Source organism: Nonomuraea phyllanthi (genome assembly GCF_006334985.2).
GTDB classification, from domain to species: domain Bacteria; phylum Actinomycetota; class Actinomycetes; order Streptosporangiales; family Streptosporangiaceae; genus Nonomuraea; species Nonomuraea phyllanthi.
Genome location: NZ_VDLX02000005.1, coordinates 565145 through 619126 on the forward strand (window position 1 = coordinate 565145; position 53982 = coordinate 619126).

The 53982-nt window shown below is 69.7% G+C and carries 60 protein-coding genes and 3 pseudogenes (2 of these 63 only partly in view); 37 read left to right on the forward strand and 26 right to left on the reverse strand.

The genetic code is table 11. From position 1 onward, the window contains the following. From FH608_RS16900 to FH608_RS16920, 5 genes are all read right to left on the reverse strand, one after another. On the reverse strand, window positions 1-48 hold the 5' end (the start) of the coding sequence (locus FH608_RS16900) for an urease accessory protein UreF (protein ID WP_226899604.1). The gene continues 639 nt to the left of window position 1, outside the view; the window shows 48 of its 687 coding nt (coding positions 1-48); its start codon is at window positions 46-48; the stop codon falls past the left edge of the window. A 51-nt stretch (window positions 49-99) separates the two neighbouring features. Next, window positions 100-2016, reverse strand: a complete 1917-nt coding sequence (locus FH608_RS16905) for an urease subunit alpha (protein ID WP_139631429.1) — start codon at window positions 2014-2016, stop codon at window positions 100-102. Then, entirely contained in the window at window positions 2009-2671 is a 663-nt protein-coding gene (locus FH608_RS16910) for an urease subunit gamma (RefSeq protein WP_139631430.1), read from the reverse strand. Before FH608_RS16910 ends, FH608_RS16905 begins: the two co-directional genes overlap by 8 nt. 51 nt (window positions 2672-2722) lie before the next feature. Next, entirely contained in the window at window positions 2723-3043 is a 321-nt protein-coding gene (locus FH608_RS16915; protein WP_139631431.1) for an MFS transporter, read from the reverse strand. A gap of 83 nt (window positions 3044-3126) precedes the next feature. Continuing rightward, the gene (locus FH608_RS16920; protein ID WP_226899605.1) at window positions 3127-3936 is read right to left on the reverse strand and encodes an IclR family transcriptional regulator; all 810 of its coding nucleotides are present in this window, start codon (window positions 3934-3936) and stop codon (window positions 3127-3129) included. Window positions 3937-4057: 121 nt separating this feature from the next. Between FH608_RS16920 and FH608_RS16925 the strand changes: the two genes are divergently transcribed. The 8 genes and pseudogenes from FH608_RS16925 to FH608_RS16955 all read left to right on the forward strand — a co-directional run bounded on the left by FH608_RS16925 (window position 4058) and on the right by FH608_RS16955 (window position 10480). Next, complete coding sequence (locus FH608_RS16925; RefSeq protein WP_139631432.1) at window positions 4058-5020, forward strand: amidohydrolase family protein; 963 nt, start codon at window positions 4058-4060, stop codon at window positions 5018-5020. 199 nt (window positions 5021-5219) lie between these two features. Further along, window positions 5220-5353: pseudogene (locus tag FH608_RS54730) on the forward strand (IS5/IS1182 family transposase); the annotation flags it as partial. Between the two features lie 201 nt (window positions 5354-5554). Beyond that, window positions 5555-6499 (forward strand): NAD-dependent epimerase/dehydratase family protein, encoded by a 945-nt coding sequence (locus FH608_RS16930; protein WP_139631433.1) that lies wholly within the window; start codon window positions 5555-5557, stop codon window positions 6497-6499. A 6-nt stretch (window positions 6500-6505) separates the two neighbouring features. Beyond that, window positions 6506-7429 (forward strand): RNA polymerase sigma-70 factor, encoded by a 924-nt coding sequence (locus tag FH608_RS16935; protein WP_139631434.1) that lies wholly within the window; start codon window positions 6506-6508, stop codon window positions 7427-7429. A 168-nt stretch (window positions 7430-7597) separates the two neighbouring features. Further along, on the forward strand, window positions 7598-7981 hold the full coding sequence (locus FH608_RS16940) for a DoxX family protein (RefSeq protein WP_139631435.1): 384 nt from the start codon (window positions 7598-7600) through the stop codon (window positions 7979-7981). 418 nt (window positions 7982-8399) lie between these two features. After that, window positions 8400-8930: a PadR family transcriptional regulator gene (locus FH608_RS16945; protein ID WP_139631436.1), complete on the forward strand. Its 531-nt coding sequence runs from the start codon at window positions 8400-8402 to the stop codon at window positions 8928-8930. A gap of 93 nt (window positions 8931-9023) precedes the next feature. Next, window positions 9024-10037, forward strand: a complete 1014-nt coding sequence (locus FH608_RS16950; protein ID WP_226899606.1) for an alpha/beta hydrolase — start codon at window positions 9024-9026, stop codon at window positions 10035-10037. After that, on the forward strand, window positions 10034-10480 hold the full coding sequence (locus FH608_RS16955) for a nitroreductase family deazaflavin-dependent oxidoreductase (RefSeq protein WP_139631437.1): 447 nt from the start codon (window positions 10034-10036) through the stop codon (window positions 10478-10480). Before FH608_RS16950 ends, FH608_RS16955 begins: the two co-directional genes overlap by 4 nt. Before the next feature lie 277 nt (window positions 10481-10757). Here FH608_RS16955 and FH608_RS16960 read toward each other — a convergent pair whose 3' ends face one another. Further along, the gene (locus tag FH608_RS16960) at window positions 10758-11753 is read right to left on the reverse strand and encodes an alcohol dehydrogenase catalytic domain-containing protein (protein WP_139631438.1); all 996 of its coding nucleotides are present in this window, start codon (window positions 11751-11753) and stop codon (window positions 10758-10760) included. 142 nt (window positions 11754-11895) lie between these two features. Between FH608_RS16960 and FH608_RS16965 the strand changes: the two genes are divergently transcribed. From FH608_RS16965 to FH608_RS16990, 6 genes are all read left to right on the forward strand, one after another. Then, window positions 11896-12783 (forward strand): LysR family transcriptional regulator, encoded by an 888-nt coding sequence (locus tag FH608_RS16965; protein WP_139631439.1) that lies wholly within the window; start codon window positions 11896-11898, stop codon window positions 12781-12783. A gap of 55 nt (window positions 12784-12838) precedes the next feature. Further along, a complete protein-coding gene (locus tag FH608_RS16970) occupies window positions 12839-13036 on the forward strand; it encodes a hypothetical protein (protein ID WP_139631440.1) in 198 nt (65 codons plus the stop codon). 146 nt (window positions 13037-13182) lie between these two features. After that, window positions 13183-14493: an MFS transporter gene (locus tag FH608_RS16975; RefSeq protein WP_226899607.1), complete on the forward strand. Its 1311-nt coding sequence runs from the start codon at window positions 13183-13185 to the stop codon at window positions 14491-14493. Window positions 14494-14522: 29 nt separating this feature from the next. After that, complete coding sequence (locus FH608_RS16980) at window positions 14523-15620, forward strand: flavin monoamine oxidase family protein (RefSeq protein ID WP_139631441.1); 1098 nt, start codon at window positions 14523-14525, stop codon at window positions 15618-15620. Window positions 15621-15725: 105 nt separating this feature from the next. Next, a complete protein-coding gene (locus FH608_RS16985; RefSeq protein ID WP_139631552.1) occupies window positions 15726-16262 on the forward strand; it encodes a DinB family protein in 537 nt (178 codons plus the stop codon). A gap of 62 nt (window positions 16263-16324) precedes the next feature. Continuing rightward, on the forward strand, window positions 16325-16690 hold the full coding sequence (locus FH608_RS16990; RefSeq protein ID WP_226899608.1) for a sigma-70 family RNA polymerase sigma factor family protein: 366 nt from the start codon (window positions 16325-16327) through the stop codon (window positions 16688-16690). On the opposite strand, the gene FH608_RS16995 is transcribed toward FH608_RS16990, so the two are convergent. After that, window positions 16645-17067 carry a Dabb family protein gene (locus FH608_RS16995; protein WP_139631442.1) on the reverse strand — a complete coding sequence of 141 codons (423 nt, stop codon included), beginning with the start codon at window positions 17065-17067 and terminating at the stop codon, window positions 16645-16647. The genes FH608_RS16990 and FH608_RS16995 overlap by 46 nt on opposite strands. Window positions 17068-17223: 156 nt before the next feature. Between FH608_RS16995 and FH608_RS17000 the strand changes: the two genes are divergently transcribed. After that, window positions 17224-17862, forward strand: a complete 639-nt coding sequence (locus FH608_RS17000; RefSeq protein ID WP_139631443.1) for a TetR/AcrR family transcriptional regulator — start codon at window positions 17224-17226, stop codon at window positions 17860-17862. 30 nt (window positions 17863-17892) lie between these two features. Here FH608_RS17000 and FH608_RS17005 read toward each other — a convergent pair whose 3' ends face one another. Beyond that, the gene (locus tag FH608_RS17005; protein WP_139631444.1) at window positions 17893-18150 is read right to left on the reverse strand and encodes an acyltransferase; all 258 of its coding nucleotides are present in this window, start codon (window positions 18148-18150) and stop codon (window positions 17893-17895) included. 253 nt (window positions 18151-18403) lie between these two features. On the opposite strand from FH608_RS17005, the gene FH608_RS17010 reads away from it, so the two are divergent. Beyond that, window positions 18404-18841, forward strand: a complete 438-nt coding sequence (locus tag FH608_RS17010; protein ID WP_139631445.1) for a glutaredoxin domain-containing protein — start codon at window positions 18404-18406, stop codon at window positions 18839-18841. Between the two features lie 70 nt (window positions 18842-18911). On the opposite strand, the gene FH608_RS17015 is transcribed toward FH608_RS17010, so the two are convergent. After that, entirely contained in the window at window positions 18912-19535 is a 624-nt protein-coding gene (locus FH608_RS17015) for a TetR/AcrR family transcriptional regulator (RefSeq protein ID WP_139631446.1), read from the reverse strand. Then, a complete protein-coding gene (locus tag FH608_RS17020) occupies window positions 19525-20808 on the reverse strand; it encodes a cytochrome P450 (RefSeq protein WP_226899609.1) in 1284 nt (427 codons plus the stop codon). Before FH608_RS17020 ends, FH608_RS17015 begins: the two co-directional genes overlap by 11 nt. Before the next feature lie 531 nt (window positions 20809-21339). On the opposite strand from FH608_RS17020, the gene FH608_RS17025 reads away from it, so the two are divergent. Then, on the forward strand, window positions 21340-21786 hold the full coding sequence (locus FH608_RS17025) for a hypothetical protein (RefSeq protein ID WP_139631447.1): 447 nt from the start codon (window positions 21340-21342) through the stop codon (window positions 21784-21786). Window positions 21787-21870: 84 nt separating this feature from the next. Continuing rightward, window positions 21871-22215 carry a transposase gene (locus FH608_RS17030; RefSeq protein WP_264372902.1) on the forward strand — a complete coding sequence of 115 codons (345 nt, stop codon included), beginning with the start codon at window positions 21871-21873 and terminating at the stop codon, window positions 22213-22215. On the opposite strand, the gene FH608_RS17035 is transcribed toward FH608_RS17030, so the two are convergent. After that, on the reverse strand, window positions 22212-23465 hold the full coding sequence (locus FH608_RS17035) for a Gfo/Idh/MocA family protein (RefSeq protein ID WP_139631448.1): 1254 nt from the start codon (window positions 23463-23465) through the stop codon (window positions 22212-22214). The genes FH608_RS17030 and FH608_RS17035 overlap by 4 nt on opposite strands. Before the next feature lie 72 nt (window positions 23466-23537). Between FH608_RS17035 and FH608_RS17040 the strand changes: the two genes are divergently transcribed. The 7 genes from FH608_RS17040 (at window position 23538) to FH608_RS17070 (ending at window position 33764) form a co-directional block, all read left to right on the forward strand. After that, entirely contained in the window at window positions 23538-24665 is a 1128-nt protein-coding gene (locus tag FH608_RS17040; RefSeq protein WP_139631449.1) for an ROK family transcriptional regulator, read from the forward strand. Between the two features lie 71 nt (window positions 24666-24736). Continuing rightward, a complete protein-coding gene (locus tag FH608_RS17045) occupies window positions 24737-25990 on the forward strand; it encodes an ABC transporter substrate-binding protein (RefSeq protein WP_139631450.1) in 1254 nt (417 codons plus the stop codon). Window position 25991: 1 nt separating this feature from the next. Continuing rightward, on the forward strand, window positions 25992-26939 hold the full coding sequence (locus FH608_RS17050) for a carbohydrate ABC transporter permease (protein ID WP_226899610.1): 948 nt from the start codon (window positions 25992-25994) through the stop codon (window positions 26937-26939). Continuing rightward, window positions 26932-27747: a carbohydrate ABC transporter permease gene (locus FH608_RS17055; RefSeq protein ID WP_139631451.1), complete on the forward strand. Its 816-nt coding sequence runs from the start codon at window positions 26932-26934 to the stop codon at window positions 27745-27747. Before FH608_RS17050 ends, FH608_RS17055 begins: the two co-directional genes overlap by 8 nt. A gap of 3 nt (window positions 27748-27750) precedes the next feature. Further along, on the forward strand, window positions 27751-29475 hold the full coding sequence (locus FH608_RS17060; protein WP_139631452.1) for a spherulation-specific family 4 protein: 1725 nt from the start codon (window positions 27751-27753) through the stop codon (window positions 29473-29475). A gap of 13 nt (window positions 29476-29488) precedes the next feature. Next, the gene (locus tag FH608_RS17065) at window positions 29489-32020 is read left to right on the forward strand and encodes a hypothetical protein (RefSeq protein WP_139631453.1); all 2532 of its coding nucleotides are present in this window, start codon (window positions 29489-29491) and stop codon (window positions 32018-32020) included. 10 nt (window positions 32021-32030) lie between these two features. Further along, window positions 32031-33764, forward strand: a complete 1734-nt coding sequence (locus FH608_RS17070; protein ID WP_139631454.1) for a DUF4832 domain-containing protein — start codon at window positions 32031-32033, stop codon at window positions 33762-33764. Window positions 33765-33990: 226 nt separating this feature from the next. Here FH608_RS17070 and FH608_RS17075 read toward each other — a convergent pair whose 3' ends face one another. Together FH608_RS17075 and FH608_RS17080 are read right to left on the reverse strand one after the other, a co-directional pair. Beyond that, a complete protein-coding gene (locus FH608_RS17075) occupies window positions 33991-34275 on the reverse strand; it encodes an MGMT family protein (protein ID WP_139631455.1) in 285 nt (94 codons plus the stop codon). Between the two features lie 58 nt (window positions 34276-34333). After that, window positions 34334-34543 carry a hypervirulence associated TUDOR domain-containing protein gene (locus FH608_RS17080; protein ID WP_139631456.1) on the reverse strand — a complete coding sequence of 70 codons (210 nt, stop codon included), beginning with the start codon at window positions 34541-34543 and terminating at the stop codon, window positions 34334-34336. A 775-nt stretch (window positions 34544-35318) separates the two neighbouring features. Between FH608_RS17080 and FH608_RS17085 the strand changes: the two genes are divergently transcribed. Further along, the gene (locus tag FH608_RS17085) at window positions 35319-36944 is read left to right on the forward strand and encodes an ABC-F family ATP-binding cassette domain-containing protein (protein ID WP_139631457.1); all 1626 of its coding nucleotides are present in this window, start codon (window positions 35319-35321) and stop codon (window positions 36942-36944) included. A 521-nt stretch (window positions 36945-37465) separates the two neighbouring features. Here the strand turns inward: FH608_RS17085 and FH608_RS17090 are convergent. Next, on the reverse strand, window positions 37466-37720 hold the full coding sequence (locus FH608_RS17090; protein WP_139631458.1) for an SDR family NAD(P)-dependent oxidoreductase: 255 nt from the start codon (window positions 37718-37720) through the stop codon (window positions 37466-37468). Then, window positions 37717-37842: a hypothetical protein gene (locus FH608_RS53830; RefSeq protein WP_264372904.1), complete on the reverse strand. Its 126-nt coding sequence runs from the start codon at window positions 37840-37842 to the stop codon at window positions 37717-37719. The genes FH608_RS17090 and FH608_RS53830 overlap by 4 nt, the downstream gene beginning before the upstream one ends. A 100-nt stretch (window positions 37843-37942) precedes the next feature. Between FH608_RS53830 and FH608_RS17095 the strand changes: the two genes are divergently transcribed. The 4 genes from FH608_RS17095 (at window position 37943) to FH608_RS17110 (ending at window position 40850) form a co-directional block, all read left to right on the forward strand. Beyond that, entirely contained in the window at window positions 37943-38794 is an 852-nt protein-coding gene (locus FH608_RS17095) for a helix-turn-helix domain-containing protein (protein ID WP_139631459.1), read from the forward strand. Between the two features lie 290 nt (window positions 38795-39084). Next, window positions 39085-39921, forward strand: a complete 837-nt coding sequence (locus FH608_RS17100; RefSeq protein ID WP_139631460.1) for an aldo/keto reductase — start codon at window positions 39085-39087, stop codon at window positions 39919-39921. A gap of 132 nt (window positions 39922-40053) precedes the next feature. Then, window positions 40054-40542, forward strand: a complete 489-nt coding sequence (locus FH608_RS17105; protein WP_139631461.1) for a site-specific integrase — start codon at window positions 40054-40056, stop codon at window positions 40540-40542. Further along, window positions 40539-40850, forward strand: coding sequence for a tyrosine-type recombinase/integrase (locus FH608_RS17110; protein WP_139631462.1), 312 nt, complete (start codon window positions 40539-40541; stop codon window positions 40848-40850). Before FH608_RS17105 ends, FH608_RS17110 begins: the two co-directional genes overlap by 4 nt. 112 nt (window positions 40851-40962) lie before the next feature. Here the strand turns inward: FH608_RS17110 and FH608_RS17115 are convergent, their stop codons facing one another. From FH608_RS17115 to FH608_RS17135, 5 genes and pseudogenes are all read right to left on the reverse strand, one after another. Beyond that, window positions 40963-41934 (reverse strand): NAD(P)-dependent alcohol dehydrogenase, encoded by a 972-nt coding sequence (locus tag FH608_RS17115; RefSeq protein ID WP_139631463.1) that lies wholly within the window; start codon window positions 41932-41934, stop codon window positions 40963-40965. 5 nt (window positions 41935-41939) lie between these two features. After that, window positions 41940-42158 (reverse strand): helix-turn-helix transcriptional regulator, encoded by a 219-nt coding sequence (locus tag FH608_RS17120; RefSeq protein WP_139631464.1) that lies wholly within the window; start codon window positions 42156-42158, stop codon window positions 41940-41942. Between the two features lie 2 nt (window positions 42159-42160). Then, on the reverse strand, window positions 42161-42580 hold the full coding sequence (locus FH608_RS17125) for a hypothetical protein (protein WP_153262872.1): 420 nt from the start codon (window positions 42578-42580) through the stop codon (window positions 42161-42163). A gap of 413 nt (window positions 42581-42993) precedes the next feature. Beyond that, window positions 42994-43656: pseudogene (locus FH608_RS17130) on the reverse strand (ISL3 family transposase); the annotation flags it as partial. A gap of 236 nt (window positions 43657-43892) precedes the next feature. Further along, window positions 43893-44261: a VOC family protein gene (locus tag FH608_RS17135; RefSeq protein WP_030510433.1), complete on the reverse strand. Its 369-nt coding sequence runs from the start codon at window positions 44259-44261 to the stop codon at window positions 43893-43895. Window positions 44262-44324: 63 nt separating this feature from the next. On the opposite strand from FH608_RS17135, the gene FH608_RS17140 reads away from it, so the two are divergent. Continuing rightward, window positions 44325-44783 carry a MarR family winged helix-turn-helix transcriptional regulator gene (locus tag FH608_RS17140; RefSeq protein WP_139631466.1) on the forward strand — a complete coding sequence of 153 codons (459 nt, stop codon included), beginning with the start codon at window positions 44325-44327 and terminating at the stop codon, window positions 44781-44783. A 473-nt stretch (window positions 44784-45256) separates the two neighbouring features. Here FH608_RS17140 and FH608_RS52760 read toward each other — a convergent pair whose 3' ends face one another. The 4 genes and pseudogenes from FH608_RS52760 to FH608_RS17155 all read right to left on the reverse strand — a co-directional run bounded on the left by FH608_RS52760 (window position 45257) and on the right by FH608_RS17155 (window position 47344). Next, window positions 45257-45511, reverse strand: coding sequence for a hypothetical protein (locus tag FH608_RS52760; RefSeq protein WP_226899611.1), 255 nt, complete (start codon window positions 45509-45511; stop codon window positions 45257-45259). 31 nt (window positions 45512-45542) lie between these two features. Beyond that, window positions 45543-45758: pseudogene (locus tag FH608_RS54390) on the reverse strand (recombinase family protein); the annotation flags it as partial. Between the two features lie 154 nt (window positions 45759-45912). Next, window positions 45913-46551 (reverse strand): AAA family ATPase, encoded by a 639-nt coding sequence (locus tag FH608_RS51505; protein WP_317135565.1) that lies wholly within the window; start codon window positions 46549-46551, stop codon window positions 45913-45915. Window positions 46552-46732: 181 nt separating this feature from the next. Further along, window positions 46733-47344 carry a class I SAM-dependent methyltransferase gene (locus tag FH608_RS17155; protein WP_193318459.1) on the reverse strand — a complete coding sequence of 204 codons (612 nt, stop codon included), beginning with the start codon at window positions 47342-47344 and terminating at the stop codon, window positions 46733-46735. A gap of 3 nt (window positions 47345-47347) precedes the next feature. Between FH608_RS17155 and FH608_RS17160 the strand changes: the two genes are divergently transcribed. The 3 genes from FH608_RS17160 to FH608_RS17170 all read left to right on the forward strand — a co-directional run bounded on the left by FH608_RS17160 (window position 47348) and on the right by FH608_RS17170 (window position 50316). Beyond that, the gene (locus tag FH608_RS17160) at window positions 47348-47713 is read left to right on the forward strand and encodes a response regulator transcription factor (RefSeq protein ID WP_139631468.1); all 366 of its coding nucleotides are present in this window, start codon (window positions 47348-47350) and stop codon (window positions 47711-47713) included. A 391-nt stretch (window positions 47714-48104) separates the two neighbouring features. After that, entirely contained in the window at window positions 48105-49352 is a 1248-nt protein-coding gene (locus FH608_RS17165) for an MFS transporter (RefSeq protein ID WP_193318460.1), read from the forward strand. Window positions 49353-49842: 490 nt separating this feature from the next. Continuing rightward, a complete protein-coding gene (locus tag FH608_RS17170; protein ID WP_226899612.1) occupies window positions 49843-50316 on the forward strand; it encodes a group II intron maturase-specific domain-containing protein in 474 nt (157 codons plus the stop codon). Here the strand turns inward: FH608_RS17170 and FH608_RS17175 are convergent. Both FH608_RS17175 and FH608_RS17180 read right to left on the reverse strand, forming a co-directional pair. After that, a complete protein-coding gene (locus FH608_RS17175) occupies window positions 50283-50840 on the reverse strand; it encodes a hypothetical protein (protein WP_139631471.1) in 558 nt (185 codons plus the stop codon). The two genes, FH608_RS17170 and FH608_RS17175, sit on opposite strands and share 34 nt — an antisense overlap. Next, window positions 50837-51430: a TetR/AcrR family transcriptional regulator gene (locus FH608_RS17180; RefSeq protein ID WP_139631472.1), complete on the reverse strand. Its 594-nt coding sequence runs from the start codon at window positions 51428-51430 to the stop codon at window positions 50837-50839. Before FH608_RS17180 ends, FH608_RS17175 begins: the two co-directional genes overlap by 4 nt. Window positions 51431-51708: 278 nt before the next feature. Between FH608_RS17180 and FH608_RS17185 the strand changes: the two genes are divergently transcribed. The 3 genes from FH608_RS17185 to FH608_RS17195 all read left to right on the forward strand — a co-directional run. Continuing rightward, a complete protein-coding gene (locus FH608_RS17185) occupies window positions 51709-52461 on the forward strand; it encodes a MerR family transcriptional regulator (RefSeq protein ID WP_139631473.1) in 753 nt (250 codons plus the stop codon). Further along, the gene (locus FH608_RS17190) at window positions 52461-53342 is read left to right on the forward strand and encodes a hypothetical protein (protein ID WP_139631474.1); all 882 of its coding nucleotides are present in this window, start codon (window positions 52461-52463) and stop codon (window positions 53340-53342) included. The genes FH608_RS17185 and FH608_RS17190 overlap by 1 nt, the downstream gene beginning before the upstream one ends. A 367-nt stretch (window positions 53343-53709) precedes the next feature. Further along, window positions 53710-53982: the beginning of an FAD-binding and (Fe-S)-binding domain-containing protein gene (locus FH608_RS17195; RefSeq protein ID WP_226899613.1), read on the forward strand. Its footprint extends 2754 nt past the window's final position; 273 of the gene's 3027 nt are visible here — the first part of the coding sequence; the start codon lies at window positions 53710-53712; its stop codon lies beyond the right edge, outside the window.

The window sequence follows — 53982 nt, forward strand, 5'->3', positions numbered from 1 at the left end:
GCCGTCGGCCAGGACCAGCAGGGCGGCGCGGTTCATCGTGCGTGGCATGCCTTTCGTTCGCGTGGGTCGTAGGCGGGGTCGATGCGCTGGTCAGAAGAGTCAGAAGAGGAAGTAGCGCTGTGCCATGGGCAGGGTGTCGGCGTACTGGTTGCGGTCGACGAGGTGGTCGTCGATGTCGGTGTTGACGTCCTTGGCCTTCGCGCCGCCGATCTCCACGTCGAAGGTGTTGGGATCGATGCGGATGTCGGGGCAGGCGTTGTTCTCCCGCATGTCGGCTTTGAACACTTTGCGTGTGTCGCGGATGGCCGTGAACCGCTTGCCCGCGTTGACCCGTTCGGTCAGGCCGGCCTGGATGGCGTGCTCGGTGACGAAGTTGACGGCGTTGGCGGCCGGTGCCCGGCCCATGGCTCCCCACATGGGCCGGGGCAGGATCGGCTGCGGGATGGTGATGGAGGCGTTGGCGTCGCCGACCTGCGCGTAGGCGATCTGGCCGCCCTTGATCACGCGGTACGGCTTGACGCCGAAGAATTTCGGCTCCCACAGCACCAGGTCCGCCATCTTGCCCACCTCGACGGAGCCGACCTCGTGGTCGATGCCGTGCGCGATGGCGGGGTTGATGGTGTATTTGGCGACGTAGCGGCGGGCGCGGTGATTGTCGGCTCCGTCCTGGCCCGCCTGGTCGCCTTCCAGCGGGCCGCGCCGGGCCTTGTTCACGTGTGCGGTCTGCCATGTCCGTACGATCATCTCGCCGATGCGGCCCATGGCCTGGGCGTCGGACGACATGATGGAGATGGCGCCGAGGTCGTGCAGGAGGTCTTCGGCGGCCATGGTGGAGGGCCGGATCCGCGACTCGGCGAATCTCAGGTCCTCTTCCACCAGCGGGTTGAGGTGATGGCAGACCATCACCATGTCGATGTGCTCTTTGACCGTGTTGATGGTGAAGGGCCGGGTGGGGTTGGTGGAGGCGGGCAGGACGTTGGGCAGCCCGGCCATGGTGAGCATGTCGGGGGCGTGGCCGCCGCCGGCGCCTTCGACGTGGAAGACGTGGATGGGGTGGTCGCCGATGGCCGCGATGGTGTCGGCGACCGTGCCTGCCTCGTTGAGCGAGTCGGCGTGCAGGGCCAGTTGGACGCCGGTGGCCCGGCACACCTCCAGGCAGCGGCGCAGTACGGCCGGGGTGGCCCCCCAGTCCTCGTGGATCTTGAGGCCGAGGACGCCCGCTTCCACCTGGTTGTACAGCGACTCGGTCGACATGGTGCTGCCCTTGCCGAGCAGGCCGATGTTGACGGGGAAGGTGTCCAGTGCCTCGAACAGCCGGGCGATGTGCCAGGCGCCGGGCGTGACGGTGGTGGCGGTGCTGCCTTCGGCCGGTCCGGTGCCGCCGCCGATCAGGGTGGTGACTCCGGCGGCGAGCGCTTCGTGCACCTGTTCGGGGCAGATGAAGTGTACGTGGGTGTCGATGCCGCCGGCGGTGAGGATCTTTCCGTTGCCTGCGATGATCTCGGTCTCCGGGCCGATCAGGAAGTCCGTGGCGCGCTCGTGTGCGTCGTGGAGCCGGTTCATGGTCTCGTCGTTGTAGGCCTTGCCGAGTGCGATGATCCGGCCGTCGCGCAGGGCCACATCGGCTTTGACCACGCCCCAGTGGTCGAGGATCACCGCGCCGGTGATGACGGTGTCGGGTGGCTGGGGAGCGCCGAACCTCGCGGGATCGCGTGGCGCGCAGGATTGTCCCATCGATTCCCGGATCACTTTGCCGCCGCCGAAGATGGCCTCGTTGCCGCTGCGTCCGGGCCCGCCCGCCCAGTCTTCGGCGACCTCGATGCGCAGGTTGGTGTCGGCGAGCCGGATGCGGTCGCCGGTCGTCGGGCCGTAGCGGTCGGCGTAGGCCACGCGGGTCAGCGGCTCGTCGACCGGCAGGATCTCGGGCTCCGGCGCGCTGTCGTCCGGCGGGGTCGTCGTCTCGGCGGGCGCGTCCGCCGAGGTCTCCGTCGAGGTCTCGTCCAGGGCTTCATCCATCGAGCTGCCCTCCGACCTCGCCGCGCAGGCCGGCGACGACGCGTCTGCCTTCGATCGGCACGAGGGTCACCGTCCGGGGGCAGCGGGGCTCGAAGCGGACGGAGCTGCCGGCGGGGATGTGCAGGCGCTTGCCGTAGGCGGCGGGCCGGTTGAAGTTCAGGCGCGGGTTGGCCTCGTAGAAGTGGTAGTGGGAGCCCACCTGGATGGGGCGGTCGTCCTCGTTGGTGACGGTCACCGTGGTGAGCGTGCGGCCTTCGTTGAAGGCCACCGGCTCGGCGCCGTCGGGGTGGTCGATCTTCCCCGGGTGCAGCGGCGCGTCCGCTCCTTCATCGGGTTCGGGTTCGGGCTCGGCTTCGGCGAAGGGGGCACGGATGGTGACCAGTTTGGTGCCGTCGCGGAACGTCGCCTCGATCTGCAGGTCGGGGATCATCTCGGGGACGCCTTCCATGACGTCGTCGCGGGAGAGGATCTTCTCTTCGGCGGACATGAGTTCATGGACGGACTTGCCGTCCCTGGCCGCCTCCAGTACGTGCGCCGTGATCAGTGCGACCGCTTCGGGATGGTTGAGGAGCACTCCTCGCTCTTTGCGTCTGCGGGCCACGTCCGCGGCCACGTGGATCATCAGGCGTTCCTGTTCATGCGGAGTCAGATGCACCCCGCCACCTCGCTTCTCTGTCCTCCGGGGAGACCTCGTGATCGCCGCCCATTACGTACCGAACGTAATTCTTTGACAACTGAGAGTGATATAGCGGGCCGGCGACGTCTGCGTGACCACCGGGCGGGTGCGGCTGTCCTGTTCGAGCTCCTGATTCAGTGGGTGCGGTCGGCCAGGACGCGGGGCGAGCGCGATCGTGACGACGCCCGCCAGGACGACCGACAGCAGGCCGGCGCGCAGGCTGGTGAGGTCGGCGACGGCTCCGACGAGCAGCGGGGAGAGCGGGAAGCCGCCGCGCAGCAGCCAGCCGCGGACCCTTCGCCGGCAAGCGCGTTCACCGCTCCTCCCGGCCGGTGGGTCAGTGGGCGCCACCGGGCTGTGCGGCTCCGATGGAGGCGCCGGCCCGATTCACGCGTGCACAACCCGGCACAGGTTCGCCAGGGCAGGCCGTGCTGTCAGCCGACCTGGCGGATGTCATTCATCGCGCGCGAGATGGCGCGCGCGGTGGCTCGGACGGCGGGTACGTAGATCGCCGCGTCGAAGTCGGCACTTGGCGCCACCACGGACACGGCGGCGACGACGTCGTCCGCGTCGCGGATCGGCGCCGCCGCTGTGGTGTGCGGCTGGGGCCCGGCCTGGCTTCCGATGGCGTAGCCGCCTCGTCTGACCTCGGCCAGGACGCGGCGCAGATTCTCGGCAGTGCGCACGTCGTCGTAGCTGTGCCCCGGCTCGAAACGCTCGAGGACGTGCTCCTGCACCTCGGCGGGGGCGTGGGCCAGCAGAACCAGGCCGACGCCGGTCCTGGTCAGGGGCATGCGGCCGCCGACCCGGAAGAGCGCGGGGCTGGCGTTGTGCGCGGACAGCCGCTCCACGAGCGTGGCGGCGTCGCCGTCACGTACCGCCAGCACGATGTGCTGGTGGGTGACGTGGAAGAGGTCCTCCAGGTAGGGCATCGCCACGGCCCGCAGCCCGTGCCCGCGTGGGGCGAGCGATGCGATCTCCAGCAGACGCAGGCCGATGACGTAGCGGCCGTCGTCGAGGCGCTCCAGCGCCCCGGTCTCGGTCAGCTTGCGGGCCAGGCGCAGAGCGGTGCTGCGCGGCAGCCCGGTCCGCTGGACGAGACCTGCCAGAGGCAGGGCGCGGTGCTCGGCGTCGAAGGCGCGCAGCACGGCGAAGGCCCGGTCGATCACTGCCTCGCCCGCTTTCGCGGACGGCGCGGGTGCCCCCGACCCGGAGCCCGCCTTCGGCGGATCTGATGCCGGCACCACATCTCCGTTCCACTCAGTGGCATTGATCGTGCCATTGGATGGCTGCAGTTCCTAGTCTAAAGGCGCTGGTCAGCGCCGCGGAATGCGGCCGGAAACCGTCACCTGTGAGGAAGCAGCGATGAGCACACAAGGCCTGGTCGACGTCCACGCCCACTTCACCACGCCGCACTACATCGAGGCCGCCAAGGCGGCCGGTCATGTGCAACCCGACGGCATGCCCGAGGACTACTGGCCGCGATGGAGCGCCGAAGAGCACCTGGCGTTCATGGACGAAGCCGGTATCGCCAAAGCGATGCTGTCCCTGTCCTCGCCGGGGGCCCACTTCGGTGACGACCGGGCCGCTCGTTCACTGTCGCGCGAGATCAACGAGTTCTGCGCCCAGACCGTACGAGAACACCCGGACAGGTTCGGGCAGTTCGCCACCCTGCCGCTGCCCGATGTGGACGGCGCACTGACGGAAATCGCCTACTGCTTCGACGAACTCGATGCCGACGGTGTGGCGCTGATGTCCAACCATGCAGGGATCCGGCTCGCTGACGAACGGCTCGCTCCGGTGCTCAGTGAGCTCGACCGCCGCGCCGCGGTCGTCCTTCTGCACCCGACCACCTGCCCGGGCCACGAGGCGCTGTCGTCAAGCTGGCCACGACCGATGATGGAGTTCCTGTTCGAGACCGCCCGTACGGTCGTCGACTTCGTCCTCAGCGGCGCGGCGACGAGGTTCTCCCGCATCCGCCTGATCGTCCCCCATCTCGGCGGGGTGCTGCCGCTGCTCACCGCGCGCGTCGAGGCGTTCCGTACGATCAGCGGCGAGCCGACCGGCCGGGTCACGGTCACCGAGATTCTCGGCCGCTTCTACTACGACCTCGCCGGCATGCCGTCGAAGCAGCAGATCGCCGCACTCACCAGCATCGCCGGGCCGGACCGGTTGCTCTACGGCAGCGACTACGCCTGGACCCGGCGTGAACTGGCCCTGCACCTGCTGGCCTCACTCGACTCGACGCTGGGCGACGAGCACGAGAACTGGCGCGCCCTCACCACCCGCAACGCCGACCTCGTCCTCGGCCAAGGGCCTGGACGTTGATCGGCCGGCATCGACCGTCCTTGTCCCGTGATGGCCTCGCTTCATCTCCTAAGTCGCAGCCGGCCACCTGCGCGCGTCTGGCCGCGCCTGGGAATCGGCACCGGCACCGCCTGCTGCTACGTCTAAGAGGCGGCCGATCTGCTGATCACGCCTGCCGGCGATGTCCACGCCGCCGTCTTGCGCGCCGGCCGGCATGGGCTCACCGGTGCTGCCCGGTGCCGCCCATGAGCTGACCGCGGCTCGCGCCACCGGCCTGATCGACGCACTGACCACCGCAGGAGTGAACTCTCCGACAAGGGATGCCAGGGCGCGGCCGCCAGCATCCGCACGCCGCATCTCTCTGACCTGCGAGAAGGCGCCAAAGGCCTGAGATGGCCAACGCAGCGGCCACCCGCCGCCGAACGCCGACCTGCATCGATGGTCCGGAGCACGTCAGGTACGTGCGGCAGGCATGGCCTGTGAAGTGGGTCACTACCGGTCATGAGATGAGGGTGCTTCCCGTCTTCATTGGTGAGCGTGATGAACGGAGAGGTCATGAGAATCTTCATCGCCGGGGCGTCCGGCGCGATCGGCGGTCAGCTCGTCACCCGGCTGGTGGCGCGCGGGCACACGGTCATCGGCATGACCCGGTCGGCGGCCAAGGTGAGTGCGCTGCGCGAGTCGGGCGCCGATCCGGTCGTCGTCGACGCCCTCGATCCGGACGCAGTGGCCGACGCGGTCGCCAAGGCGGAGCCCGAGGTGATCGTCCATCAGCTCAGCGCGCTGAGCGGGCCGTCGAGCATGCGGCGCGTCAAGCAGATGGCGGCCGCCACCAACCGGTTGCGTACCGAGGGCACCGATCACCTGCTGGCCGCCGCGCGGGCGATCGGCGTCCACGCGTTCGTGGCGCAGAGCAACGCGTTGTGGATGGAACGCACCGGCGGGCCGGTCGCCGACGAGAGCGGCCGGATCGAGCCGCATCCGCCCGCCGACGCCGAGGCGGCGGTGGCCGCGCTGCGCCACGTGGAGGACGGGGTGATCGGTATCACCTGGGCCGATGGCATCGTGCTTCGCTACGGTTCGTTCTATGGCCCCGGGACCAGCCTCAGCTCCGCGCCGGACGCGGTCATGACCCGGCAGATCCGCGAGCGGAAGTTCCCGATCGTCGGCGACGGCGGCGGTGTGTGGTCGCTCGTGCACATCGCCGACGCCGCCTCCGCCACGGTCGCGGCCATCGAGCGCGGCAGGCCCGGGATCTACCACGTCGCCGACGACGATCCCGCCCCGGTACGCGTCTGGCTGCCCTATCTCGCCCGGACGCTCGGCGCCAAGCCGCCACGTCGCGTACCGGCGTGGCTCGCCCGCCTTCTGGCCGGCCAGGGGGCGGTGGACATGATGACGCGGGCCCGCGGGATCTCCACCGGCAAGGCCAAACGCGAGCTGGCCTGGACGCCGCGGTACCCGAGCTGGCGCGCCGGCTTCACCCAGGGATTGAGCTGACCCGGCATGTCGATCTCTGACCTGTACGGCGATCTGCGTCCGCGGGCCTTCGCCATCGCCTACCAGATGCTCGGCAGCGTCGGCGAAGCCGAGGACGTGGTGCAGGAGGCGTTCCTGCGGCTGCACCAGATCCAGCAGGGAGGCGAGGTGATCGCCTCACCGCGGGCGTACATCGCCACGTTGGTCACCCGGCTGGCCATCGACCAGTTGCGCTCGGCCCGGATGCGGCGGGAGCGGTACGTCGGCGAGTGGCTACCGGAACCGCTGGCCACCGATCCTTCGCCCGGCGAGCACGCGGAGACCTCCGACTCGCTGTCGCTGGCCGTCCTGGTGCTGCTGGAGAGCCTGTCGCCGCGCCAGCGGGCCGCGTTCCTGCTGCGGGAGGTGTTCCAGTACCCCTACCCGGAGGTCGCCGACATCGTCGGCACGGACGTGGACAGCACGCGGCACCTGGTCGCGCGGGCCCGTAAACACCTCCAGCAGCGCCGCCCGCGCTACCACGCCTCCCGGCAGCAGCGGCAGCAGCTCGCCGGGCGCTTCTTCGCCGCCGTCGAGCACGGCGACCTGCGGGCGCTGGAAGAGCTGCTGGCGCAGGACGTGGCGATGCACGGTGACGGCGGCGGCAAGGTGCCCGCGCTGGGACGGCCGATCAACGGGCGCCGGCGCGTGGCGCGCGTCCTGGCGGCGATGGCGCCCATGCTGGCCCGCGCCGGCGGCGTGCGGTTCCGGCTCACCGAGGTGAACGGCCAGCCGGGCGCTCTGGTGTACGACGTCCGGGACCTGCTCGTCGGCGTGATGGGGCTGGACATCGCCGACGGGGAGATCCAGACGATCCACTCCATCGTCAACCCCGACAAACTGCAGCACTTCGACCGGGTCGGCGACCTCGGCGCTCTCGTACGCGCCAGCCGCCAGCCCGGCAACGGCTGAACCCCACACATCCCCGGCGGCCGGACCGACCGGCAGGCCCACGACCGGTGGCCCTGCCACGCACGCCGGGGACGCCTCCATCCGCATGCCCGGTGCCGGGCGAGTCGGATGACCGGCGATCCTCCACACGTCGGGCCGATCGCGCCCGTGATCAGATAGGAGAACCTCATGAACCTCGCACTGTGGATCGGTGCCGCGCTCCTGGCCGTTGTCGCCCTGGCCGGGGGCGCCATCAAGACCTTCACCCCGCAGGCGAAACTGGCCGCGTCCCCTGGTGGGGCATGGACCGGCGACGTCAGCGCCGCGTTCGTCAAGGCCCTCGGCGTCCTGGAGATCCTGGCCGCAGTGGGCTTGATCGTTCCTGCCGTGGTCGGTGTCGCACCCGTCCTGGTGCCGGTGACCGCCCTGTGCTGGGTCCTGCTGATGATCGGCGCGATGGTCACTCACGGCCGCCGCGGCGAGCTCCGGTTCGCGATACTGAACCTGATCTATCTCGCGCTCGCGGCGTTCATCGCGTGGGGCCGCTTCGGCCCCTGGCCCTTCACCGGCTGATCCGCATCGCCGACTCCACGCTGGACATGATCACCGTCCGGTACGCCCAGGCGCTCCCGCACACCAGGTTCAACCTGATCACCCCCGTGGAGAGGGCATCTCGACCAGTTCGGCGACGAGCGGAAGAGCCCACTCGACCAGATCAACCATATGGAGTCTTTTTCATGGGCAAGGAGGAGGTGGCGTAGGCGGTGATCGTCGGGGGTGGCCTGCGCCGGGCGCTGTCCACCCCCTGGTACGTACGGCCTGTTCTGGGTGAGCGCGACGATGACTTGCAGTATGCCGTAGGCGGCCGTCACGGTCGCGGCGTCGAAGGCGACGCTGCCTCGCCCGTCGCCTTCTCGCCTCCACGGGCACGACGGATAGCCTGTTCGGCAGGGCTTTGGCGGGTGCCGGACCCCGGTGAGTGAGGGAGACGATGTCGGCGACGCGACTGCTGGTCCTTGGCGTGGTGCGGCTGCACGGTCAGGCACACGGCTATCTGGTGGGCTCTGAACTGGAGTCGTGGGAGGCCGGGCAATGGGCAGGGCTCAGGTCGGGCTCGATCTACCACGCGCTGCGTCAGCTGGCCAAGGAAGGTCTTCTGGACACCAGCGAGGTGCACGAATGGCCGGGCCGGGTCGATTACGCCATCAATGACAAGGGCGAGGCGGAGTTCCTCGGGCTGCTCAGAAGCGCCCTCAGGGTTCCCGATCGGCGTCCGGAGCTGCTCAACGCGGCCCTTGTGCTGCTACCCGCGCTGCCCGAGGAGGAGGTGATCGCACTGCTCAAGGAGCGGGTGCGCGTTCTGGAGGATGAGCGGGCGCAGATCATGGTCACGGCCCAGGAGGGAAGGCGCCCAAGGAACGTGACAGAGTTGTTCGCCCTGCGCGCGGCGCAGGCGGCGGGCGAAGCGGCGTGGATCCGTGACTTGATCGGGCGGCTGGAACGCGGCGAGGAGCCGGCCTGATCGGCCGGAGACCGGTTTGACGGTACGAGCGTGGATGGGCCATAGTTCGATACCCAAATTTGGTTAACCAAATTTGGGTATCGAAGGAGTCTCATGCGCATCAAGACAGCGGTACTTCTGGCGCTCGTCTCGAGCCCCGCAATCTCGATCCCGGCAGCGGCGAACGCCGCCCCCGCCTGCCGGACAGTCAGCGCCAAGGTGGCGATGACCTCAAGCGGCCCCGCCGACCAGCGCGTCGCCGGCACCCTGTGCCTGCCGCGCGGCCATGCCACCACCGTTCAGCTGCTCATCCCCGGCGGCTTCTACGGCCAGGCCTACTGGCGGATGCGCGGCGACCGGCAGCACCCCTCCTACATGGAGACGATGACGGCCGCCGGGTACGCCACGCTGGCCATTGACCGTCTTGGTACCGGGGCGAGCTCCTACCCACCGAGCGCCCGCTTCGGGCAGGACACCCACCAGATCGTCATCAGCCAGCTCATCCGGCAGTTGCGCGAGGGCCGTCTAGACGGGGGCCGCTTCGCCAAAATCGTTCTCGTCGGCCACTCGCTGGGCTCGACCCTCGCCCGCACCGTGGCCGCCGCACATCCAGCGGAGGTGGACGGCGTCATCCTGACCGGCGAGTCGAGCGTCCCGAACGAGGCCGCCTTTGAGCAGATGGGCACGGGAATCTACCGCGCCGCCGACGACCCCCGCTTCGCCGGACGCGGCCTCGACGACGGCTACCTCACCACCCGGCCCGGCCTGCGCGCCACCTGGTTCTACCACCAGCCCAACGCCGACCCCAAGGTCATCGCCGCCGACGAGGCCACCAAGACGACGGACGTCTTCCCTCCCGGCGACTCCTACACCCCGCCCGCGATCAACAAGCACATCCAGGCCCCCGTGCTGATCGTCAACGGTGAGCACGACAAACTGCTGGCCGGAGCCCGCTCCTCGGCCGCGCTGCGCGCCCAGGAGGCCCCCTTCTACGGTCCACGTGCCAAGCTGGAGACCGTCGTGGTCCCCGGCACCGGGCATGTGCTCAACGGCCACCGCACCGCACCCCACTGGTTCGCCCAGGCACGCAAGTGGGCCGACCGCCGCGTGGGCGGGGCGGCGCGATGAGCCACGAGCCAATCGACAGTCCGACCGGGTGGGTGGCCAGGCACGTCAAGAGCTACGCCGAGTCCGGCGGCACGCGCGGTCACCTCTTCCACGGCGCCCCCAGGCTGCTGATCACGACGATCGGCCGCCGCTCAGGACTACCCCGGCGTACCGCCCTCATCTACGGCCGCGACGGCGACCGCTACCTCGTGGTCGCCTCCAACGGCGGCGCCGCCGACCATCCGCTCTGGTTCCACAATCTGCTCGCTCGACCGCAGGTCAAGGTGCAGGTCGGGGCCGAGGTGTTCGACGCGGTGGCCCACCTGGCGGCCGAGGACGAGCGGCTCCGCCTGTGGGAGACGATGACCGGAATATGGCCGCGCTACACCGGCTACCAGCGAGAGACGTCAAGACAGATCCCGATCGTGATCATCGAGCGGGCGGGGATGCCGGACCTCGGCTGACGATGATCTGCAGCCACGCTCCATGCACATCTCGTTGACCGCACGCACGACGTTGAGCGTGACCTTGGCCAGTCTTGAGATCGCTTTCTACGTCTCGAACCCCAACTTTCACGATCATCACCATGTGAGATTGAGCTTATGCGTGCTGGACCCCACCCGCTGTTTCATAGGCGCTCACCCGTGAAACAGCTTGGCCGGCTCCCAGCATCCCGTCGGCAAGCTGGCTCGCGTCCGGGCACGTTCCGCCGTACGTCATCCGGTGACGCGTCGAGCAAGGTCAAGGCTCCAGTAGCACCCGGTACCGGACTTGCCCTTCCCGCAACCGACGCACCGCCAGGTCGGCTTGTTCGAGCGGCAGGCGCTCCAGGCGAGGCCGGACGTCGTGGGCGACAGCGAAGCGCATGGTGTCCTCGATGTCGGCGGGGCTGCCGGTCAGGTGGCCGGTGACGACCTGCGCGTTCATCACCAGCCGCGCCACCGGTACCTGAATGGCTCCGCCGTCGACGCCGATCAGGGTGAGCCGTCCGCGCAGGCGCAGACCGTCGAGCAGGGCGCTGATCGGCTCGGAGGTAGGAACCGTGCACAGGATGAGGTCAGCGCCGCCGAGTTCGGCCAGCCTCTGGCCTGCGTCCTGGGCGGTGGCGTCGATGTAGTGGCGGGCGCCGAAGGCCGCAGCGTCCTGCTCGCGGTCGGTCCCGCGGGCGATCACGACGACCTCGTGTCCGATGCGGGCCGCGAACTGCACGGCGAGATGGCCCAGGCCGCCGAGGCCGTACACGGCGACCCGCGAGCCGGGTGGCAGGCCGGCCTCGCGGATCGCGGTGAAGGTGGTCACGCCGGCACATCCCATCGGCGCCGCATCCGCCTCGCTCAATTCGTCGGGGATGTGGGCGAGCGCCTCGACGGGAACGGTCACCGTCTCGGCCCAGCCTCCCGGGTAGGACAGGCCCGGGATCCGCCGTTGCCGGCAGTGCACCTGGTCGCCGGTACGGCACGGGCGGCAGTGGCCGCAACTGCCGCCGGACCAGCCGACCGCGACCCGGTCACCCAATTCCCAGCCGGCGGCGCGAGCGCCGGTCGCGTCGATCACGCCCGCGATCTCATGCCCCGGGGTGATCGGAAAACCGCCGGCGGGCTCGGAGGCGCTCACGGTGCCGAGATCTGCTCCGCACACCCCGCTGGCGGTCACCCGTACGCGGACCCAGCCGGCATCCGGATGGGTGACCGCTACCTCGACGGGGCGCAGGGCGCCGCCGGGTTCGGTGACCGCCATCCGGCGGAACATGGTCGGCAACGCTGCGTTCCCTTCTTCCGTCGGAGCGCATGCAGCCGAGCTCCTGACAATCACGAACGATATGGCGGACCTGGCCGGCGCCGGTAGGTGGGCAACGTGAATCGGGTGATAACCTCCGGCTATGAGTGAGCGGTTGAACCTGGAGGCGCTGCGGTATGCGCGCTCGGTGGCGCACGCCCGCTCGTTCTCGGCGGCCGCGCGCGCTCACGGGATCACCCAGCCGGCGTTGTCGAACGCGGTCGCCCGGCTCGAGGAGCGCCTCGGGGTGCAGTTGTTCGAGCGGTCCACCCGAGGCGTGACCCTGACCGCCGAGGCGGTACGGCTGATTCCTCTGGTCGACACCGCTCTGTCGGCGCTGGACGCGATCACCGCCGAGGCACGGCGAATGGCCTCTCCGGAGGCCCCTCGCATTCGCCTGGGCGTCTCTCCGCTGATCAGCCCCGATCTGGTCGCCCAGGCGTTCAGCGCTGTCCGCCGCCTGCCGGTTCCCGGGGATCTGGTACTGCGGGAGGCGAACATGGCCGACCTGCACGACGCGCTCGTCGAGGGCGAGCTCGACATCATCTTGATCCCTTCGGTGAACCCCCTGCCTCGCTTCGAGCACCGCGTCATCCACTCCGAGCCGGTCGTCGTGATCGACGCTCACGCGCCGGCGTCGTCGGCGGTGGAACTGAGTGATGCCGCCGACGCGCAGTTCATCCTGGTGCCCGACGCGTGTGGCCTGACCAGGTTCACTACGCAACTGTTCCAGGAGCACGACCTGCCGCTGCGCGCCTATCCCGGTGAGGCCGGCGGCTACCAGGTGCTGGAGCAGTGGGTCGGTCTCGGCCTGGGCACAGCGATCCTGCCCGAGTCCAAACTGACCGACGCCGGTCTCACCGCCCGCCCACTCATCGACGACGGCCGGCCCGTGGAGTTGTTCTACGAGGCGGTGTGGGACCCCACCTCCCGCTACGCGGCCGACCTGAGTCGGCTCGTCGCCTCACTTAGCGATAACCGCCGCCTATAGCCGTATTCACGCAGCCGGTCTACCGGCCGGGATAAATCGGACATAGCTTCAGCGCATGGCCAAGCCGTGGCCGGCCCTCGAAGCGAAACGAGAAACCCATGGTCTATCTGACGTACAGGTGCTGCACGGCTTCGCCACCGTCGAGGACGCGCAGGCGTATCTGTCCAGCGAGATGTTCATCCAGCACGTCGTCACCGCCCTGCAGCCTTACCTCAACACGGCTCCGGACGTGCGCATCTACAAGGCCGCCTGACGCAGCCGCCTGACGCAGTCGACGGTACCGGCGCGTAGTCACCGGCAGCCCTGCCGTCCACGCCCCGCCGTCCAGGCTCCCTCCATCCGCACTCACCATGCGCCGCTCGGTCACAGCCGCCGCACGTCGCGCAGACAAGGACCTCCGTGCCTGAGCCCGAACACCTTGCCGGCACCCATGCCGGCACCCATGCCGGCACCGGCCCCCAACCGTCCACCGCGGCCAGGCCGGCTGTCGATGCCGTCCAGCGGCGCACGATGACCGTGCTGGTCCTCACGCAGATCATCGGCACCGTGGGGGTGGGCGTCGCACCCTCGATCGGGATCCTGCTGGCCGGAGCGGTCACCGACAACGAAGCCTGGGCGGGCGTGGCCAGGACCGCGAGCACACTCGGCGCAGCCCTGCTCGGCCTGCCACTGGGCACGCTGGCAGCACGCCGCGGACGCCGCGTTGCTCTCGCGGGCGGCTGGTGGACGGCCGCGGTCGGCGCCGCGGTTCTGGTCGCCGCAGCGCAGTGGAGCCTGATCGTCCCGCTCTTCGGCGGCCTGCTGCTGATCGGCGCAGGGTTGGCGGTGAGCCTGCAGTCGCGGTTCGCCGCCACCGACCTCGCCCAGCCGCACCACAAGGCCCGCTCGCTGGCCCTGATCGTCTGGGTCGGCACACTCGGCTCCGTGCTCGGCCCGAACCTCGGCGTGCCCGGCGAGATCATCGGCGCCGCCACCGGCCTCACGGTGTACGCGTCGGCCTTCCTCATCGCCGCGCTCTGCTTGGCCGTTGCCGGTCTGGTCGTGTGGCTGTGGCTGCGTCCCGACCCGCTGCTGTTCCTCGAGCGGGAAGCGCCCGCGGGTCTTGGCGGCAGGCAGCCGGGCCGTATCCGCCAGGTGCTCGCCGAGCTGCGCGTCAACCGGCGCGCCCGGGTGGCGGTGATCGCGATTCTCACCGCCCAGATCGTCATGGTCGGGATCATGACGATGACGCCCGTCCACCTCACCCACCACGGCGGCTCGATCACCCTCGTCGGCATCACGATCAGCATGCACATCGTCGGCATGTACGCCCCGGCCCCGCTCGTAGGCCTGATCGCCGACCGCTACGGCCACCGACCGGCGATCACCGCCGGGCTCGGCGTCCTGGCCGCCTCGCTCCTGATCGGCGCCATGAAACCCGACGACACTGGATGGACCATCACCTCGCTGATCCTGCTGGGCATCGGCTGGTCCTTCGTCAACGTCGCCGCTTCCGCGCTGTTCAACGCCGCCGTCTCCACCGAGACCCGGGCCTCCTCCCAAGGCGGCGTCGACGCGCTGTCGAACCTGTTCGGGGCGACCGCGGCGTTCGCGTCCGGGCCGCTGCTGGCCGTCAGCAGCTTCTCCCTGCTGTCCATCGTGGCCCTCATCGTCCTCATCCCGCTCGGCGTCCTCATGGCCGGCCGTACCTTCACCCGCCAGAACGCGTGACGTTCCGCCCAGACAGAAGGGAGGCGCACATGGCGCCTACCGCCCCTCAGCACGATGTCGTCGTGGTGGGCGCTGGTGCGGCCGGCCTCACGGCGGCGGCGGCCCTGCACGCGGCCGGGCTCGACACGGTGTGCCTGGAGGCGCGTGAACGCACCGGAGGCCGGCTGGTGACCACCGGCGACGGGCTCGACCTGGGCGCCACCTGGTTCTGGGATGGCGAGCCACGGGTCGCCGCGCTCACCGCCCAGCTCGACGTCGCCATCTTCGACCAGCACCTCATGGGTGACGCGCTCGCGCAGTACCCCACCGGTATCCAGCGGGTCACCGGCAACCCGATCGACGCCCCCGCCTACCGGTATCGGCCCGGCGCCGCGGCGCTGACCACCGGTCTGGCGGCCCGGCTCCCCGCCGCCGCGCTGCGGCTGTCGACCCCGGTCACGCACATCCGCTCGAACGGTGACACGGTCGAGGTAGGGACGAGCACTGAACGCTTGAACGCCGGCCAGGTCGTGCTGGCCGTTCCGCCGGCGCTCGCGGTGGCGAGCATCGACTTCCACGGCGCACTCGAGCCAGAGCTGGCGGGACTCGCCGGGACCACTCCGGTCTGGATGGGCGGCGTCATCAAGGTCGTGGCCACCTATCGCAACCCGTTCTGGTGGGCGGGCGACCTGGCAGGAGCGGCGATCAGCTGGACCGGCCCGCTGCGGGAAATCCACGACATGTCCGGGCCGGACGGCACTCCAGCCGCCCTGTTCGGCTTCGCCCCCGCCCCCGCTACTGGTCCCGGCTTCGCAACAGCCGTCACCACCCAGCTCGCGCAACTGTTCGGGCAAGAAGCGGCCCGGCCCGAAGCGCTGCACATACAGGATTGGAGCACCGAGCGGTGGACCACGCCGCCCGGAGCGCAGCACCTGACGAACTACGATCTGTTCGGGCATTCGCTCTACCAGCGGCCCGCGCTGGCAGGCCGGCTGCACTGGGCATCGACCGAAACCGCCACCGACCATGCCGGCCATGTCGAGGGCGCACTCCTGGCCGGTGAGAGATCCGCTCGCGCCGTCCTCACCACCCATCTCGCCCAGCGAGCCGGCTCGGCACCAGCAGCCGAGCTCGGGAAGAGCGGGTGACCCACCGACGCAGACGCCTCCCACCCGCCAGCCGTACGCCATCAGGCAGCGCCCCGAGGCTGGAGCCTGCCATGAGCGCCCCCACCACGACCGGAAGTGACCACCATGCATGAGATCCCGCAACTGCTGGCCGAATACGACCGCGCCCGCGCCTACACCGACGAACTCTGGCGCGACCTGACCGCCGAGGAACTGCACTGGCGGCCCGAGCAGAACTTCAGCCCCATCGGCTGGCACCTCGGCCACCAGGCCCACGTCGCCCACTTCATGATCCGCAACCTCACCGCGGCCGAACCGAGCCCCGCACCCGACCTGGACGACCTCATGGACTCCGCCAACCCGGAGGCCAACCGCCTGCCCCTGCCCGACCCCCGGCGACTGGCCGGCTTCCGCGCCACCGTCGGCGAACGGGTCCACGCCCGCATGAACGCCATCGGAGCCGGAGACGTCGGCGCCCCCGCCCAACTCAAGATCGTCGCACAGACGCTGCTCATGGCGATCATCAACCACGAGTACCAGCACGACCGCTGGATCGGCGAGGTACGCAACCGCGACCTCGGCCACGCCCTGCCCGACGACCCCACCTCTGATCTCATCACCACCGTCGACGGCTACCTGGTCGTGTGCGGCTGGACCCCCTGACCCCATCAGAGCCGCCTAGCCGTGGCCGCCGCCGGCACACCCCTACCGACGCCTGACCATGAATGATCGGAACCGGCGAACTACCGAGCCTGCTCGACATCCTCGCGCCCGACGTCGTCGCCCTGAGCGACGGCGGCGGTGTCAGGCGCGCCCTGCTGCGGCCCGTCGTGGGAGCCGGCAACGTGGCTCGCCTGCTGGCCGTCGGCTGGTGGAAGCGCGACGCGGAAAGGTCGGCCGAGCTGGTGCAGATCAACGGCGGCCCCGGGCTGCTCATCCCGCTCAACGGCGAGATCGACGGCGTGGTGGCGGTGCGCGTGGACAACGGCCCGCTACGGTCCTCTGAACGCCCACGCAGGCCGGGCCGCTGCGGGCTTGGGGTCGCTCAGGCGGGCTTGGAGTCGTCGGTGGGAAGGCCGCTGCCCTCGTAGGAGTCGATGTTCTCGATCAGGCTGAAGATCTCGGGGTGGTCGGCGAACCGGTCGCTGTGCACCTGGGCGATCTTGTCGCCGATGCCGGGGTCGGGGTCGTCGGTGAGGTCCAGCGAGACCATGTTGGCCGCGAGCGGCAGGCCGAGTGCGTCGATCCGGCGGTGCAGCGGGTCGTACATGTACGTGCGGTAGGCGTCGATGTCCTTGACCGCGTACATCGCGCCGTAGTGGAACTCGCCGCCGAAGTCGCGGCCGACCACGAAGAACTCGACGACGTCGAGCTCGTCGCCGAGCGTGCGCAACAGGCCGAGCGCCTCCTGGACCTTGTCGTCGGGAGCGTCGGGCTTCAGGGCGATGCGGATCTGGTGGTAGATCATGGCGGTTCTCCTCCGAACAGACCTTGACGCAACGAGCGGTTGCATTTGAGGACTCTAGGTAAAGCTCGCTCTTAACGCAACCTGTTGTTGGCTTAATCTCTGGCTTAACGCACCCTAAAGTTGCATCTAGGTTTGGCGTCGTCCTAACCTGGCCGCATGGCAGGAGAGCCGCCCCAAGACGTTCAGCATCCGCACGCCGACGCCGCCATGGCCCGGCCGGGCGGCCGGACGGCGCGCGTGCGCGAAGCCGTCATCGACGCCACCATCGCGGAGCTGAGCGAGGTCGGCTACGCCGCACTACGCGTCGACGCGGTGGCCGCGCGCGCGGGTGTCAACAAGACGACGATCTACCGCCGCTGGGGCACCAAGGTCGGCCTGGTGTCCATGGCCCTCATCGAGCGCCGTGGCCGGTTGGTGCCGCCCGCCGACACCGGAACCCTGCGCGGGGATCTCATCGGGCTGCTCAAGGAGATCCGGCTCGGCCTCAAGGTCCCCTGGGTCGCCGCGCTGCAGCGCGAGGCCGGCCCGCGCACAGCCGCGAATGCCGACCTGTACGAACTCCTCGACAGGTTCTGGTCGGCCCGGTTCAAGGTCTCAGGGGTCATCTTCGAGCGCGCCGTCGAGCGCGGCGAACTGCCCGCCGGCACCGACCCCGGCTTCCTGCTGGAGATGATCTCCGGACCGCTCTACTTCCACTGGCTCATGCTCGGACGCCCACTGGACGACGACTTCCTCGAGCGAATGGCCGACTTCACGCTCCATGGCGCCCAGGCCGGTCCGCCGGCGGCGGGATAGCCGGCGTGTGAGGGGGAGGGGCGGCCAGGATCAGGACCGGACGGGCGGCTCGTGGCCGCGGCGGTTCGTGCCCGGCGGTGGTCTGGTCCGGAGGTGGTGCAGTGTCGCCGCGCCGGCGAGGTGGGCGATCAGTGCCCCACCGGCCGCGACCAGCGCCAGGGCCGTGGTCGGGCGGAGCAGCCGGCCGCTCCGGCTGAGCAGCCATCCGGCCACGTCTCCGCCCCGGCGGCGTTCGGAGGCCGGCGACACCGCGTTGGCGTACCCGCTGACCAGGAAGAACACCGGCATTGGGCTGCGCCCAGGGCAGCTCCGGCACCGCCGACCCGCCGGTCAGCTCGCCGTCCCGGTCGTAGCCGACCGCCGTCACCAGCCAGTGCCCGAGGACCACGGCGAGGATGGAGATCGCCCGCCTGATGGTGCCGGGATCCCACACCTCTACCCGCTCGTTCCAGGTACGAAGCTGCTCGACCACAGCCCGTCGATCAGCGCGTCAGCGTTCCGCTGATTCGCCCGATCGATGCCCCCGGTAGCCTGCGTGACCATGATGCGCAGTTGGATGTGGGCGCTGGTGTTCATGGCCGGCGGCGTGGTCATGGCGAGTGCGCTGCTCGTCGGAGGGACCCGCGGCCCGGCCGCGGAGATGCTGCTGGCGTTCGTGCTGCTCGCAGCGCTCCACTCGCCACTGGTGTTCCCCAGGTCGATCACCGCCGCCGAAGCGCGACGCCGCAGCGCGCTGGACGGCCGGCCGATCGTCTACTGGCGGCCGGGCTGCAAGTACTGCCTGCGCCTGCGCTTCCGGCTCGGCCGCAGCGCCCGCCGGCTGCACTGGGTCGACATCTGGCGCGACCCGCACGGCGCGGCCGCCGTACGGGCGGTCAACGACGGCAACGAGACCGTGCCGACCGTGGTGGTGGCGGGCCGGCCACATGTCAACCCCGCCCCCGCCTGGGTACGCGAACAGCTCCCCTCATCCGCGTGACCGGCTGGATGTGCGGACGGCGGCCCTTCGGAAACGAGGAGCCGCGTCCGTACGCCCGCCCCGGCCGAGGTCAGGATCGCTGCCGGTCCAGGCCGGCGGCGAGTTCGGCGATCACCAGGTCGACCTCCCGTCCCAGCAGCGCCGCGGACGGCTCCCGCTCCGGCTCCAGCCACTGGTTCACCACGATGCGCAGCGCCGCCAGCACGGCGGACGCGCACACCGCCGGATACACCGACCCCTCCGCCGCGTCCACCCGCTCACGGATCGCCTCCGCCAGAGCCTTCTCCTGGGCGGCGAGCACGGCCAACTGCTGCGGGACCAGCGACGGTGTCCGGTGGATCAGCCGGACCACCGCCAGGTAGTGCCGGTTCGCGTCGTCGCTCTCGTTCAGGATCACCAGCACCGCCTCGCGAAAGGCTCGCAGGACGGATTCCGTACGAGGCCGCGCCCGGAATTCGGCGATGAGCGCCTCCGCGGCGGACGACACCGTCGCCACCACGGCCTCCTCCTTGCTGGAGAAGTAGTTGAAAAAGGTCCGCAGCGCGATGTCGGCCTCGTCGGCGATCCGCTCGACGGTGAGGTTCTCGACACCGTCCCGGATCGCCAGCCGCAGCGCCGCCTCGCGCAGGGCGGCCCGGGTGGCCTGCTTCTTGCGCTCGCGCCGCCCCATCAGCGGCGCCGCGTCATGGCTCATGCCAGGCCACCGGCAGCGAGTGGACGCCGAAGATCAGCATCTCGTTCCGTAGCGGGACCTTCTCGGCGGGCACGGCCAGCCGCAGCCCCGGCAGCCGGGTGATCAGCTCGCGGAGCCCGATCCGCATCTCGATGCGGGCGAGCTGCTGGCCCAGGCACTGGTGCACGCCGTGTCCGAACGCCAGGTGCGGGGTACGGGGACGGTGCACGTCGAGCCGGTCGGGTTCGGGCCAGTGGCCGGCGTCCCGGTTGACCTCGGGGGTGGCGATCACGACTGTCGCCCCGGCCGGGATGTCGACCCCGCCCAGGACGACGGGCTCGGTTGTGACGCGGTTGACGCCGAGCTGGATGATCGTCAGGTAGCGGAGCAGCTCCTCGACCGCGTTGTCGATCAGGGCGGGGTCGTCACGCAGCGCGGCGAGCTGGTCGGGGTTCTCCAGGAGCGCGAACGTGCTCAGGCTCAGCTGGTTGGCGGTGGTCTCGTGGCCGGCGCCGAGCAGGACGAGCGCGACGTCGACGAGCTGGGCGTCGGTGAGCGGCGGATCGGCGTCGTGGATGAGCCCGGACAGCAGGTCGTCGGCCGGGTCGGCGCGCTTGTGGGCGACCAGGCGCTGCATGAACCCGTACAGCTCGGCCCCGGCCAGCGCCCGCTCGCCGGGGTCGGCGCTGCTGTCCAGGGCGATGGCGGTGCGCTGCTGGAACTCGGCCCGGTCGGCGTAGTCGACGCCGAGCAGCTCGCAGATGACCAGCGATGGCAGCGGCAGCGCGAACGCCGGCACCAGGTCGGCCTCGGCGCCGGCCGCCTTCATCGCCTCGATGTGCTCGACGGCGATCTCGGCGACCCGGGACTCCAGGGCTTTCATCCGCCGCACCGTGAACTGGCCGGTGAGCAGGCGGCGTAGGCGGGTGTGCTCGGGCGGGTCCATGAAGACGAACATCCCGTCCTCGCGGCTCGCCGGCGGCTCGGGCGCCGGGCCGTCCACCTCGTGCGGCTGCAGCGACGTGGCGTTGCGGTGGCGGACCTTGTCGGCGCTGAACCGCGGATCCGACAGCACGGCGCGCGCCTCCTCGAAGCCGGTCACCAGCCAGGCCTGCGCGCCGTTGTGCAGCGGCAGCGGCTGCACGGCGCCCTGGCCGCGGCGGGCCCGCAGGCCGGGTGGGGGATCGAATGGGCACTGGTCGCGCTCCAGCAGGTCCGCGGGGATGATCTGGCGCATCGCCGTGGGGCTGGAGATCCGCGCGTCCTGGGTGTCCTGCGGGGTGCCGTCGCTCATCCGCGTCATCCTGTTCCCGGGCGGGGCCCGTAACGACAGTGAGGGCTTCAAACGTACACGATGTGCATTGATGCGCGTCGTGCAAGTTTGATGCGATCGGGGGTGCCCACCACGGAACGGGCGCCGGAGTGGCGGGCCGCACCGGATCGAGGCTGGCCGGACTCCGAGCTCGCCCGGATCGAACGTCACGGCAATGGTCGATGAGCCAGTCGGCGCAGTCCACGGCCGTGGCGTCGTAGGAGGAGCGGGCGGCTCGCAGGAAGTCCGGCTCGGTCATGGCCGGGGATCGGGACTGGAAGTTGACCGATGGCTGAGCCAACCCGATGTGCTCCCGCTCGATGGACCGTTTGTCGCCGTGATCGGCTTGCTGCCCGCGTTCCCGAACGGTGATGGAGATCGGCCGGAGGGAGTGCCGGTTCTCGCCGCGCCTGAATCGGAGCCAAGCGGATATTACGACGAGCAGAGCTGTCCATTAAGCCATCGGTGATCCGGCCTGAGAACCGACCAACGAACCTGATCATCACACTACGTATGAGGTCATTTCAACGAGCGAGCGCATGGCTTGCCGCGTTCGTCATTGGCCTGCCCACGCTGGGCGTGGTCGCAGTGATCGTCGCGTTGCGGGGGCGGTCGTGGGAGCTGTTCTCGGCGGCGTACCTGGTGCTGTTCGTGCTGGTCTACCTCGCAGGCTTGATCTTGCTGGCTCTGCTGCGCTTTCGGCCGGACTGGCTGCGCGCGCTGGTGGCGGCCGTGGCCGTGTACGCGATCGCGTCGGTCACGCCGTTGACCGACGCGTTGATCAGTTATCCGTACCATGTGGTCAGATGCGGTGGCCTACCCGTCGTCGGCAGCTTCGGCGCGGCCCCGGGCTACGCGGTCCCCGGGGAGGAGGACTACGCGGTGACCCCGCTCGACGGCTCCTTCTTCTGCACAGAGAAGGAGGCCAAGGACCTCGGCTACTACCATGACGACTACTGACCCGGATCCCGGGCTTGAGGAACGGGCGGACAGCCGTTGACGGTGAGAAGGATCTTGATGGTGGTGAGCTGAGGCTCCTCCTGGTTGCGAAGCTCCTTGACTCGTTGTCCGCCCTTCCTCAACTTCGACACCGAGATCCGCCGGATGATCTGCTCGACCAACGCCATCGAATCGGTCAACGCCCGCATCCGGCGGGCGGTCAAGGCCCGCGGCCACTTTCCGAACGAGCAGGCCGCGCTCACGTGCGTCTACATGGCGATCACGAGCCGGGACCCGACCGGCAAGGGCCGCGAACACTGGATCACCCGCTGGAAAGCCGCCCTGAACGCCTTCGCCATCACCTTCGAAGGCCGCCCGACCCCCGACCACCCGATAACCAATCAAGATCCAGATACACCGTTTATCCAGACAGACCTGCTCCTGGACTAGGGGTGGAGCGGGACGACCGAGCCCGTCAGGCGGGCCTGTTCCGCGGCCCACACCACGCGGTGCGTCATCAGGCTCTCGGCCGCGTCGGAGCGCAGCAGGGCCGGATCTCCCGAGGCCACGGCGGCGAGGAAGGCGTCGGTCAGGCCATGGTCGCCGCCCCCGTGCCCGTCGGCCGCCGACGCGCCCGCCACCTCGTCGGCGGCGATCAGCTCCTCCTCGCCGGTGCGGAAGTCCACCACGCGCAGCTCGCGGCCGTCGCCGTCGATGTAGCCGTGGGTGCCGAACAGGCGGGTGCGCCGGTGCTCCATCGGCGTGAACGCGCTCATCGTGAACGAGCACGTCGCCCCGTCGTCGAACTCCATCACCACTTCCTGGTGGTCCACGACGTCGTTGTCGCAGGCGTACACGCAGCGTCCGTACGGGCCGGTGCGAAGGGCGTCGAGGACGTCCTGCTCGGTGCGGCCCGGCGTGACGGCCGACAGGGGCCAGAACTCGCTGCCGGGGTCGCCGAGACAGCCCAGGTACAGGCGCGGCGCCGAGTACGGGCACGATGGCTCGAGCGGGCAGTCGAGGCAACGGTCGGCCGCCTCGGCGGGGCGCTCCTCGGGCCGGAAGTGAGACAGCGAGCCGAACGACGACACCCGGGCGGGCGGGCGCCCGAACAGGTGCACCAGCCAGTCCACATCGTGGCACGCCTTGGCCAGCAGCATCGGCGCTGAGGTGTCCTGCCGCCGCCAGTGCCCCCGGACGAACGAGTGCGCCTGGTGCCACCACCCGACAGGCTCCAGGTGCTGCACGCTGACCAGCCGCCCGATGCGCCCGGCGTCCAGGAGGTCCTTGACCATCCGCGTGTACGGCGTGTAGCGCAGCACGTGGCAGACGGCCAGCATGACGCCGTTGCGGTCGGCCGCGTCCGCGATCAGGGTCGCCTCGCGCTCGTCGGTGGCCATCGGCTTCTCCAGGAGAATGTGATAACCCAGGTCCGCCAGCGTGACAGCGGGACCGGTGTGCAGCTGGTCGTGGGTGGTGATCACCGCGGCGTCCGCCACGCGGCCAGCCGCCGCGAACTCCTCCCAGCCCGCGTACTCCCGCTTCGGCGTGATCCCGAACTCGGCCGCGAATGCAGCGCGCCGCAGCGGATCCGGCTCCGCCACCGCCACCACCCGCCCCGCGCCCGTGGCGTGCGCGCGGCGCGCGTAGATCAGGCCTCGCAGGCCGCCGCCGATGACGGCTAGAGTCACCTCAGTCATGGAACCTTCCCCGATAAATATCATGGAGACCATCATTATTCGGTCCAGGCAAGCTGACGGCAAGGGGGCCCGATGACGGGGGAACCGAGCGGGGGCGACCTGTCGCGGCTGCGGCAGCTCAACGCCGTCGCCGTGATCAAGGCGCTGCAGGGCCAGGGGGCGCTCACACTCACCGACGTCGCCAGGCGCACGGGCCTGTCGCGCGCCTCCGCCGAGGACGTGGTGCGCGAGCTGCTGCACAAGGGCTGGGTCGCCGAGGCGGGCGCCACGGCGGGCGGCGTGGGACGTCCGGCCAGGCGCTACCGCTTCAGGGCCGACGCCGGCCGGGTGCTCGGCGTCGACATCGGCGGCCACAAGATCCTCGCCGTGCTCGCCGACCTCGACGGTGACGTGCAGCACAGCGTCCGCGTCCCCGTCACGCCCGGGATGGGCAGGCTCGAACGTCTGGAGGCGGTCGACCGTGCGGTCGCCGGATGCTTGGAGGCCGCGGGGCTGACCGGCGCCGACGTGTGGGCGTCGGGCGTCGGCACCACCGGCCTGGTGGACGGCGCCGGCCGGGTGATGTTGTCGGAGGCGCTGCCCGAATGGACCGGCGTGGACCTGGCCGCGCACCTGCGCCGCATCGCCCCGGCCCCCGTGCTGGTCGAGAACGACAGCAAGCTCGCCGCCCTGGCCGAGTGCTGGCGCGGCGTGGCCCGTTATGCCAAGGACATGGTGTTCCTGCTGGCCGGGCTGCGTACAGGGGCGGGGCTGGTCATCGACGGGAAGCTGCACCGGGGCTTCGCCAACGCATCCGGCGAGATCGGCGCGCTGCCGGTGCTCGGCTGGATCCGCGCCCAGGAGCATCTGAGCGCGGCGAGCGGCGAGGCGGGCGACGTGTTCGCCGCCGCGCGGGCGGGGGAGCGGGCGGCCGTCACGGCGGTGCGCCGGTACGTCAAGGACCTCGCGCTCGGCGCGTCCGCGCTGGTCCTGGCACTGGACCCGCAGATGGTCGTGGTCGGCGGCGGCTTCTCGCGCTCGGCGGACGTGCTCATCGAGCCGCTCAGGCGGGAGCTCGACCGCTGGTGCATCCGCACTCCCGAGGTGCGTATGTCGGCGCTCGGCGACGAGGCCGTGGTGCTCGGCGCCGTACGGCTGGCGCTCGACGACGTCGAGGAGCGGGTGCTCGACGGCCGCGGGCCGCTCGTGAGCCATCTGTGACACATCGACTCTTGCCAACAATTTCACTGGACTCCATGATTACTCCCACGCTCTAGGAGAGGACATGGGAGATGTGGAAGTCGGTACGGAGCGGTGCGGCCCTCCTCTGCGCGGCACTGCTCGCCTCCGCGTGCGGCGGCGGTGAGCAGGCCGGCACCGGCGCACAGCCGCACGAGAAGGTGAAACTGTCCTACGGCGTCTGGGACGCCACCCAACAGGCCGCCATGCAGGAGCTGGCCGCCGAGTTCACCAAGACGCACCCCGACATCGCGGTCGACGTCCAGCTCACCCCATGGGCCGACTACTGGACCAAGCTCAAGGCCGCCGTCAGCGGCGGCGCCGCCCCCGACGTCTTCTGGATGAACGGCCCCAACTTCCAGCTCTACGCCTCCAACGGCGTCATCAAGCCCATCGAGGAACAGGTCGACACGTCGGTCTACCCCAAGGCCCTGGTCGACCTCTACACCTTCGAGGGCAAGCTGTACGGCCTGCCGAAGGACATGGACACCGTCGGCGTCTGGTACAACAAGACGCTCTTCGACGCCGCCAAGGTCGAGTACCCGGCCGACGACTGGACCTGGACCGACTTCAAGCAGGTCGCCGCCAAGCTCACAGACGCGGAGAAGGGCGTCTACGCCGTCGGCGCCCAGCTCACGAGTTTCCAGGAATACCAGTACAACACCATCTACCAGGCCGGCGGCTACGTGATCTCCCCGGACGGCAAGAAGTCCGGCTACGACGACCCCAGGACGATCGAGGGCCTGAGGTTCTGGACCGACCTCATCGCCGCCAAGCAGTCGCCCGACCTCAAGACCATGACCGACACCGCTCCGATCCAGCTCTTCGAGGCAGGCAAGCTGGCCATGTACTGGGGCGGCTCCTGGGACGTGGCCGAGTTCACCAAGAACGACTACACCAAGGACAAGGTGGACGTCGCCCCGCTGCCCAAGGGCGAGAAGCAGGCCACGATCATCCACGGCGTGGCCAACGTGATGTCGGCCAAGACCGAGCACCCGGCGCAGGCGTGGGAGTTCGTCAAGTTCCTCGGCTCGAAGCAGGCCGCCGACATCCTGGGCAAGAAGGGCCCGATCCCGGCCTACAACGGCGCCCAGAACGACTGGGTGGCCGCCCATCCGGAGCTGAAGCTGCAGACGTTCCTCGACGCCGTCGCCTACGCGGTGCCGTACCCGGTCTCCAAGAACACCGCCGCCTGGCAGGAGGCGGAGCTGACCCACCTGACCAAGGCGTGGACCGGCGAGGTGCCGGTCGACAAGGCCGCCGCCGACCTCGCGGCCGGCATGAACGACCTGCTCGCCGAGGAGTGACGTGACGACCACCGCCGAAACCAGGACCGCCCCCGCGGCCCACGCGGCGAAGCGGCGGCGCCCCCGTACCGAGGCCCTGTGGGGGTACGCGTTCATCGCCCCCACCGGGCTCGGCCTGGCCGTGTTCTACCTGTGGCCCGTCCTGCAGACCGCGTACTTCTCCTTCACCGAGTGGGGCGCGTTCGGCGGGCACACCTGGACCGGGCTGGACAACTACGTCCGGCTGCTCGGCGACCCCGAGGTCGGGCAGGCGGTGCTCAACACGCTGCTGTACACCGTGCTCGGCCTGGCCGGCATCCCGCTCGCGATCGTGTTCGCGGCCCTGCTCAACCGGCCCGGGCTGGGCGGGGTGAGCGTGTACCGCACGGCGTTCTTCCTGCCCGTGGTCACCATGCCGGTCGCGGTCGCGATGCTCTGGCGCTGGCTCTACAACGGTGACTACGGCCTGGTCAACCAGGTGCTCGCGGTCGTCGGCATCGACGGCCCCAACTGGATCGCCGACCCGGCCACCGCCATGTACGCGCTGGTCGTCGTGGGCGTGTGGAGCAGCGTCGGCTACAACCTGATCATCTTCCTGGCCGGCATGCAGGCCATCCCCAGGGAGCTGTACGAGGCGGCGGCCATCGACGGCGCGGGCCGCGTCCGGCAGTTCTTCCGCATCACGCTGCCGATGTTGTCGCCGACCGCGTTCTTCATCTCGATCGTCTCGGTGATCGGCTCGCTGCAGCTGTTCGACCTGGTCTTCGTCATGACCGGGTCGGGGCAGTCGGCGCGGGCGAATCCGGCGTACTCGCGACTGCAGACCGTCGTGCAGCTCTTCTACGAGCGGGCCTTCGTCACCAACGACCGCGGCTACGCCGCCGCCATCGTGATCGCGCTGCTCGTCCTCATCGCGGCGCTGACGATCGCGCAGTTCAGGCTCCAGCGGAAGTGGGTGCACTATGTCTGAACGCCGCCCGATCGGCGTGCACGCTGTGCTCATCGCCTCCTCGCTGGCGATGGTCGCGCCGTTCGTCTGGCAGGTCATCACCTCGCTCAAGACGCTCAGCAGCGCGACCGCGGTGCCACCCTCGCTCCTGCCCGAAGGGCGCTGGGACAACTACGCCAAGGTGTTCGAGCTGCTGCCGTTCGGCGACCAGTTCCTCAACACCGTGCTCATGGCCGCCGGGCGGGTGGCCGGGCAGGTGCTGTTCTGCTCGATGGCCGCCTACGCCTTCGCCCGGCTGCGCTTCCCCGGCAAGAACGTGCTGTTCGTCGTGTTCCTGTCGGTGCTCATGGTGCCGCCGCAGCTCTTCGTGATCCCGCAGTACCAGATCATGTCCTCGCTCGGCTGGCTCAACAGCCTGCAGGCGATCATCGTGCCGGGGCTGTTCAGCGCGTTCGGGGTGTTCCTGCTGCGGCAGTTCTTCCTCGGGCTGCCGCGCGAGATCGAGGAGGCCGCCCGGCTCGACGGCGCGGGGCCGGTGCGCATCTACTGGTCGATCATGCTGCCGCTGGCCCGGCCGGGGCTGGTGGCGCTGTCCGTCCTCGTCCTGCTGTGGGCGTGGAACGACCTGTTCTGGCCGCTCGTCGTCAACACCGACCCGGACAAGATGACGCTGTCGGCGGGACTCGCCGCGCTCCAGGGCCAGTACCAGACCGACTACCCGGTCCTGATGGCCGGATCGCTCATCGCCTCGCTCCCCGTGATCGCCGTGTTCGTGTTCCTGCAACGACAGTTCATCCAGGGCGTCGCCCACACCGGCAGCAAAGGCTGACCCATGTTCTTGTGCAGAGCCGCCGCCGTCGCGGTGCTCCTCCTGACCTCCCTCGTCGGCACCGCCCACGCCTCGGCCGACGGACCCGGCGTGTCCCTGGCCGTGCCCGCCTACTTCAACCCGGGCGAGCTGTGGGGCCGGCTCGCCGACCCTGGCGTGGGGATCGTCGTGGCCAACCCGTTCTCCGGGCCCGGCAAGGACGTCGACCCCACCTACGCCAAGGCCATCGCCGACGCGCACGCCGCCGGGATCACGGTGCTCGGCTACGTGGCGACCGGTTACCTCGGCAGCACCGGCCGCGCCACCAGGCTCGGCGAGACCACCCCGCTCGCCTGGCTCGCGCAGGCCCAGCAGGAGACGGCCCGCTGGTACGACCTGTACGGCTCCTACGGCCTCGGCGGCGTCTTCCTGGACGAGGTCCAGAACGTCTGCGGCCCCGCGAACGCCTGGTCCGACACCTACCGCGCACTCGACGAGTCGATCAAGAGCCTGCACCGGGGCGCGTTCACGGTCATCAACCCCGGCATCGGCACCGAGGAGTGCTACGCCGACATCGCCGACGTGAGCCTGACGTTCGAGGGCACGTACGAGACCTACCGGACCTGGCAGCCACCCGCCTGGCAGCGCGGCAGGGACCCGCGCCGGTTCTGGCACCTCGTGCACGCCACCGCCACCCGCGAGCAGATGGCCGAGGCGCTGAGCCTGGGCCGGCAGCGCGGCGCGGGCTACATGTACATCACCTCGGACGTGCTGGCCAACCCGTGGGACACGCTCCCGGACTACTGGCAGGACGAGCTGGACGCGGCCAGGCCGCAGGACACCACCCCGCCCGCCCGACCCGGCCCCGCCGTCGCCGTCAGGCGCGGCCCGACGACGCTCACCCTCGTCTGGCGGCCCTCACCCGGCGCGACCGGCTACGACGTGCACGTGAACGGGCTGCGCGTCACCGGGACGGCCGGTCGCATGCCCTCCGTCACGCTGCGGAACCTCGACCCGGACACCAGGCACACGATCAACGTCAAGGCCAGGGACGCGGCCGGCAACGCCTCCGCGCCCGGCGTCGCGGTGCCGGTACGGACGCGCAAGCCCGACCGCGACCCGCCCGCCACCCCAGGCGACCTGCGCGCCGCCCAGGTCAAGGTGGCCGCCGTACGGCTCGACTGGGCCCACGCCGGGGACGCCACCTGGTACGACGTGCTCATGAACGGACAGCCGCTGCTGAGGCTGCCCGCCGCCCTGCTGACGGACGACGCGACGGTCCCGGTCACGGGCCTGACCCCGGCCACCTCGTACGCCTTCACCGTGGTCGCCAGGGACGCGACCGGCAACGACTCCGCGCCCGCAGGCCCGCTCACCGTCACCACGGCCGTGCCCAGCGGCGACCCGATCTCGGAGGCGTCCGGCTCGGTCACCGGCGGCGAGGCCACCTACCAGGCGCGCTACAACCTGCCCTTCGACTTCCACCACGTGTACGTCGACGCCGACAACGACGCCGCGACGGGCTTCGCGGTCGCGAGCATCGGCGCCGACTATCTCATCGAGAACTCCTGGTTCTACCAGCACGCCGGCACCGGCTGGAACTGGACGCCCGTGGACATGAACCCGCTGGTCTCCTCTGCCGACGACCTGTTCGTGTGGCGGGTGCCGATCACGGGGGCACACCGGGTCGTCTTTCACGGCTCGGGCGGCTCGCCCGAGTCATACAGCCCCGTGATCACCGTCTCCTGAGGAGCGAACCGCCATGACCGCAGCCCACCGATTACTTCTCGCCGCCCTCCTTCTGATCTCCGCCGTGACCGTGCTCGGACCAGGACGAGGGGAGGCGGCCACGTTCGAGTACGGCCGGACTCCCTTCTACGGCCGGGTTCCGACGCTGAACCAGAACAGCCGCACCGCATTCTGGTACGGCCGGCTCGACCAGGCGAAGACCAACCAGCTCAAGGGCTACGACCTGGTCGTGCTCGAACCCACCCTGCGCGTCCTCAACGTGGCCGCCGACCACTTCTTCTTCGAGTCCGTGACCAGCGCCGAGGTGCAGGAGATCAAGCGGGGTCTCGACGGGGCCCTGGGCACGGCCGACGACGTGACCGTGCTCGGATACCTGTCGGTGGGAGAGATGCTGCCGACCATCGTCCCCGGCTCGTCCGGCCACATGACCATCGCCAAGGGCATCGAGCTCGGCCTGCTGCCCGCCGGGTACAGCGGCCCGTCCGGTCCGCTGCACGGCCCGAACCCGTGGAACTACGACGCCGCCGGCCGTTACCTGGACGTCGAGGGCGGCGCCACCCCGGACGGCACCTACGACGACGGGTACGCCGGTTACGCCGGGCTCGGCATCGCTCCCGGCTACTCCTCCTGGGGCAACCGGCTGCGGTGGCAGAACAGGGGCGTCATGCCCTGGTACCTGGACCAGCAGGGCGCCTGGGTGGCCGACGCCCGGTACCCCTACGGCGGTTACTGGAGGGACGGCGACGGGACCGTGGACGTCAACAAGAATTACGGCGGCGGTTACATCAACGCCGGCGACCCGGCCTGGCAGCGCTTCGTCACCTACCAGGTCGACAAGATCGTGCACGACGGCGAGTACGACGGGGTGTTCCTCGACACCGTCGACACCCCCGACCCCGTGGGCGGCGCCGGCCCGTCGGTGTCATGGGGGCCGCGCGGCAACTTCGGCTTCACCGCCGAAGGCATGGTCGAGCTGGTGGAGAAGGTCAAGGCGGTGGACCCGGCCAAGGTCGTGGCGGCCAACCGCGGCTACTGGTACTTCAACCCCGACGAGGGCACCTCGCGCTTCGCCGCCCGCTACCGGCACGCGATCAACGTGTTCGTCACCGAGTCCTGGTACTACAACACCTACATCCCCGGCTTCTACGACACCAGCCCCGGCTACGCCGCCAACTGGAACACCGACCCCTCCACACCCGACTACCGCAGCCGGGACAACTTCGGCGGCTTCTGGAAGGAGTACGTCAACGCCCAGGCGAACGCCGCCGACGGCTTCAACGTGGTGATCATCGACTTCCGGGTGCCTGCCTCCGGGACCCACAAGTGGATGAGCGAGGTCGTGGCGAACAGCGGCTACCTCGGCTACGACGTCAGCGGCGCCGACCACTTCAACTCGGCGATCTACGACGACGCGAAGAACTGGCTGGACGCCCAGGGCCGGGCCGCGCCCGGCCAGGCCGGCGTGCACCCGCTCGACCTGTACGGCGGCTTCGTCGCCGACGGGTCCTTCGCCGAGTGGTCCGGGCAGACCCCGATCTTCGAGGACGCCGCCGGGGCCAACGGCAAGGGCATCACCAAGGTCTTCACCCGGTTCGTCGGTGACAGGTTTTTCATGATGATCGAGGCCAAGCAGACGCTCAGCCTGGCCCAGGAGATGATCTACTTCGACTACGACAAGGACGGCCCCTCCGGGTGGCAGCCGTGGTGGCCGACCTCGCCGGACGCGCGCGTCTACCTGGAATCGTTGAACCAGGCGTACCTGCTGCCGCACGCGGGGGCCGGGCAGGGGGACGTGTTCAGGTTCTCCAGCCCCGGCTCGCCGTCCAACAGGGGGTGGCCGGTGCGGGTGGTGCAGGCGGGCAACCGGGCCGAGCTGGAGTTCTCCCGCGACCACGTCTTCCCGGCGGCCAAGGCGGGCACGGAGATCTGGACCTGGTTCCGTAGTGCCGGCTTCGGCGGCTCCTCGGTCAAGTTCACCGTCCCCGGCGGCAACGACCCGACGCCGACGCCCACTCCGACCCCCACCCCCACCCCGACCCCCACGCCCACCCCGACCCCGACTCCCACACCCACCCCCGGGCAGGGTCTCACCGTCGATGGTTCCGCCGCCGACTGGGCCGGGGTGACGCCGCTGATGACCGGCGCCACCGGCGTGCAGTCCCTCTCGGCCGCCAGTGACGGCGCCAACCTGTACCTGCTCGTCCAGGGCACCGGCCTCAACGTGCTGGAACAGTTCTTCCTCGACACCGACGTCAACCCGGCGACCGGCTTCGCCGCCGCCGGCTGGGCCGACCCGTCCGGCGCCGACTACATGCTGGAGAACGCCAACCTCTACCGGCACGGCGGCTCCGGCTGGTCCTGGACGCCCCGCGGCCAGGTCGCCTTCGCCCGTAACAACACCGTGGTGGAGGCCGCGATCCCGCTCGCGAGCCTCGGCCTCTCGCCCGGACAGCCGCTCAGGGTCGGCTTCATCAAGAACAACTCGGCCGCCGATCGGCTACCCACCGCCGCCGGCACCCTCCCGACCGTCACCCTCGCCGGCTAGGAGTCACCCCATGCCGAAACCGACGCGTCTCCTCATCCTCATGGCCTTCACCTGCGCGGCCGTCCTCACCGCGGCGCCCGCGCACGCCGCCATCACCGGCCAGTCGGCCACGAACACCGCCACCACCGTGACCTATCAGTTCGCCTACTCCGGAGCCCCCGCCTACGCCCGCACCTACATCGACACCGACCGCGACCCCGCCACCGGCTTCGCCCAGGGCGGCATCGGAGCCGACTACCTCCTGGAGAACGCCGGCCTGTACCGCCACATCGGCGGTGGCTGGAGCTGGACACTCGTCAGGTCCGTCACCTACTCAGGCGCCGGTGGCACCGCCCGCTGGACGCTGAACCGGGCCGACATCGGCGAAACCGCCACGCCCGGCGACGCCGACCTGCTCTTCCAGGTCGAAGCGCCGCTGGAGACGTCGGCCAGGTACACCCAGACCTACAGCGGGAGCGGCACCGGCGTGACCGTCACGTACACGCCGTCCACCGACACCTTCGCCAACCCGGAACGCGGCCTCTACCACCACACCGGAGACTGCGACAAGAACGACTTCTCCCTGGCCACCCTCCAGGATTACCGTGTCAACCAGCACATCTCGCTGGTCATGTGCGTCTTCTACCTCAGCGAGTTCCGGGCCGGCCCGATCAGCCAGGCGGCGCTGGCCCAGCTCCAGCAGCAGCTCGACACCGTACGGGCCGCAGGACTGAAGATGATCCTTCGCTTCGCCTACACCACGGCCACCGACGGCGCCGATGCCCCCAGGGACCGGGTGCTGGCCCACCTGGACCAGCTCGCGCCCTATCTGAGCGGTAACAGCGACGTGATCTACCTGATGCAGGCGGGCTTCATCGGCGCCTGGGGGGAGTGGTACTACACCCAGAACTTCGGCAACGCCGGAGCGGTCACCGCGACCGACTGGGCCAACCGCAAGGCCGTGGTCGACAAGCTGCTCGGCGTGCTGCCGAAGACGCGCATGGTCCAGCTCCGCACGCCCGACTTCAAGCGGACGATGTACTCCACCAGCCCCGTGTCGTCCAGCCAGGCATTCGGGGGCTCCGCGCTCGCCCGGCTCGGCCACCACAACGACTGTTTCCTGGCAAGTCCGGATGACTACGGCACTTACGAGAACACCTCCGTCGAATACCCCTATCTGCAGGCCGACACGGCGTACGTCCCGATGGGCGGGGAGACCTGCGCGCCCAACCCGCCGCGCTCCGACTGCCCCACCGCCCGTGACGAGCTGGCACGGTTCCACTGGTCCTACCTCAACACCGATTACCACACCGGGGTGCTCGGCGGCTGGAACACCGGGGGGTGCCTGCCCGAGATCACCCGCCGCCTCGGCTACCGGTTCACCCTGGACAGGGGGACCTACCCGAGCACGGCCACGCCCGGGGGCGCGTTCCCGGTGAGCATCACGGTCAGGAACGACGGGTGGGCGGCGCCCATCAACCCCCGTGGCGCCGAACTGGTCCTGCGGAACACCTCCACCTCCGCCGAGTACCGCCTCACCCTTTCCACCGACCCACGCCGGTGGGGGGCGGGGACCACGACGACGGTCAGCCAGACCCTCACCGTTCCCTCCTCCCTGCCCCGGGGCACGTACGCGGTGCTGCTCAACCTGCCCGATCCGCAGCTCGTGTCCCGGGCCGAGTACGCCGTCCGGGTCGCCAACCAGGGGACGTGGGAGGCCGCGACCGGGCTGAACAACCTCCTGCACACGGTGACGGTGAACTGATCGGGGGACGGCCTTCTTGAGGCAGCCGCAGGGAGGCCGTCGGTCAGTTCATCTCGCGTGCTGAGGGCCGGCCCGAAGCCGCCGCCCGCCGCCATCCCCTTGAAGGGCCCGGAGGGACGAGGGGAGTGCACCACCTGGCAGGCGTGGCCGAAGCGGCGGCGGACCGCCTCGATGGGTGCCACCGGAGTCTTCACACCGGGCGACGGGTTGAGCGTGTCGGCTGCCGTCATGCGACCCATCGATGCCGCGCGCGCTCCATGTCCACCCGCCCGCCGAGCATCGGTGTCCCCTCGTCATTGAGCAGCTCCAGGGCCCGTCCCCCGTGGCACGAGGCGGGTGTGCCGTCGGCGTAGACGACACGCCACCACGGGACACCGCCCTCGATCATGCTCATCGCCCATCCCACCTGCCGTGGCCCCGCACCGATCCGCTTGCCGATGTCACCGTAGGAGGCAACGGAGCCGGCCGGGATGGCGGTGACGACTTCACGCACATCCTCGATGAGGCTCATGTCCTGGGCCAGGCCGGGCAGGATCGCCTCACCCGGTCAAAGAGCGCAGCCATTCTCGTTAGATTTTCGTCAGCGCGCCTCCCTTGTGCATGGCGATGTGATCGGTCTTGTCGCTCTTGATTTCGTATTGCGGGTCCTTTTCCGTGCAATGGTGCACGTAACCTTTGTACTTCACGTCGTGAATATGTTTCTTGATGATGACGCCTTCAACGTGCCCGGCTTCGGAGTTCCACCGGACATGGTCACCGACGGCGAACTGCTTCGTCATTCTCGCTCCCTCCGGCAGCCGTGCCGATCAGGCTCTCGGCCGGTGCTCAGCAGACCGGACGTAGACGCGGCCGTCGTCGATTCTCACCTCCAAGCTCGGCTCGCAGTCGCGTCACAGATGCCGTCGAGTTCGTTCAAGTCCTCGACGTCTTCGATGACGTCCTCGATCAGCTTTGACATGATGGTTGCTCCTCGTCTCGGACCGACATGACGAGTGGCGTCCTCCAGCTGCCAATTTCATGCTCTCATGTGACTGAGCGTCAGCCGCCTCAGGATCCTTTGAGCGGCAATCCCGGGACGGTTCCATGCCACAGCGGTCCTCAGCGCCGATGAGGCCTTTCTCTTTCTCGATCATGTGACGTTCTCGATCAGCCTGTTCGCCGGCTGGACCGCCGGCCACTACGCCGCCGCCACCATCGCCCCGCTCGTGGAGCGGTTACGGTCCTACTGCGTGGATCGCTACGGCGCTCAGGCCGCACCGCGACGCGCGCCTGATCCACAGGCGTGCTGCCGCTCATGCGACCCTCCAACGCGACGGGCGACGGGCGCCGAGTGGTCTGATGCGGCTGCTATGGTGAAGGCGCTTGTGACCAGGAGCTAGGAGACCAGACATGGCAGGCGACGACGACATCTCCGGGTGATACCGGAGATTGACCGGCCCCGGCAGGCGCTTGTGACCGCCGCCGATGTGGCGTGAGTCGTTCGTTCCCTGAATCCCTGTCCCTTTGCCGGGCGGCTCCGGCGCGCCCGGATCGCGTACGCACGAGGTCTCTCGCATGTCCGATTCGTTCATCATCTGTTCCGGCCTGTCCTTTTCCTGGTCTGACGACACGCCCGTCTTCGACGACCTGTCCTTCACCGTGGGCGGCGGCCGTACGGGCCTGGTCGCCCCGAACGGCGCGGGCAAGAGCACGCTGCTCAAGCTGATCGCCGGCGAGTACCGGCCCGGCGGCGGCAGCGTGTCCGTCGACGGGGTGCTCGGCTACCTGCCGCAGAGCCTGCCGCTCACCGGCGACCTGACCGTGGCCGAGGTCCTGGGCATCGCGCCCGTGATCGCCGCGCTCGACGCCATCGAGTCGGGCGACGCGAGCGAGGAGCACTTCACCACGATCGGCAACGACTGGGACATCGAGGAGCGCACCCGGGCCCAGCTCGACCGGCTCGGCCTCGACGGCCTGGAGTTCGCGCGCACGCTGCGCACGCTCAGCGGCGGCCAGGTCGTCTCGCTCGGCCTGGCCGCGCAGCTGCTCAAGCGGCCCGACGTCCTGCTGCTCGACGAGCCGACGAACAACCTCGACCTCGGCGCCCGCCGCAGGCTCTACGACGTGCTCGGCGACTGGAACGGCTGCCTGCTCGTGGTCAGTCACGACCGGGAGCTGCTCGACCGGATGGACCGCATCGCGGAGCTCGACCGGGGCGAGGTCCGCTTCTACGGCGGCGGCTTCACCGCGTACGAGGAGGCCGTACGCATCGAGCAGGAGGCCGCCGAGCGGACCGTGCGCAGCGCCGAGCAGGAGCTCAAGCGTGAGAAGCGGGAGCTGCAGCAGGCCCGCGAGCGGGCCGACCGCCGGGCGAGCAACGCCGCGCGCAACCTCAAGAACGCCGGCCTGCCGCGGATCTTCGCCGGGAACATGAAACGCGGCGCCCAGGAGTCGGCCGGGCGGGCGGGCCGGGCGCACGCCTCCCGCGTCAGTGACGCCAAGGCCCGGCTCGACGAGGCGGGACGGGCCGTGCGCGACGACCAGAAGATCACGCTGCACCTGCCGGGGACCAGCGTCCCCGCCGGGAGCACGCTCTTCCTGGGTGAACACCTGCAGGCACGGGGCCTGTTCGCCGAGCCCGGCATCGACCTGAACGTCCGCGGACCCGAGCGCATCGCGCTGACCGGTCCCAACGGCGCCGGCAAGTCCACCCTGCTGCGCCTGGTCAGCGGCGACCTGGAGCCGGAAGGCGGCACGATCAGGCGGGCCGACGGCCGGGTCGCCTACCTGTCGCAGCGGCTGGACCTGCTCGACCCGGGGCGTACCGTGGCGGAGAACCTGGCCGCGTTCGCTCCCGGCATGCTCGCGGCGGAGCGGATGAACCTGCTGGCCCGGTTCCTGTTCCGAGGCGACCATGCCCACCTGCCGGTGGGTGTGCTGTCGGGCGGCGAACTGCTGCGTGCGACCCTGGCCTGCGTGCTGTGCGCCGAACCCGCGCCTCAGCTCCTGCTGCTCGATGAGCCGACCAACAACCTCGACCTGGTCAGTGTGGGGCAGTTGGAGAGCGCGCTCGGCGCGTACGAGGGGGCGTTCGTGGTGGTCAGCCACGACGAGCGGTTCCTGGCGGAGATCAAGGTGGGCCGCTGGCTGGAGCTGTCCGGCGGGCGGCTGCTGGAGAGGGGAGGGCTCAGCGGCGAGTGACGCGGTGCGCCCGCCATGAGACGAGGCCGGGGAATACAAGCTCTTCCTCGACGCGTGCGCCGCGTCGCTCCATCGTCACGGCCAGTCCGCCGGCCGCGAGGACGACTGCCGGAGTACGGCGCGCGCTGAGATCGGCCGTCCGCTCTGCCCGGCGGCACCGCGGTGATCGGCATCTGCGCCTCCGGCGGCAACGAGCGCGTCCTTCAGGGCCCTCCGCTCCCGAACGTGGCCCCAGCCGCCAGGTAGCCCCGGTGACTACGCGGACCCGCCGTCTTGGGCGGCAGGCTTCGTGGTGGCGAGAACGCGGGCACGTTGATGGTCGATCATCGTGATGGCCTCGTCGGCCGTTCGTTGCCTCAGCAGGACGCGGGCGAACGCTCTGCCTGCTCATGCCGGCGGGTTTCGACAGTGTGCTCCCGGGGGCCGAGTGTCGTGATGGAGGAGCGATCGGAGGCTGCTCGAACGTGGATGAACCGTCCGGATTGGCCACGGCGAGCATGGAGCCGCTCGGTGGCGTGGGTCTACATGGTCGTCCCGCCTGAGACGTCGAGCCGGTGTCCGGTGACGTAGCGGCTGTCGTAGGAGGCCAGGAAGGCGACGGTGTCGGCCACGTCCTGCGGCGTGCCTAGCCGGCCGAGGGGCGTCTGTGACGACAGCCAGGCCAGGGTTTCGCCGACCAGGCGTCCTTGGTGCATGTCGGTGTCGATGACGCCGGGGGCGACGAGGTTGACGGTGATGCCGCGCGGCCCGAGCTGCTTGGCCAGGGCGACGGTCATGACGTCGAGATGCCGAGGTGGCAGATCGTGAAGCCGACCGCCGAATGGAACGGGTCGAGGGTCCAGTGCCCAGCGGGGAGCGGCAGAGCGGTCGTGGCCCTCGTGGTGGTCTTGGAAGCCATGCCCCCAACCTGGCCCGGGCGACAGCGCGCACGAAGGCGGGGCTGAGGCTGGCCCTGACAGGGCGACGATGAGCGCGTCGGGGGCCGGTAGGTTGCGGGTGTGAGCGATAACGAGCTGGGCGCGTTCCTGCGGAGCCGCCGGGAGGCCATCAGGCCCGCCGATGTGGGGCTTCCCGCCGGGTTTCGGCGGCGGACTCCCGGGCTGCGCCGCGCCGAGCTGGCCACCCTCGCGGGGATCAGCGTCGAGTACCTCGCACGGCTGGAGCAGGGCAGTGACCGGCGTCCGTCCCCACAGGTGCTCGGTGCCTTGGCCGACGCCCTGCAGATGTCCACCGGCGAGCGTTTCCACCTCAGGCTCCTGGCGAAGGCGGCCGAAGGCGGCAGCTTGTTCGTCTGCCCTTCGGCGCAGCCGCCGGTCGTGTCCATCCGGCCGACGGTGCAGGCGCTGCTCGACAAGCTGGAACCCGCCCCGGCGGTGCTGATCAACCGGATGACGCAGATACTCGCGTACACCACGGGCTTCGAGCACCTAGCCCGGCCCATCGGCCTCCTGGACGTGGCCGAGCCCAGCTTCGTGTGGTTCGTGTTCACCGACCCGCGCGCCCGCGACGTCTACCCCGACTGGGACGCCGTCGCGACCCAGCAGGTCGCCACCCTCAAGTACGCAGCCGGTCTCGCCGACCCGCACGTGGCGGCCCTCGCCGACGAGCTGACCGTCACAGCCGGCGGACCCTTCGCCGAGCGGCTCACGACGCCGGGCGTCCCCGACCGGGCGGGTATCCAGCGCTGGACGCATCCGCAGGCTGGGGAACTGCGCCTCGCGTATGAGGCCCTCGAACTCGCCGACGACCAGCGCCTGATCGCCTACCTTCCGGCGGACGAGACGTCATCGGCCGCGCTCGATCGCCTGGCCGACCGCCACCCCGGCACGCTCCGCGTCGTCAACGGCTGACCGCAGACGTTCGCCTGCCCAGGGGTTCCGCCGTTCGCGGGCCGACCTGTCCTCCTGGTGGACCTGCCCCGGTGGTCGGGTCGGTAAGAGCGGCGGGTGCGGTCGAGGCCCTGCCGCATCGGTGGGGTAGCCGGCAAGCAGGAATGCGAACCACGTGGAACGCACCTGGACGGGGAGGCGCCGGACGGTTGTTGGTGGCAGGAGTCCTCCATCTGCCGAACCTCTGCCAGGAGACGCCGATCATCGGCACTGTTTTGTGATCAACTTCGAGTGAGAGGCGAAACCGACATATGACATCGAGCATGTTCCGCATTGGAGGTGAGCTCAGCGTGCGGCGGCTCGGGTTCGGTGCCATGCACCTGCCTCCCGCACCGCAACAGGCGCGGGAAGCCGCCATTGCCGTGGCCCGGCGTGCCGTCGAGCTGGGCGTTACCCTGATCGACACCGCCCACCTGTACGGCTGGGGCGCCAACGAGGAGCTCCTCGCCGAGGCACTGCACCCCTATCCTGACGACCTGCTCATCGCCACGAAGGTAGGGGTCGCACCGCCGAACCCCCCGCACGATGCGGCGATCTGCGGACGGCCCGACTTCCTGCGCGACCAGGTCGAGCAGGGCCTGCGCCGACTACGGGTCGACCGGCTCGAGCTGCTCCAGCTGCACCGCATCGATCCGACGGTGCCGCTCGCCGACCAGCTGGGGGCGCTGCGCGACCTCCAGACGGAGGGCAAGATCGGCCACATCGGACTGTCCGAGGTCACCGTCGCCCAGCTTGAGCGGGCGCGGCAGATCATCGACGTCGCGAGCGTGCAGAACCGCTACAGCATGCTGGATCGCGAGCACGAGGCCGTGCTCGACGCCTGCGCCGAGGCGGGGATCGCCTTCCTGCCCTGGCGGCCCGTTCACCCCGCGGTATCGCAGGCGACGGCCGAGATCGCCGCCGTGGCCGCCGAACTCGGCGCCACGGCGGCGCAGGTCTCGCTCGCGTGGCTGCTCGACCGTTCGCCTGTCGTGCTGCCGATTCCCGGCACCGGCTCGATCGGTCACCTGGAGGAGAACATCGCCGCGGCGAGCCTGAAGCTGAGCGACGATCAGTGGCGGCGGCTCGATCGGATCCAGCCGCGATGAGTTCCAGCTCCTTCATCTCCCGGCTGCCGGCCGGCGCGCTCTTCCACTCCAGATACTCGGCGACCTCACCAGAGGATCGGGGTTCCGGGCACCTTGCCCATACTTCCGAGATCGACTCAATCTCGGAAGTAGATGTTCCTGTCCTGGCTGGCCGATCACGCCGCCACCTACACGGCCGATCCCCTCGCCGACCGGCAGGCGCGCGACTGGGCGGTGCGCGACTACCGCATGTGGCTGTTGCGCGACGGCCCGGCCCGGCGCGGCCGCGTCTACGTCTACTCCGTCCTGACCGCGCTGGACGACTTCTGCGTCCGCCGGGGCCTGGGCAAGGCCGACGTCGGGCGCGAAGACCTGCCCGAGAGCGCGCCGCGCGCGCTGGCCGAGCGCGCCCGCATCCGCTGGCTGCGCGCCGTGGAGGCGCATCTGTCGCCCGGGGGCCGGTGCATCGCGCTGATCCCGTACTACGCCGGCGCCCGTATCAGCGAGGTCGTCCGCCTTGACACGGGCGACGTCCAGATGTCGGCTCGCAAGGGCAAGCTGCGCCTGCGGCAAGGGCAGCGAGTTCCGCGAGGTCGGCATCCACCCCAAGCTCCGCAGCGAGCTGCAGCTCTGGCTGGATGACCGCCCCAACCGGGCCCCACGCTGGCGACAACCCAGCCCTGTTCCTCAACGCCAAGGGCGGACGGCTGAGCGCCCGCGCCGCCGGCGGCATCATCGCAGAGATCGCCCAGACCGCCGGACTGGACGATCCCACCATCGCGCACGTCCTGCGCCACACACTCGCCACCACGCTCGTCCGCGGCAAGACCGCCCTCGTCGTGGTCGCCGAGATCCTTGGCCACGCCCGTCTGGAGACCACCCGGCGGTACAGCTTGCCATCCGACAAGGACAAGGAAGACGCCCTCAAGCTGATCACGGTCGACCGCTGACCGCACACCGGCCTGCAGAACCGGGTATCAAGATCGACTCATGGCCGGTTTTACCTATATCTCGGCTGGACCCGATCTAGGAGGCGTGGCGCGGGCCTCCGCCATGCAACGCTCAGAGGGTGATGGCGACCTTGCCGGCGGGTTCGCCGGTCCTGAGGTAGGCGAGGGCGTCGGCGGTCTGGGCGAGGGGGTAGGTGCGGTCGACGGCGGGGGTGAGGGCGCCGGAGTCGATGAGGGTGGTCAGGGTCTTCAGGTCGGCGGCGGACTCGGTGGACATGAGGCCCGTCAGGCGCTGGCCCACGAAGGGCGACAGCAGCATCGCCCTGATCAGGCGGTCGGCGCCCTGGACCAGGCGCCCGTTCCCCGGGCCGCCGACGAGGACGAGCGTGCCCCGAGGGGTCAGGACGCGGCGCAACCGGGTCAGGGGGCGGTTGCCGGCCGTGTCGAGGATGAGGTCGTAACGGTCGGACCCGGCGGTGAAGTCGTCGCGGGTGCGGTCGATGACGTGGTCGGCGCCGAGCGAGCCGACCAGGTCGGTCTTGCCGGTGCGGCACACGCCGGTGACGTGCGCGCCGTACGCCTTGGCGAGCTGGACGGCGAAGCTGCCGACCCCGCCGCCGGCGCCGGTGACCAGGACCCGCCGCCCGCCGGCGAGCCGGCCGGCGTCGCGCAGCCCGTGGAGGGCCGTGCAGGCGGAGACGGGCACGGTGGCGGCCTGGGCGAAGGTCAGGGTCGACGGTTTGGGGGCGAGCCTGTCCTCGGAGGCGCGGGCGTACTCGGCGTAGGCGCCGTCGCAGGTGCCGTAGACCTCGTCGCCGGGACGGAAGCGGGTGACGCCGGCGCCCACGGCCTCGACGCGGCCGGCGACGTCCATGCCGGGCACGGGGTTCTTGGGCCGGCGCAGGCCGAAACCGGCGGCGCGCACCACGTAGGGCAGGCCGGTGACGACGTGCCACACGCCCTGGTCGACGCCGGCGGCCTCGACGCGGACGAGCACGTCGCCGTCGCCGATGGCCGGGACGGGGACGTCACGGAGTTGCAGCTGGGCCGGTAAGCAGTAGCTGTCGCGGGCGATAGCGATCATGGCGATCAGTCCTCTGGGTAGTGGAAGACGTCATCGAGCGGTACGCCGAAGACGCGGGCTATCTGGAAGGCCATCTCCAGCGACGGCGAGTAGCGGCCCTGCTCGATGGCGATGATGGTCTGCCGGGTCACCCCGACGCGGTCGGCCAGCTGCGCCTGCGTCATCTCGCCGTTGGCGAACCGCAGGGCCCGGATCGAGTTCGTGACCTTCGTGGGCTTGCCCATGGTCAGAAACCCCGGCGGTACAGGACGATCTTCACGACCGACGAGGCGACCGTGGCCAGGACGAACGCCAGGTAGAGCGCGTTGGCGATCCAGAAGTGCGCGGCCTCGGCCATGGCCAGGGCGAGCGGGACGAGCGCGGCGATGCTCATGACGTAGAACCCGACGTACTCGCCCATCCGATGGATCTGGCGGTCACGCTCATCGGCCCGCCCGGCGTCCTTCGGCGAGGCGATGGCGGCCACGATGGCGACGACGATGCCGAGGCCGATCGCGGCGCCGATGGCGACGAGCATCGGCTGCACGTAGGCGATCCGTGCGACGTCGGCGCCCGGCACCTGCGACAGGACGGTGACGAAGTACACAGCCGCGACGCCGACACCGACGACGGCGTAGATCCACGCCCGTTTCTCTTCCGAGGACATGCCCCCGCCTCCCATGTAAAGAATGCTTTACATGGTTGAAGGTAAAACAGGGCAGACATGATGTCAATAATCTTTTACTACGGCTCTCTGCGTCCCCCTGCTGCGTACCGGGTTGTATCAGTGGACCTGCAGCACTCGGCTACCAGGACGGACGCAGCCTCACGGCTTGATCGCTCCAGCCACCGAGGAAGAGCTGCACCCAGACGACATCGACGACGAAGGTGACGATGAGGGTGCCGCCCGCATTGCATGTGTCCGGTTCCTGAGCCTTGCTCGACCCCCCATCGCGCAGGCACTTCACGCCGCCAATTCCACGTGATCCCGGTCACGGGAGCCAGCCGCGGTAGCGCAGGAGGGGGACACGTCTCCGGCAGAAGGACGGGGCATGACGAGCATCCGAACGAAAAGTGGCTCTTCACAGACGAGGGTGTGTGGTTGAGCGCCTCACCGGCCAGCCGCACGACGTGGAAGGGGTCCATCACCGCGACCGCGTCAGGGAGCTCTTCGGCGGTGGCGGTCTTGAAGCCGGTAAATCCGTCCATCGCAACGGCCTCGACCCCGTCGCGCCAAGCCTTGGGTCGTTCGGCCAGCCAGGTCTTGAACGCCTGCTTGGAGCGGCCCTCGACTATGTCCAGCAGCCGCGCCGGCCCGGTGCCGTCACGGATCCCGGTGAGGTCGATGATCACGGTGACGTACTTGTCGCCGCGGCGGCTGTGTCGCCATACGTGCTCGTCGACCCCGATCACGTGGACGCCGTCGAAGCGATGCTCGTCGTTGATCAGGACCTGCTTGCCCTCGGCCAGGACCGCGTCGTTGGCGGTGTTCCACGAAACGGCGAGGCCTTCGGCGATTCGGGCCACGGTCAGGTGCTGGACCATGATTGCCTCCAGTGCCCACCGCAGCCCGCGGCGCGAGAGCTTCGCTCGTGGCTCGGCGGCACGGGTGGTGTCCTGGCGCCACACGTGCCCGCAGCCGCCGCACCGGTAACCGGTGACCTCGAGTCCGAGTTCGTCGAGTCGGCAGAAGGTGGTCAGATCAGCGCAGGCGAAACCCGCGCCGACGGTAGCGTCGTGCACGTCGAGGTCTTCCGGATGGGCGGCGTAGGAACCTCCATCCTTGGGAGACCTCGACCTCTATCTTGCTCTCGACGCGCTGAACCATGACCGCCCGGCTCGACGTCACACTCCGTCCACCCCAAGTGTGAAGAGCCGGTCAGGTGATCACCGGGGTAAACAAACGTCGCCTGGATTCTCGAGCCTCGGGCGCAACCGCGGTCTTTGGGGCCGGTGATCGTCCGGTGGCGTTTGGCCTGTCAGGCGCGGTCGTGGAGAGTGATCTGGTAGCCGTCGGGGTCGGCGAAGGTGAATGTCCGACCGAAGGGGCCGTCGATCGGTGCGGAGACGATGGTGTGACCGTCGGCGACGAGAGCATCGTGAATGGCCTGGACGTCTGTGGCGTGGAGCCAGATCGCGGCACCGATGCCGGGCTGAGCAGCGGATGCGAGATCGGTGCCGGGAACGATGTCGCGGAGTGCGAACGCGATCGGCTTCGTCTCGAAGACGACGGCGTGCGGAGGTCCGGCCTGCGAGCGGACGAGGCCGAGGTACTGCTCGTAGAACGCCTGCGAAGCGTCGAGGTCGCGCGCTTGGAGCGAGATGAAGTCGGGGCCGGTGGCGGGCATGGTGATGCTCCTTCTCTTCATGTCAGCTTTCTGACACGAGCTAATCTATGTCAGAATGCTGACATGAGTCAAAACGGTGTCGGCGTCGACCTGGACAAATCACTGGGCTACCTGCTGAAAGAGGCGTCGAGCGCCCTCCGCGCAGCCATGGAGGAGGTGCTGCGGCCGCTCGGGATGAGCGTGACGCACTACTCCTGCCTCGAGCTGCTGGCTCAACGACCAGGCTTGTCGAACTCCGAGCTCGCGCGGGGCGCATTCGTGACCCGGCAGACGATGAACGTGCTGCTCCACGCCCTGGAACGAGACGGCTACGTGACCAGGCCCGCGGAGGCACCCGTTGGGAAGGTTCTTCCCACGCGGCTCACGCCTCGCGGCCGACGGAGCCTCGAGAAGGCCACCGTAGCGGTCCGGTCCGTCGAGGTCAGAATGCTGGCCGGCATGACCGAGACCGAGCAGTCAGACGCGTTCCGGATCCTGCGGAGCATGATCCATTCCCTGCGCGATGGCAACGACGGTGCATAGGTCGTTCCCCGGCGCACGTCTCGTCGCGCTCGGATAGGAGTGCAGCCGAGCGTGAAATCCGTGCGGGCGACCTCGAGAACCCACGGACCCCGACTACACCCTCTTCTGCGATGAGCCCGAAAAGTCCCGTCAGCAGAGCGGAGTTCAGCGGCTTGCCGTGAATTTCCGTTCGGGTGTGTCTCGCCGAAGGATTATCGCAGGTCACGGCCTGTGCGGCTGGGCGGCCTCGGCGGCTGCGACGCGGGCGGCGTACACCCGGTGCGCCTTGCGCTCAGCCGGGCCGGCGCTGTTGGTAGCGGCAGCGCTTTGCTCCAGCGTGGCGCGGTGAAGGGCAAGCGGGGCCACTATGCGGACCGAATAGCCGGGGCTGCGGCGGATGTCCAGTCCTGCGACGAGGGCCAGGCGGACGACCTCGTCCCCAGCGATGCGCAGAGATCGGCGAGTCGTCCGGGCACGTCGAGGACCACGTCCACTTATGAGACGAGCACATCGTCCAGCTCGCCGGGGCGGATCGGGGGCATGCCGAGCGGGCCAGACAGGTAGCGGGCGCCGGCGGCGTCGAGAACGCGGCGGATGGTCTTGGGGGCGACGCGGTGCTGCCGGGCCAGGGCCTTGACGGCGGCGCCCCGGGGTAGGCAGCCACGATGGCGGTCGCCGTGCTCGGGTCGAGGGCGGCGGGGCGGCGGGGCGGCCCAGGGTCTTGCCAGCCGCCTCGGCGGCAGCGACACCCTCGCGGGTGTTCTCGCTGATCATGTCGCGCTGGAACTCCAGCACGACAGCCAGGACGGAGACCATCATCTTGGTACCGGGGTCGCTGGCCAGGTCCATCCCCGACAGCAGGCCGGACTCGACGCGCAGGTGCAGGCCCCGGCGGATGAGCACCGGGCGTAGGGCGAGAACGTCGGCGACCGAGCGGAACAGGCGGGTGGCGTCGGCGATGCCGATGGTGTCGCCGACGGCTGCCTCGTGAAGCAACCGTGTGGTGGCGGGGTCCTCATAGGCGGGGTCCTCATAGGCGGGGACGCCGGCGGCGAGCAGGGCGGCCGCCCGGCGGCTCTGGCGGCCGTCTTAGGGGCGAGAAGGGGAGAGTGAAGCTCGATCGGAGTAGTTGGACTTCGAGATGAGAGCTTTACCGATCATGAGGGCAGCCGCTGGGGTCCTGCCGCGTCGCGTGATGGTTGATCTGCGCTGCCAACCAGACACAATCAACGGGCCGGCTTGTGTCGACCATAATGGTGGGTATGAGGCCCAGCGGCTCAGCCTTCGCCGCCCACGTCTGCCAATCGTCAGCCAGGCGCCGCTCGTCCTGGTAAACGGCGCTCCGCCGTCGACTTGCGAAACGTTCCCTGGCGACCTCGGCGGGCACATCGCACCAGACTTCCACGGCCCGGTCGGCTCGCGTGCTCTCGATCCCAGCCTTCGCGTGCAGCAGGTCACGCGGCCGAAACCACCACGAGTCAACTACCACGCTTCCCGTGACAGCACGCGCCAGTGCCCATACCGTTTCCATGGCGATGCCGCCGAACCCCGGGATGGACGCGACGTCATCCACGCACGATTCCAACGCCTCCTTTACGGAATCCTTCGACAGCAGTCGCGCGCCCAATTGCGCGGCCAGGGCTCTGCCCAAGGTCGACTTTCCGGACCCAGGTAGGCCGTTCACCAGCACTAGGAGTCTGTCCACCCGATCATGATGCCGGGTCGGTGAAGAGAGCGGAATCTGCTCCAACCGTTCTTGGCCGGATCGCAGTGGGGAGCATTGATGCACTGGGTGCGCGCAGGCGCGGTGGGCGGCGGGGAACAGTGGCTCGGCAGTGTAGCCCGGCGCGGGCCAGGTGGAGCTTGAGCAGGGTGACGTAGCTGCAGTCGTCGAGCAGCGTAGTGCGCACGCTGCCGCCCCTTGCCGATTTGCACTGTCAAGTGAGCGCGGGCAGCGACAGGCGGGTGGTTCAAACCTCGCGGCGGATCGCGAGCACGCTGAGCCACGTGCGGTGGGTGGCAGTCTCGGCGTGCTCGCGAACCTCGAAGCCGATGTCGGCGAGGACCGCGAGCAGCGTGCGCGGTTTGCGGTGTACGAACCAGCGCAGCAGCCCTTCGTCGTGCGGGACCGGCTCCCAGGCCTCGCCGTCGCCGGTCGAAGTGCTCAGCCCGAGCACACCTCCAGGGCGCAGGGCTGCGTGCCAGGCGCGCAGCGTGGGGACGGTCTCGGCGGCCGGTACGTGCAGGAGGGCCGCGACCGACCACAGCCCGGCCAGCGAGCCGGGAGCCAGTGGGGGCCGGCGTAGATCGCCCAGAGCCACGTGAACGCCGCGATCGGCGGCCAGTGCGGCCATGGCGGCCGAGCGGTCCACTCCTACCGGGGAGAGCCCCTGCTCTCGGAACCAGGCCGCGTCTCTTCCCGGGCCGCATCCTAGGTCGGCGACGCGTCCTCCGGCGGGCAGCGCGGCAGCGAAGCGCGCTCGAAAGGCGCGGAACGCGGAGTCGAGGTTCTCGGAGCGGGAGGCGAAGACTCGAGCGATGCGGTCGTACGTGGCGGTGGTCCGAGCGGTTGGATCTTCCATCCTATGGATATTGCCAGGTTGGACGGGGTGCTTTACGTCGGGATGGCGGTCCGCGGCAGCCCACGAGCGCCCGCCCGCGATCTGGCAGTGCTGCGAGCGCTGCGGCGGCATCTCGCCCCGCTGGCCGTCGACCAGCTTGTGCGAAACCGCGAGCAGATGGCCTTGCGTGCCAGCTGGAGCCTGACTCCCCGGGAATGGGAGGTCGCCCGGCTCGCCGCCCAAGGCCTGAGCAACCGGCGGATCGCCGATCGCCTGTTCGTCGGCGTCGATACCGTCAAGAAGCACGTGAGCCGGGTCCTGGATGAGACCGGCCGCACCAGCCGCGCCCAGCTCGCCGCTCGCTGGCGGGAGTGGGAACGCTTCCGCTGAAGCGGGGCCTGCCCCACCCACGACGGAGGCGGCGATGGTCACCCAGTCTCCGCCTCGCTGCATGTTGTCTGTCTCGCCGACCAGTATGTTCGGCCACCCGCAGGTCAGGTTCGGCGCGGAAACTCCTGAAATGTTGTGTCGCAGCGAAGGCTGAGCGATTCTCTTTGAAGTCTGAGTGCGTTCCGCCAAACGGTGATCCCGGCCTTCCTCGGCGGTGGTCCGCCGCGTATCTCTCGTTGTGATCTAGTTGTGGCAGGCTGGTCCGCCGATTGAGACGCGAGCGGAAGCGTGACGCCGTGTCTGGCGGCGGTGCGCCTTCGAGGGGACGATCCGTATGGGCTCTGATGCGGCTCCCGCGGAGGAGCGCAGATCCACATCACGGGACAGGCCGGTGGGCGGGCTGCTGCGGACGCGGAACTACGCCCTGCTGTGGCTCGGGCGGTCCATCAGCGCAGTCGGCTCCTCGATCACGACGGTGGCGCTCCCGCTCGTAGCTGTCTCGACCTTGCACGCCAGCCCCGCCATGGTCGCCCTGCTTACGGCCGCCGGCTGGCTGCCGTGGCTCCTGATTGGACTTCCGGCCGGTGTCTGGGTCGATCGATGGCCGCGCCGACGCACACTCCTGATCGCCGACTTCGCTTCGGCGGTGGTACTCGTCACCATCCCCATCGCCGCCTGGACCAACGTGCTGACCCCAACCATGCTGCTGGTGGCCGCGTTGCTCGCGGGGACCGCGGGTGTCTTCTTCGACGTGGCGTCCAACGCCTTCCTGCCCCAGCTCGTCTCTGCGGAAGACCTTCTCGAGGCCACCTCCAAGCTCCAGACCAGCGCATCGGTCGCCAGGGTCCTCGGACCGGGTCTCGGCGGGCTGCTGGCCCAGGCGGCTGGCCCGGTCAGCGGGATCCTCGTTGACTCCGTCACCTTCATGGTGTCGGCGGCCTGTCTGCTCGGCCTGCGGACCGAGCCGGAGCCGCGCCCCGCCGCAGGCGGTTACCCGGGCATGCTGCGCCAGGTGGGGGAGGGCCTTCGGTTCATCATCCGCGGACGCCTTCTGCAGGCCATCTTGGTGGTGGCGACGGTGACCAACTTCGCGATGCTGGGCATCACGGCACTGCGGGTCGTTTTCCTGGTGCGCACCGAAGGTGTTGCACCGGGAACCGCTGGCCTGGTGATCGGCGTGGGCAGCCTCGGCAGCATCCTCGGTGCCGTACTCGCCTCGCGTGCGTCCCGGCGCTTCGGTAGTGCCCGTACCTACCTGGTGGCGACCGTCGTAGCCGCCCCTTTCGTTCTCTTGCTACCGCTTGGCGGCCACGGCTGGCGTCTGGCGCTGTTCGCGGTGGGCTCTTTCGTGGTGCTGGCCGGAGCCACGATGTCGAGCGTGATGACCATGACGTTCCGCGGCAACTTCGTTCCCGCGCACCTGCTCGGCCGGGTCACCGCAGCGTCGCGGTTCTTCGTGTTCGGCACCGTCCCGCTCGGCGCGGCAACCGCCGGCCTTCTGACCTCGTCGTTCGGGATCCGGGCGGCCATGTGGGCGCTCGCCGCCCTCTACGTCATCGCCCCCCTGCCCCTGCTCGCCACATCGGCCCGCACGCTGCGCGACTTCCCGGCTCAAGACGTTCAGGACGCAGCACCATGATTCACCTTAGGGGGTGCTAGGTCGCTCTTGAGGCTTCCCGAGGGCGCACCCGCGGGGATCGCACCGGACTTCGAGGGCAGGCCCTCAACCGGACCGCCTCGCGGCCGTAGTCGGACACCCCAGGACGTGTTACGTCGCACCCTGGCCGGATTCCTCTGCGAGAGGTGCTCCGCTCCGCCCTACCTCGGAGCGCAGGGAGCCGGGAGTCGCTCACTGGTGTTCGGCCACCTGCCGTCAGATGGCTTACCGCCAGCGCCATCTCGACTTTTCCGGTGCCGTCGAGCCAGTCAAGTGGCGCACCGACGGTGCGATACTCCGCTGCCTCGTGGCGATCCTCGTGGTCTGCCTCGGCTCCAGCTCGGACGCGTGCCGCGTAGGGGCTATCGAGAACGCCGGTCGCAACGTCTGAAGCCAGAAAGCACACCAGCCGAGCCGCGATCGCCGAGTTCATGCTCGGCTTGGCCTGCGTCTGTCGGCGGACAAGACCCGCGTGGTCCACATCGACGATGGGTTCGACTTCCTCGGTCAGCACATCCGCCGCCGGCGGAAACGCGGCACGACCAAGCTCGTCGTCTACACCAGACCGTCCCGGAAGGCCATTCAGGCGATCAAGGACCGGATCTCGGAACGGACCTACAGACACACCCTCAACCAGAGTCTGGGCACGCTCGTGGCGAGCTTGAACCGGATGCCGGCCGGGTGGGCGAACCACTTCCGCCATGGCGTGTCGAAGAAGACCTTCGCCGCGATCGACCACCATGCCTGGCAGCGGATCGCCCGAGGGCTCCTTCGTAAACACCCGACTCCCCGCAGTCAGCTGCGGAGATTCTGCGACCAGGGCTGGATTCGCGGACGTGGCCAGGACGGCACCAAGCCACGTCAATCCGCGCCAGGCCTCCTGTTCATCGTCGATCGGCACCGTCGCCCGCGCTATGCCGGACCATTCCCTTCGTTCGGCTCGTAGGTGGCTTGTTCGGGGAGGAGGTGGGCGAGCAACAGCTTGATAAGCAGAAGAGGTGCGAACCAGGCGAGTTCCGGCGGCACGCTGATCAGGCCGGTGACGGGGATGAGCCCGAAAGCCGTCGCGGCGAAGGCCACCGGTCTTCTCAGGGCGGCCGGGGCCAGGGTGACCGCGACCGCTCCAGCCAGCGTGGTGCCGTAGACGACGACGGCAGCAGACCAGGAGAAGCCGGCCACCAGCCATGCCAGCAAGAACGGCTGAAGGTGGAGTGCCACGAATGTGAGGTGGTGCCCGGCGGTGCGGCCAGGGCGGTGGTAGTGGCGTTTGGCGGCGGAGGTGGCGTTGACGACGGCGCCGCCGTACAGGTCGAAGGCGATCACTGTGACGACCGTCGCGGGCAGGGCGGGAAGGCTGCCGAGCAAGGCCAGGAGCAAGGCGACTGCTGCGCCGGCGAAGGCCGCGCCGAAGCCCGCGACGACCTCGGCGCGGGTGGCGTTCGGGGCGATCATGCGGTCGATGAGGTTCATGCGCGGACCCCCGCGACGCACACGTCGGCGATCGTGTCCGCCAGTTCGGTGAGCGGCAGTCGCGGGTCGACCAGCCACTGCAGCAGGCAACCCTCGATCGCTCCCACGATCACCGCCGCATGTCGTTCGTCCACTCCCGGCCGCAGTACGCCCTGTGCCTCGGCCTCGCGCAGTAGTCCGGTGACGGCCTGGCGGACGTCGCTGTAGACCCTGGCCATGTCCAGCGGCGAGGTCGCGGATTGCGTGCGGATCGGCGCCGATGCCCAGACGTCCAGCAGGACGCGTGCGTGATCCGGGTGAGCGGCGAGCATCTCCGCCGCCCCGCGCACCAGCCGGGCCAGCCGCTCCAGCGGGGGCCCGGCGCCGAGGTCGGTCAGCAGGGCGGCAGAGCGGGCCGCGTAGTCCTCGAACGCGGCCGCCAGCAGGGCCTCCCGGCTGTCGAAGTACAGGTAGACGGTGCCTTTGGCGATGCCGGCCGCGGCTGCCACGTCCTCGATGCGGGAGGTGGCGAATCCTTTGCGGGCGAACACGCGTACGGCGGCGTCGAGGATCTCCTGCCGGCGCGCCGTCCGATCCGTTCTCTTGGGCATGATGCGATTATGACTGACCAGTCAGTCATAATCTATCGCGAGGTGGTTCCCCATCTGCAGGGGGACACTCGCGACCTCGCGTACGCAGGGCGAGGAACGGGCGGGGATGGCCACGCCGTCGTTCTCACTCGTCGTCCTGGTGGCATTGGCCCGCTGACCGGCGTCTACTGGCCGGGTGCACACGCCGGCCTGCGTTCGTAGGTGTTGCCTGCCGCTTCGAGGGATGGAAAGATCGCTGCGCTTGACCTTGACGTAACGTCAACGTATCTACTGAGCGCATGAGGATCAGCGAGCTCGCGACTCTGGCCGGGGTGTCCACCCGGACCGTACGCCACTACCACCATCTGGGGCTTCTCCCCGAGCCCGAACGGCTGGCCAACGGCTACCGTGAGTACCGGCTGCGCGACGCGGTGGAGCTCGCCCGCGTGCGGCGACTGGCCGAACTGGGCCTGTCTCTCGACGAGGTCCGCGACGTCCTGGCCGACGATCAGGGCCGGGAGCTGCGGGAGATGCTTGTTGAGCTGGACGCCGACCTGGCCAGGGAGCAGGCGGCGATCGCCGACAGAAGGGCCCGGCTGGCGGCTCTGCTGGCGGAGGCGGACCTGCATCCCGACTCGACGGTGTCGCCCGAGATGGCGGAGGTGCTACGCGGCCTTCCCACCGGAAGCTCGACGTTCGCCGAATTCGACCGCGAACTGCTGACCCTGGCCGCCACTGTGAGTGAATCAGCGGGCCGAACCGAGTTGGCCGATCTGTTGCGGCCTCTCACCGAGCCTGAGGCGTACGCGCGAGGGCATGTCCTCATCGCTCGGCTGGATGAACTCGCCGACGCGGACCCCGATGATCCGCGCGTCGCCGTGGTCGCGCGTGACCTCGCGGCCCACCTTCCCGACGAAATGGTCTCGGTGATGATCGCGAGCCTCGACGACCCCGGCACCGGCCAGTGGCAGGAGGCGCTGCTGCGGGAACTGCCCGCCGCTCAGGCCGAGGTCTTCCAGCTGCTCGTCACACAGTTGAAAGAGCGAGGGTGATGTTGAGGGTCGCGCGTGCCGCGCTGTTCGCCGTTGTCCCCGCAGAGCTGTTGCTCGCGGTCCTGTTCGTGTCCGGTGTGTCGCTGCCGCTCCCCGTGGTCGCGGTGGCCGAGGCGGCCGTCGTCGCGGTGCTCGTTCTGGAGGCAGTGACCGCGTACCGGCTGTTCCGAGCCGCGCGCCGGGGCGGTGCGGACCGTTGGACGGCGTTGCGCGCCGCCTATGAGCAGCTGGTTCCCGAGCAGGTGCGGCGGATCGTGGGGTTCGACCTGAGGGGAGTGATCAGCCTTGCCTTGTGGGTCGCCCGTCGCCGCCACGGTGTGCCCGACGGTGCCACCCCCGTTTCCTACGCCCGCGCGCAGACCCTCACGATGATGATCTTGCTGGGCGCGATGGTCGTTGAGCTGGTGGGCGCGGACGTTCTGCTGCGGGCGTTCGGTGCGCCTGTCGGCCTGCGCGCCGCGGTCTTGGTCGCCGACGCCTACGCGGTCCTGATCGTGCTCGCGGTCATCGCGGCCTGCGTCACGCGTCCGCATGTCGTCTCGGACGACGAGGTGCGCATCCGCTACGGCGCGTTCTTCGACCTGCGTGTCCCGCGGGAGCGGATTGCCGGAGTGCGGCCCATCCGCAGCTTCAACGAGAGCGGCACGGTCAAGGTGGACGGCGATCGGCTGGCCGTGGCGGTGGCGTCCCAGACCAACCTGATCCTGGAGCTGACCGAGCCGGTCACGGTCGTCCGGCCCCTCGGCAGCCGCGCGGAGGCCCGCGCGATCCGCTTGTTCGCCGACGATCCCACAGCCGCCCTCGCTGTGCTGCGGTCCCGCCGGCAGCACACGCATGGAGACGGGCCGGTGGAATCAGCTGACGAGGTTGGGGTCGGCTAGTACAGGCCTTGGCCTCCTCATCGTCCCAGGCGATCTTCGGCTTGCCCGCATGGGCGTAGTCGTGGGCATGACAGTGCGCCGCAACGAGCGCGGCGGTCCCAGACACTTGGCGGGCCACCGGCGGATCGCAGCGATCACCTGGGCGATGGTGTCCTGAGTGGCGACCGCATCCAGCAGCACCGCCGAACCGGAGAACCTGCGGCGCTCCTTCAAGCCCTCACCGGACGCCACCGGCCGGCCCGCCACCCGATCACTGATCGCCTACGGCCACTCACCCGGCTCAGGACCTGTTCGTGCAGGCAGACCGGCTGGTGGGAACGACATGCGTCGGGTTTGGCGGCTCCCTCCCCGGGCATGGCGTCTGGCTGTGACGAGCACGCGGCACAGGCGGCATCAGCCCGTTGAGCTGGTGGATCGTGGCCGGCTGGCCCGTGATCTGCGGCGGGCGGTCGCCGGTGAGGTGCGGTTCGACCCGGGTGGCCGGGCGCTGTACGCCAATGACGCCTCGATCTACCGGCAGGTGCCGGTAGGGGTGGTGATCCCGCGGCACGAGGACGATGTCGCTGCGGCGCTGGAGGTCTGCCGGGCGTACGAGGCGCCGGTGTTGGGGCGGGGATGCGGCACCGGGCTCGCCGGCCAG

What these genes read in the sequence shown, in the direction of transcription:
- FH608_RS16905 (WP_139631429.1), bottom strand. Translation starts at nt 2,016, where the DNA reads ATGGATGAAGCCCTGGACGAGACCTCGACGGAGACCTCGGCGGACGCG.
- FH608_RS16925 (WP_139631432.1), top strand. Translation starts at nt 4,058, where the DNA reads ATGAGCACACAAGGCCTGGTCGACGTCCACGCCCACTTCACCACGCCG.
- FH608_RS16930 (WP_139631433.1), top strand. Translation starts at nt 5,555, where the DNA reads ATGAGAATCTTCATCGCCGGGGCGTCCGGCGCGATCGGCGGTCAGCTC.
- FH608_RS16935 (WP_139631434.1), top strand. Translation starts at nt 6,506, where the DNA reads ATGTCGATCTCTGACCTGTACGGCGATCTGCGTCCGCGGGCCTTCGCC.
- FH608_RS16940 (WP_139631435.1), top strand. Translation starts at nt 7,598, where the DNA reads ATGAACCTCGCACTGTGGATCGGTGCCGCGCTCCTGGCCGTTGTCGCC.
- FH608_RS16945 (WP_139631436.1), top strand. Translation starts at nt 8,400, where the DNA reads ATGTCGGCGACGCGACTGCTGGTCCTTGGCGTGGTGCGGCTGCACGGT.
- FH608_RS16950 (WP_226899606.1), top strand. Translation starts at nt 9,024, where the DNA reads ATGCGCATCAAGACAGCGGTACTTCTGGCGCTCGTCTCGAGCCCCGCA.
- FH608_RS16955 (WP_139631437.1), top strand. Translation starts at nt 10,034, where the DNA reads ATGAGCCACGAGCCAATCGACAGTCCGACCGGGTGGGTGGCCAGGCAC.
- FH608_RS16960 (WP_139631438.1), bottom strand. Translation starts at nt 11,753, where the DNA reads ATGGCGGTCACCGAACCCGGCGGCGCCCTGCGCCCCGTCGAGGTAGCG.
- FH608_RS16965 (WP_139631439.1), top strand. Translation starts at nt 11,896, where the DNA reads ATGAGTGAGCGGTTGAACCTGGAGGCGCTGCGGTATGCGCGCTCGGTG.
- FH608_RS16970 (WP_139631440.1), top strand. Translation starts at nt 12,839, where the DNA reads ATGGCCAAGCCGTGGCCGGCCCTCGAAGCGAAACGAGAAACCCATGGT.
- FH608_RS16980 (WP_139631441.1), top strand. Translation starts at nt 14,523, where the DNA reads ATGGCGCCTACCGCCCCTCAGCACGATGTCGTCGTGGTGGGCGCTGGT.
- FH608_RS16985 (WP_139631552.1), top strand. Translation starts at nt 15,726, where the DNA reads ATGCATGAGATCCCGCAACTGCTGGCCGAATACGACCGCGCCCGCGCC.
- FH608_RS16990 (WP_226899608.1), top strand. Translation starts at nt 16,325, where the DNA reads ATGATCGGAACCGGCGAACTACCGAGCCTGCTCGACATCCTCGCGCCC.
- FH608_RS16995 (WP_139631442.1), bottom strand. Translation starts at nt 17,067, where the DNA reads ATGATCTACCACCAGATCCGCATCGCCCTGAAGCCCGACGCTCCCGAC.
- FH608_RS17000 (WP_139631443.1), top strand. Translation starts at nt 17,224, where the DNA reads ATGGCAGGAGAGCCGCCCCAAGACGTTCAGCATCCGCACGCCGACGCC.
- FH608_RS17005 (WP_139631444.1), bottom strand. Translation starts at nt 18,150, where the DNA reads ATGCCGGTGTTCTTCCTGGTCAGCGGGTACGCCAACGCGGTGTCGCCG.
- FH608_RS17010 (WP_139631445.1), top strand. Translation starts at nt 18,404, where the DNA reads ATGATGCGCAGTTGGATGTGGGCGCTGGTGTTCATGGCCGGCGGCGTG.
- FH608_RS17015 (WP_139631446.1), bottom strand. Translation starts at nt 19,535, where the DNA reads ATGAGCCATGACGCGGCGCCGCTGATGGGGCGGCGCGAGCGCAAGAAG.
- FH608_RS17020 (WP_226899609.1), bottom strand. Translation starts at nt 20,808, where the DNA reads ATGAGCGACGGCACCCCGCAGGACACCCAGGACGCGCGGATCTCCAGC.
- FH608_RS17025 (WP_139631447.1), top strand. Translation starts at nt 21,340, where the DNA reads ATGAGGTCATTTCAACGAGCGAGCGCATGGCTTGCCGCGTTCGTCATT.
- FH608_RS17035 (WP_139631448.1), bottom strand. Translation starts at nt 23,465, where the DNA reads ATGACTGAGGTGACTCTAGCCGTCATCGGCGGCGGCCTGCGAGGCCTG.
- FH608_RS17040 (WP_139631449.1), top strand. Translation starts at nt 23,538, where the DNA reads ATGACGGGGGAACCGAGCGGGGGCGACCTGTCGCGGCTGCGGCAGCTC.
- FH608_RS17045 (WP_139631450.1), top strand. Translation starts at nt 24,737, where the DNA reads ATGTGGAAGTCGGTACGGAGCGGTGCGGCCCTCCTCTGCGCGGCACTG.
- FH608_RS17055 (WP_139631451.1), top strand. Translation starts at nt 26,932, where the DNA reads ATGTCTGAACGCCGCCCGATCGGCGTGCACGCTGTGCTCATCGCCTCC.
- FH608_RS17060 (WP_139631452.1), top strand. Translation starts at nt 27,751, where the DNA reads ATGTTCTTGTGCAGAGCCGCCGCCGTCGCGGTGCTCCTCCTGACCTCC.
- FH608_RS17065 (WP_139631453.1), top strand. Translation starts at nt 29,489, where the DNA reads ATGACCGCAGCCCACCGATTACTTCTCGCCGCCCTCCTTCTGATCTCC.
- FH608_RS17070 (WP_139631454.1), top strand. Translation starts at nt 32,031, where the DNA reads ATGCCGAAACCGACGCGTCTCCTCATCCTCATGGCCTTCACCTGCGCG.
- FH608_RS17075 (WP_139631455.1), bottom strand. Translation starts at nt 34,275, where the DNA reads ATGAGCCTCATCGAGGATGTGCGTGAAGTCGTCACCGCCATCCCGGCC.
- FH608_RS17080 (WP_139631456.1), bottom strand. Translation starts at nt 34,543, where the DNA reads ATGACGAAGCAGTTCGCCGTCGGTGACCATGTCCGGTGGAACTCCGAA.
- FH608_RS17085 (WP_139631457.1), top strand. Translation starts at nt 35,319, where the DNA reads ATGTCCGATTCGTTCATCATCTGTTCCGGCCTGTCCTTTTCCTGGTCT.
- FH608_RS17090 (WP_139631458.1), bottom strand. Translation starts at nt 37,720, where the DNA reads ATGACCGTCGCCCTGGCCAAGCAGCTCGGGCCGCGCGGCATCACCGTC.
- FH608_RS53830 (WP_264372904.1), bottom strand. Translation starts at nt 37,842, where the DNA reads ATGGCTTCCAAGACCACCACGAGGGCCACGACCGCTCTGCCGCTCCCC.
- FH608_RS17100 (WP_139631460.1), top strand. Translation starts at nt 39,085, where the DNA reads ATGACATCGAGCATGTTCCGCATTGGAGGTGAGCTCAGCGTGCGGCGG.
- FH608_RS17105 (WP_139631461.1), top strand. Translation starts at nt 40,054, where the DNA reads ATGTTCCTGTCCTGGCTGGCCGATCACGCCGCCACCTACACGGCCGAT.
- FH608_RS17110 (WP_139631462.1), top strand. Translation starts at nt 40,539, where the DNA reads ATGACCGCCCCAACCGGGCCCCACGCTGGCGACAACCCAGCCCTGTTC.
- FH608_RS17115 (WP_139631463.1), bottom strand. Translation starts at nt 41,934, where the DNA reads ATGATCGCTATCGCCCGCGACAGCTACTGCTTACCGGCCCAGCTGCAA.
- FH608_RS17120 (WP_139631464.1), bottom strand. Translation starts at nt 42,158, where the DNA reads ATGGGCAAGCCCACGAAGGTCACGAACTCGATCCGGGCCCTGCGGTTC.
- FH608_RS17125 (WP_153262872.1), bottom strand. Translation starts at nt 42,580, where the DNA reads ATGTCCTCGGAAGAGAAACGGGCGTGGATCTACGCCGTCGTCGGTGTC.
- FH608_RS17135 (WP_030510433.1), bottom strand. Translation starts at nt 44,261, where the DNA reads ATGCCCGCCACCGGCCCCGACTTCATCTCGCTCCAAGCGCGCGACCTC.
- FH608_RS17140 (WP_139631466.1), top strand. Translation starts at nt 44,325, where the DNA reads ATGAGTCAAAACGGTGTCGGCGTCGACCTGGACAAATCACTGGGCTAC.
- FH608_RS17155 (WP_193318459.1), bottom strand. Translation starts at nt 47,344, where the DNA reads ATGGAAGATCCAACCGCTCGGACCACCGCCACGTACGACCGCATCGCT.
- FH608_RS17160 (WP_139631468.1), top strand. Translation starts at nt 47,348, where the DNA reads ATGGATATTGCCAGGTTGGACGGGGTGCTTTACGTCGGGATGGCGGTC.
- FH608_RS17175 (WP_139631471.1), bottom strand. Translation starts at nt 50,840, where the DNA reads ATGAACCTCATCGACCGCATGATCGCCCCGAACGCCACCCGCGCCGAG.
- FH608_RS17180 (WP_139631472.1), bottom strand. Translation starts at nt 51,430, where the DNA reads ATGCCCAAGAGAACGGATCGGACGGCGCGCCGGCAGGAGATCCTCGAC.
- FH608_RS17185 (WP_139631473.1), top strand. Translation starts at nt 51,709, where the DNA reads ATGAGGATCAGCGAGCTCGCGACTCTGGCCGGGGTGTCCACCCGGACC.
- FH608_RS17190 (WP_139631474.1), top strand. Translation starts at nt 52,461, where the DNA reads ATGTTGAGGGTCGCGCGTGCCGCGCTGTTCGCCGTTGTCCCCGCAGAG.